Source organism: Brevibacillus choshinensis, assembly GCF_001420695.1.
GTDB classification, from domain to species: Bacteria; Bacillota; Bacilli; order Brevibacillales; family Brevibacillaceae; genus Brevibacillus; species Brevibacillus choshinensis.
This window is the reverse complement of record NZ_LJJB01000007.1, coordinates 1,448,184-1,505,854: the sequence shown is the minus strand read 5'-3', so window position 1 is coordinate 1,505,854 and position 57,671 is coordinate 1,448,184. Positions and strand designations below refer to the sequence as shown.

The 57,671-nt window shown below is 47.6% G+C and carries 47 protein-coding genes and 1 pseudogene (1 of these 48 only partly in view); 7 read left to right on the top strand and 41 right to left on the bottom strand.

Annotated features, from left to right (window positions below; translation table 11 throughout):
* The 10 genes from accC to AN963_RS07185 form a co-directional block, all read right to left on the bottom strand.
* Positions 1–1,278: the 5' portion of an acetyl-CoA carboxylase biotin carboxylase subunit gene (gene accC, locus AN963_RS07230; protein ID WP_055743830.1), read on the bottom strand. 69 nt of this gene lie to the left of the window's left edge; only the first 1,278 of its 1,347 coding nucleotides appear in the window; the start codon lies at positions 1,276–1,278; its stop codon lies off the left edge, out of view.
* Positions 1,279–1,291: 13 nt separating this feature from the next.
* Complete coding sequence (locus AN963_RS07225; RefSeq protein ID WP_055743829.1) at positions 1,292–1,744, bottom strand: acetyl-CoA carboxylase biotin carboxyl carrier protein; 453 nt, start codon at positions 1,742–1,744, stop codon at positions 1,292–1,294.
* Positions 1,745–1,759: 15 nt separating this feature from the next.
* Positions 1,760–3,301: an acyl-CoA carboxylase subunit beta gene (locus tag AN963_RS07220; protein ID WP_201783743.1), complete on the bottom strand. Its 1,542-nt coding sequence runs from the start codon at positions 3,299–3,301 to the stop codon at positions 1,760–1,762.
* A 34-nt stretch (positions 3,302–3,335) separates the two neighbouring features.
* Positions 3,336–4,379, bottom strand: coding sequence for a methylmalonyl Co-A mutase-associated GTPase MeaB (gene meaB, locus AN963_RS07215; protein WP_055743827.1), 1,044 nt, complete (start codon positions 4,377–4,379; stop codon positions 3,336–3,338).
* On the bottom strand, positions 4,376–6,550 hold the full coding sequence (gene scpA / locus AN963_RS07210; RefSeq protein ID WP_055743826.1) for a methylmalonyl-CoA mutase: 2,175 nt from the start codon (positions 6,548–6,550) through the stop codon (positions 4,376–4,378). Before scpA ends, meaB begins: the two co-directional genes overlap by 4 nt.
* Complete coding sequence (locus AN963_RS07205; RefSeq protein WP_055743825.1) at positions 6,547–8,670, bottom strand: methylmalonyl-CoA mutase family protein; 2,124 nt, start codon at positions 8,668–8,670, stop codon at positions 6,547–6,549. The genes scpA and AN963_RS07205 overlap by 4 nt, the downstream gene beginning before the upstream one ends.
* Before the next feature lie 38 nt (positions 8,671–8,708).
* Positions 8,709–9,230 carry an acetyl-CoA carboxylase biotin carboxyl carrier protein gene (gene accB, locus AN963_RS07200; protein ID WP_055743824.1) on the bottom strand — a complete coding sequence of 174 codons (522 nt, stop codon included), beginning with the start codon at positions 9,228–9,230 and terminating at the stop codon, positions 8,709–8,711.
* 274 nt (positions 9,231–9,504) lie between these two features.
* Positions 9,505–10,152 carry a TetR/AcrR family transcriptional regulator gene (locus AN963_RS07195; protein ID WP_055743823.1) on the bottom strand — a complete coding sequence of 216 codons (648 nt, stop codon included), beginning with the start codon at positions 10,150–10,152 and terminating at the stop codon, positions 9,505–9,507.
* 85 nt (positions 10,153–10,237) lie between these two features.
* The gene (locus AN963_RS07190; RefSeq protein ID WP_055743822.1) at positions 10,238–10,522 is read right to left on the bottom strand and encodes a DUF2277 domain-containing protein; all 285 of its coding nucleotides are present in this window, start codon (positions 10,520–10,522) and stop codon (positions 10,238–10,240) included.
* A gap of 70 nt (positions 10,523–10,592) precedes the next feature.
* Entirely contained in the window at positions 10,593–11,057 is a 465-nt protein-coding gene (locus tag AN963_RS07185; protein ID WP_055743821.1) for an SgcJ/EcaC family oxidoreductase, read from the bottom strand.
* A 204-nt stretch (positions 11,058–11,261) separates the two neighbouring features.
* Between AN963_RS07185 and AN963_RS07180 the strand changes: the two genes are divergently transcribed.
* Positions 11,262–12,830, top strand: a complete 1,569-nt coding sequence (locus tag AN963_RS07180) for an FMN-binding glutamate synthase family protein (protein ID WP_055743820.1) — start codon at positions 11,262–11,264, stop codon at positions 12,828–12,830.
* A gap of 22 nt (positions 12,831–12,852) precedes the next feature.
* Here AN963_RS07180 and AN963_RS07175 read toward each other — a convergent pair whose 3' ends face one another.
* The 3 genes from AN963_RS07175 to AN963_RS07165 form a co-directional block, all read right to left on the bottom strand.
* A complete protein-coding gene (locus AN963_RS07175) occupies positions 12,853–14,013 on the bottom strand; it encodes an MFS transporter (RefSeq protein WP_055743819.1) in 1,161 nt (386 codons plus the stop codon).
* A gap of 141 nt (positions 14,014–14,154) precedes the next feature.
* Positions 14,155–14,841 (bottom strand): aspartate/glutamate racemase family protein, encoded by a 687-nt coding sequence (locus AN963_RS07170; protein ID WP_055743818.1) that lies wholly within the window; start codon positions 14,839–14,841, stop codon positions 14,155–14,157.
* Positions 14,842–15,921 (bottom strand): isocitrate/isopropylmalate dehydrogenase family protein, encoded by a 1,080-nt coding sequence (locus AN963_RS07165; RefSeq protein ID WP_055743817.1) that lies wholly within the window; start codon positions 15,919–15,921, stop codon positions 14,842–14,844.
* A gap of 253 nt (positions 15,922–16,174) precedes the next feature.
* Between AN963_RS07165 and AN963_RS07160 the strand changes: the two genes are divergently transcribed.
* Positions 16,175–16,795 (top strand): RraA family protein, encoded by a 621-nt coding sequence (locus AN963_RS07160; RefSeq protein ID WP_055743816.1) that lies wholly within the window; start codon positions 16,175–16,177, stop codon positions 16,793–16,795.
* Positions 16,796–16,940: 145 nt separating this feature from the next.
* Entirely contained in the window at positions 16,941–17,255 is a 315-nt protein-coding gene (locus AN963_RS07155; RefSeq protein ID WP_236707885.1) for a hypothetical protein, read from the top strand.
* Positions 17,256–17,358: 103 nt separating this feature from the next.
* Here AN963_RS07155 and AN963_RS07150 read toward each other — a convergent pair whose 3' ends face one another.
* Both AN963_RS07150 and AN963_RS07145 read right to left on the bottom strand, forming a co-directional pair.
* Positions 17,359–18,645 (bottom strand): DHHW family protein, encoded by a 1,287-nt coding sequence (locus AN963_RS07150; protein ID WP_055743815.1) that lies wholly within the window; start codon positions 18,643–18,645, stop codon positions 17,359–17,361.
* Between the two features lie 21 nt (positions 18,646–18,666).
* The gene (locus AN963_RS07145; RefSeq protein WP_055743814.1) at positions 18,667–20,073 is read right to left on the bottom strand and encodes an MBOAT family O-acyltransferase; all 1,407 of its coding nucleotides are present in this window, start codon (positions 20,071–20,073) and stop codon (positions 18,667–18,669) included.
* A 523-nt stretch (positions 20,074–20,596) separates the two neighbouring features.
* Between AN963_RS07145 and AN963_RS32450 the strand changes: the two genes are divergently transcribed.
* A complete protein-coding gene (locus tag AN963_RS32450; protein ID WP_055743813.1) occupies positions 20,597–20,893 on the top strand; it encodes a tyrosine-type recombinase/integrase in 297 nt (98 codons plus the stop codon).
* Between the two features lie 33 nt (positions 20,894–20,926).
* A pseudogene (locus tag AN963_RS32445) lies at positions 20,927–21,193 on the top strand (tyrosine-type recombinase/integrase); the annotation flags it as partial.
* 261 nt (positions 21,194–21,454) lie between these two features.
* Here AN963_RS32445 and AN963_RS07135 read toward each other — a convergent pair.
* The 18 genes from AN963_RS07135 to AN963_RS07050 all read right to left on the bottom strand — a co-directional run bounded on the left by AN963_RS07135 (position 21,455) and on the right by AN963_RS07050 (position 44,394).
* Entirely contained in the window at positions 21,455–22,024 is a 570-nt protein-coding gene (locus AN963_RS07135; protein WP_055743812.1) for an SF0329 family protein, read from the bottom strand.
* Positions 22,025–22,704: 680 nt separating this feature from the next.
* On the bottom strand, positions 22,705–23,262 hold the full coding sequence (locus tag AN963_RS07130) for a DUF2062 domain-containing protein (protein WP_055743811.1): 558 nt from the start codon (positions 23,260–23,262) through the stop codon (positions 22,705–22,707).
* Between the two features lie 971 nt (positions 23,263–24,233).
* Positions 24,234–24,746 (bottom strand): hypothetical protein, encoded by a 513-nt coding sequence (locus tag AN963_RS07125; RefSeq protein WP_055743810.1) that lies wholly within the window; start codon positions 24,744–24,746, stop codon positions 24,234–24,236.
* A 206-nt stretch (positions 24,747–24,952) separates the two neighbouring features.
* Positions 24,953–25,870, bottom strand: a complete 918-nt coding sequence (locus tag AN963_RS07120; RefSeq protein ID WP_055743809.1) for a M15 family metallopeptidase — start codon at positions 25,868–25,870, stop codon at positions 24,953–24,955.
* A gap of 203 nt (positions 25,871–26,073) precedes the next feature.
* On the bottom strand, positions 26,074–27,003 hold the full coding sequence (locus tag AN963_RS07115) for a bile acid:sodium symporter family protein (protein WP_055743808.1): 930 nt from the start codon (positions 27,001–27,003) through the stop codon (positions 26,074–26,076).
* 437 nt (positions 27,004–27,440) lie between these two features.
* Positions 27,441–28,409 (bottom strand): peptide-methionine (S)-S-oxide reductase MsrA, encoded by a 969-nt coding sequence (gene msrA, locus AN963_RS07110; protein ID WP_055743807.1) that lies wholly within the window; start codon positions 28,407–28,409, stop codon positions 27,441–27,443.
* A 175-nt stretch (positions 28,410–28,584) separates the two neighbouring features.
* A complete protein-coding gene (locus AN963_RS07105) occupies positions 28,585–29,802 on the bottom strand; it encodes a M20 metallopeptidase family protein (RefSeq protein WP_055743806.1) in 1,218 nt (405 codons plus the stop codon).
* A 24-nt stretch (positions 29,803–29,826) separates the two neighbouring features.
* Positions 29,827–31,227 (bottom strand): M20/M25/M40 family metallo-hydrolase, encoded by a 1,401-nt coding sequence (locus AN963_RS07100; RefSeq protein ID WP_055743805.1) that lies wholly within the window; start codon positions 31,225–31,227, stop codon positions 29,827–29,829.
* Positions 31,227–32,891 (bottom strand): ABC transporter substrate-binding protein, encoded by a 1,665-nt coding sequence (locus tag AN963_RS07095; protein WP_055743804.1) that lies wholly within the window; start codon positions 32,889–32,891, stop codon positions 31,227–31,229. Before AN963_RS07095 ends, AN963_RS07100 begins: the two co-directional genes overlap by 1 nt.
* Before the next feature lie 38 nt (positions 32,892–32,929).
* On the bottom strand, positions 32,930–33,844 hold the full coding sequence (opp4C, locus tag AN963_RS07090) for an oligopeptide ABC transporter permease (RefSeq protein WP_055743803.1): 915 nt from the start codon (positions 33,842–33,844) through the stop codon (positions 32,930–32,932).
* Between the two features lie 28 nt (positions 33,845–33,872).
* Positions 33,873–34,823, bottom strand: coding sequence for an ABC transporter permease (locus tag AN963_RS07085; protein WP_055743802.1), 951 nt, complete (start codon positions 34,821–34,823; stop codon positions 33,873–33,875).
* A gap of 20 nt (positions 34,824–34,843) precedes the next feature.
* Positions 34,844–35,833 (bottom strand): ABC transporter ATP-binding protein, encoded by a 990-nt coding sequence (locus AN963_RS07080; RefSeq protein ID WP_055743801.1) that lies wholly within the window; start codon positions 35,831–35,833, stop codon positions 34,844–34,846.
* Positions 35,830–36,852 (bottom strand): ABC transporter ATP-binding protein, encoded by a 1,023-nt coding sequence (locus tag AN963_RS07075; protein WP_055743800.1) that lies wholly within the window; start codon positions 36,850–36,852, stop codon positions 35,830–35,832. The genes AN963_RS07080 and AN963_RS07075 overlap by 4 nt, the downstream gene beginning before the upstream one ends.
* A gap of 39 nt (positions 36,853–36,891) precedes the next feature.
* Positions 36,892–38,100, bottom strand: a complete 1,209-nt coding sequence (locus tag AN963_RS07070; protein WP_055743799.1) for a M20 family metallopeptidase — start codon at positions 38,098–38,100, stop codon at positions 36,892–36,894.
* A 357-nt stretch (positions 38,101–38,457) separates the two neighbouring features.
* Positions 38,458–40,479: a S9 family peptidase gene (locus AN963_RS07065; RefSeq protein ID WP_055743798.1), complete on the bottom strand. Its 2,022-nt coding sequence runs from the start codon at positions 40,477–40,479 to the stop codon at positions 38,458–38,460.
* Between the two features lie 6 nt (positions 40,480–40,485).
* Positions 40,486–42,279: a S9 family peptidase gene (locus tag AN963_RS07060; RefSeq protein ID WP_055743797.1), complete on the bottom strand. Its 1,794-nt coding sequence runs from the start codon at positions 42,277–42,279 to the stop codon at positions 40,486–40,488.
* Between the two features lie 167 nt (positions 42,280–42,446).
* Positions 42,447–43,361 (bottom strand): DMT family transporter, encoded by a 915-nt coding sequence (locus AN963_RS07055; protein ID WP_055743796.1) that lies wholly within the window; start codon positions 43,359–43,361, stop codon positions 42,447–42,449.
* Positions 43,362–43,476: 115 nt separating this feature from the next.
* The gene (locus AN963_RS07050) at positions 43,477–44,394 is read right to left on the bottom strand and encodes an LLM class flavin-dependent oxidoreductase (RefSeq protein WP_055744485.1); all 918 of its coding nucleotides are present in this window, start codon (positions 44,392–44,394) and stop codon (positions 43,477–43,479) included.
* A 117-nt stretch (positions 44,395–44,511) separates the two neighbouring features.
* On the opposite strand from AN963_RS07050, the gene AN963_RS07045 reads away from it, so the two are divergent.
* Positions 44,512–45,837 (top strand): MFS transporter, encoded by a 1,326-nt coding sequence (locus tag AN963_RS07045; RefSeq protein WP_055743795.1) that lies wholly within the window; start codon positions 44,512–44,514, stop codon positions 45,835–45,837.
* Between the two features lie 93 nt (positions 45,838–45,930).
* Here the strand turns inward: AN963_RS07045 and AN963_RS07040 are convergent, their stop codons facing one another.
* The 6 genes from AN963_RS07040 to AN963_RS07015 all read right to left on the bottom strand — a co-directional run bounded on the left by AN963_RS07040 (position 45,931) and on the right by AN963_RS07015 (position 54,371).
* Complete coding sequence (locus tag AN963_RS07040; RefSeq protein ID WP_055743794.1) at positions 45,931–47,319, bottom strand: APC family permease; 1,389 nt, start codon at positions 47,317–47,319, stop codon at positions 45,931–45,933.
* 60 nt (positions 47,320–47,379) lie between these two features.
* The gene (locus AN963_RS07035; protein ID WP_055743793.1) at positions 47,380–48,834 is read right to left on the bottom strand and encodes an NAD-dependent succinate-semialdehyde dehydrogenase; all 1,455 of its coding nucleotides are present in this window, start codon (positions 48,832–48,834) and stop codon (positions 47,380–47,382) included.
* Between the two features lie 50 nt (positions 48,835–48,884).
* The gene (locus tag AN963_RS07030; RefSeq protein WP_055743792.1) at positions 48,885–50,243 is read right to left on the bottom strand and encodes a glutamine synthetase family protein; all 1,359 of its coding nucleotides are present in this window, start codon (positions 50,241–50,243) and stop codon (positions 48,885–48,887) included.
* A gap of 35 nt (positions 50,244–50,278) precedes the next feature.
* On the bottom strand, positions 50,279–51,040 hold the full coding sequence (locus tag AN963_RS07025; protein ID WP_055743791.1) for an SDR family NAD(P)-dependent oxidoreductase: 762 nt from the start codon (positions 51,038–51,040) through the stop codon (positions 50,279–50,281).
* The gene (locus tag AN963_RS07020) at positions 51,024–52,130 is read right to left on the bottom strand and encodes a M20 family metallopeptidase (RefSeq protein WP_152985610.1); all 1,107 of its coding nucleotides are present in this window, start codon (positions 52,128–52,130) and stop codon (positions 51,024–51,026) included. Before AN963_RS07020 ends, AN963_RS07025 begins: the two co-directional genes overlap by 17 nt.
* 156 nt (positions 52,131–52,286) lie before the next feature.
* Positions 52,287–54,371 (bottom strand): sigma-54 interaction domain-containing protein, encoded by a 2,085-nt coding sequence (locus tag AN963_RS07015; RefSeq protein ID WP_055743789.1) that lies wholly within the window; start codon positions 54,369–54,371, stop codon positions 52,287–52,289.
* Positions 54,372–54,544: 173 nt separating this feature from the next.
* Between AN963_RS07015 and AN963_RS07010 the strand changes: the two genes are divergently transcribed.
* Positions 54,545–56,284: a methyl-accepting chemotaxis protein gene (locus AN963_RS07010; protein ID WP_055743788.1), complete on the top strand. Its 1,740-nt coding sequence runs from the start codon at positions 54,545–54,547 to the stop codon at positions 56,282–56,284.
* Between the two features lie 141 nt (positions 56,285–56,425).
* Here the strand turns inward: AN963_RS07010 and AN963_RS07005 are convergent, their stop codons facing one another.
* Both AN963_RS07005 and AN963_RS30115 read right to left on the bottom strand, forming a co-directional pair.
* Positions 56,426–57,397 carry a 2-hydroxyacid dehydrogenase gene (locus tag AN963_RS07005; protein ID WP_055743787.1) on the bottom strand — a complete coding sequence of 324 codons (972 nt, stop codon included), beginning with the start codon at positions 57,395–57,397 and terminating at the stop codon, positions 56,426–56,428.
* A gap of 86 nt (positions 57,398–57,483) precedes the next feature.
* A partial coding sequence (locus tag AN963_RS30115; RefSeq protein ID WP_152985644.1) for an IS3 family transposase occupies positions 57,484–57,671 on the bottom strand: 188 nt, incomplete at its 5' end.

Here is a 57,671-nt window from a genome sequence, read left to right as displayed (position 1 = left end):
CAGCAGCTTCTCGTGGAATGGAACTGTTGTGTGCACGCCTTCAATAACAAACTCGTCCAGTGCTCGACGCATGCGTGCGATTGCTTCGCTGCGGTCTGTTCCCCATACGATGAGCTTTGCTACCATCGAATCGTAGAACGGAGAGATTTCATAACCAGGGTAAACGGCACTATCTACTCGCACACCGTATCCACCCGGCGGCAAATAGTTAACGACTTTCCCTGGAGAAGGCATGAAGTTCTTGGAGGGATTCTCTGCATTAATTCTGCATTCGATTGCCCATCCGTTGATTTTCACATCATCCTGGGAAAAAGACAGTGGATTCCCTGCTGCCACTGAAATTTGTTCCTTGATGAGGTCGATGCCGGTGATCATTTCCGTCACGGGATGCTCTACCTGAATACGGGTGTTCATTTCCATGAAATAGAATTGACCGTGCTTATCCAACAAAAATTCCACGGTGCCCGCACCGTGATAGGAGACAGCCTTGGCTGCGGCTACTGCAGCTTGCCCCATTTTCTCGCGAAGCTCGCTATCCAAGGCTGGCGAAGGCGCTTCCTCTACCAGCTTTTGATGGCGTCGCTGTATCGAACAATCCCGCTCACCCAAATAGACAGCATGGCCGTGCTTGTCGCCCATGATCTGGATTTCTACGTGACGCGGTTCCTCTACGTATTTTTCCAAGTACACACCTGCGTTTCCGAATGCAGCTTCTGCTTCTTTCTGAGCTTGCTGGATCGCTTTACTGAGCTCTTGCTCGTCATGGGCGAGGCGCATCCCTCTTCCGCCTCCACCAGCAGTTGCTTTGACGATCACCGGGTATCCGATCTGAGCGGCAACCGCCAAGGCTTCATCAATATCATCGATCAGACCTTCTGTTCCTGGAACCAGTGGCACCTTTGCCATGCTCATGGTTGCCTTCGCCTCAGATTTATCCCCCATTTTCGTAATGGCTGCTGGATCTGGACCGATGAACGTGATCGAGCAATCTTGGCACAGCTGAGCAAACGAAGCATTTTCAGCAAGAAAACCGTATCCAGGATGGATAGCATCCGACTTCGTCAACAATGCAATGCTCATGATGCGCGGCATGTTCAGGTAGCTGTCTTTGGAAGCAGTGGGTCCAATGCAATACGCTTCGTCAGCAAGCTGCACATGCAGGGCTTCTCGATCTGCCTCTGAGTAGACAGCCACTGTAGAAATTCCTAATTCTCGGCAAGCGCGAATGATTCTGACAGCGATCTCTCCACGGTTGGCTACTAAGACTTTCGTAAACATTTGCGGTCTCCTCCTAGCTTTCTTTGACAGCCATCAACGCTTTGCCGTAATCGACGAGCTGACCGTCTGCTGCGAAAATTTCTACGATTTCTCCATTGACAGAAGAGACGATGTCTTGGGAAAGCTGCAAGGCGTCTACGGAGCAACGCCCTACCACGTCACCTGACTGGATCGTTTGACCGACTGTTACAGAAGACGTGAAGATTCCTACCGAACTGGAGGAGATGGTTTGGGTTACTGCTTGAGCTTCCGGAGGAGCTTGGGTCGTCACTTCTGCAGTTACTGCCGCCTCTTGATAGCCAGATTCGACTTCACCCGCCTGAACGGCGGGGATTTCATCGGACACTACGAGAATGGGAGCTGCCTTTTTAATCACGACCGTAGTCTTGCCTTGCTCCCACTCCAGTTCTTCGATGGAAGATTGATTGACCAGTTTGACCAATTCGCGAATATCGTGCAGTTTCATTTCTATCTGTCCCTTCTACAATGGGATATTCCCGTGCTTTTTATAGGGGCGATCTTCCTGTTTATCTCGCAGCATCTCCAACGCTTGCGCGACTTTCATGCGCGTTTCGCGTGGATCGATGACGTCGTCGACCATTCCCAAGCTGGCTGCCACATACGGATTGGCGAACTTCTCGCGGTACTCCGCGATTTTTTCTGCGCGAGTCGCTGCTGGATCTGCACTTTGCTCGATCTCTTTTGCAAAGATGATGTTTGCCGCACCCTCTGGACCCATAACAGCGATTTCTGCATTCGGCCACGCGTACACGACATCCGCGCCTATCGACTTCGAGTTTAGCGCAACATAGGCCCCACCGTATGCCTTGCGTAAAATGACGGTAATTTTCGGCACAGTCGCTTCCGAGTAAGCATAGAGGATTTTAGCACCGTGACGAATGATCCCGCCATGCTCCTGATTAATACCCGGGAAGAATCCCGAGACATCCTCGAAAGTGAGAAGCGGAATGTTGAAGCAATCGCAAAAACGAATGAAGCGAGCCAACTTGTCAGAGGAGTGGATGTCGAGTCCGCCAGCCATGACCTTTGGCTGATTGGCAATGATCCCTACACTGTGACCATCGATTCGCGCCAAGCCGATCACGATATTGCGGGCAAAGTTGGGCTGTACTTCCATAAAGTCCCCGAAGTCCACGATTTGCTCAATGACCTTGCGCACGTCGTACACTTTCGTGCTTTCCGCAGGGACGAGCTCCAGCATGTCTTCCTGCCAGTTCTTCCCTTCCTCCGAATCACGCACTGGAGCCTTGTCTTTGTTGTTTTGCGGCAAGAAGCTCAGCAGTCTCCGTACTTGTTCCAGCACCTCTTGCTCGGACTCAGCGGTAAAGTGAGCGTTTCCGCTAACGGTAGAATGCACCTTGGCTCCGCCGAGATCTTCAGCCGAGATTTTTTCTCCGGTCACTGTCTCGATCACCTTTGGACCTGTGATAAACATTTGGCTCGTCTTTTCCACCATGAACACGAAGTCTGTAATGGCTGGAGAATACACGGCCCCGCCAGCACATGGACCGAGGATGACTGAGATTTGCGGGATAACGCCAGAATAAATGGAGTTACGGTAAAAAATCGTTCCGTAGCCATCTAGTGAGCTGACACCTTCCTGAATGCGAGCACCACCGGAATCGTTCAAGCCGATGAAAGGTGCGCCATTCTTGGCCGCCAAATCCATCACTTTTGCAATTTTCATCGCGTGCATCTCACCGAGTGCCCCACCAAATACCGTGAAATCTTGGGCAAACAGATAGACAGCGCGTCCATTGATTTTCCCGTATCCGGTAACGACTCCCTCGCCTGGCGCTTCCATTTTATCCAGACCAAAATGAGTCGCGCGATGCTCTACGAAAGGATTCAGTTCCATAAAGGTGTCAGGATCAAGCAAGAGCTCGATCCGCTCTCTCGCCGTGAGTTTGCCCCGATTGTGCTGCGCATCGATGCGGGCATCTCCTCCGCCTAATTGAACCTTAAACTTTCGTTCCATCAGCTCGTCAATTTTTTCATGCATATTGCTCATAGTCCGACCTCTCTTTCCATCCCTGTCACTTTCTCGTTTTTTCAAATATCGCCACTAATTGCTGGACCGCGCTCGTCGCAGACAACTGTCCGCTCGCTACGGCCCCTTCGATCTGCGGCAGCATGTGGGCTATTTCCGGATTACTGTAAAAGGTGGATCGCAAATAATCCTGCGTCATACTGTGCATCCAATCCAGCGACTGAGCTTTGCGGCGAGCATCAAAGCCTCCCGTACGGGTCGTCTGTTCGCGAAAATGACCAATGACATCCCAAATGTCTCCGATGCCTTCCCCTGTCAGTGCTGAGCACATGTACGCTTTTGTTTCCCAACCCGTCGTCGCCGGTTGGAGGTAGTGCAAAACCCGATTGTACTCGCCGCGCGCGACGAGTGCCCTGTGCTTGTTCTCTCCGTCTGCTTTGTTGATCAACAGCGCGTCAGCAATCTCGATAACACCCTTTTTGATCCCTTGCAGCTCATCTCCAGCTCCTGTCAGCATGAGTAGCAAAAAGAAATCGACCATGGACCGGACCGTCGTCTCACTTTGCCCTACGCCAACTGTCTCTATTAAAATCACATCGTACCCTGCCGCCTCACAGATTAGCATGGTTTCCCGCGTTTTCCGATTAACTCCGCCCAGCGTTCCACCAGTTGCGGAAGGGCGTATAAAGGCGTTTGGATTGCGTGACAAAAGCTCCATCCGCGTTTTGTCTCCGAGAATACTGCCGCGCGTCACTGTACTGCTCGGATCAACCGCTAGCACAGCCACTCGATGTCCTTTTTCACAAAGCATCGTTCCGAATGCCTCGATGAACGTGCTTTTCCCTGCTCCTGGTACACCCGTGATCCCAATACGAATCGAATTTCCGGTATCAGGCAAAAGCTGCTTGATGACTTCCTGCGCCATATTCATATGGACAGCTGAATTGCTCTCTGCCAGGGTGATGGCTTGCGCGAGGATCGTACGGTTGTTTTCCCGCACGCCCTGCACATATTGCTCAACGGTTAAGCGAGGGAGACGGACTGACGAAGAAAAGTTTAAGGAAGTCCTGTCTTTATTGCCCTCACTCATAGACTCGCAGCCTCCAGCCGACGCACGATTTCTTGCAGTACATTTTGCGCCGCCACTGGAATGACCGTACCCGGACCAAAGATTGCTGCCGCTCCGTTTTCTTTCAAGAACGCGTAGTCTTGGGCAGGAATGACTCCACCGATCACCACAACAATATCTTCTCGGTCTAACTTTTTCAGCTCTGCCACTAGTTGTGGAAGCAATGTTTTATGTCCAGCAGCAAGTGAGCTGAATCCGATGACGTGCACATCGTTCTCGACTGCTTGTTTTGCCGTTTCTTCCGGCGTCTGGAAAAGCGGCCCGATATCGACATCAAAGCCCAAGTCCGCAAAGGCAGTAGCGATGACTTTTGCTCCCCTGTCATGTCCATCCTGACCCATTTTGGCGATCATGATGCGCGGGCGACGACCTTCCCATTGCTCAAACTCGTCAGCCATTTTCCGTACGGCTGCTACTTCATCCGCATCTGCATACTCCGTGCTGTAAACGCCGCTGATCGAGCGAATGACTGCCTTATGTCGGCCAACTACCTTTTCATACGCATCGGAGATTTCCCCTAAGGAAGCGCGTGCTCTTGCCGCTTCGATGGCTAACTCCAACAGGTTGCCTTCTCCAGTTTCGGCACAAGTCGTAATGGCTTGCAGTGCCGCTCTTACTCTCGCCTCATCCCGATTTTCTCGCAGTTCGCGCAAGCGTTTGATTTGTGCTTCGCGTACAACGGTATTATCGACTTCAAGAATCTCCAGTGGATCTTCTTTATCCAGGCGGTACTTGTTCACGCCGATAATCGCCTCTTTACCCGAGTCGATATGTGCCTGACGACGCGCGGCTGCTTCTTCGATTTTCATTTTCGGAAGGCCTGTTTCGATCGCTTTGGCCATACCTCCCAGCGCCTCGACTTCCTCAATATGTGCCCAGGCTTTTTCCACGAGCTGGGCAGTTAAGGACTCTACATAATAAGAGCCTGCCCACGGATCCACGACCTTGCAAATTTCCGTCTCGTCCTGCAGGAACAACTGGGTATTCCGTGCAATACGAGCGGAGAAGTCTGTAGGCAACGCGATCGCTTCATCAAGCGCATTGGTGTGCAAGGATTGCGTATGGCCCAGTGCAGCTGCCATCGCCTCGACGCACGTACGAACTACGTTGTTGAAAGGATCTTGCTCCGTCAAGCTCCAGCCAGATGTCTGGGAGTGCGTGCGCAAGGCCATCGATTTTTCACTTTTCGGGTCAAATTGCTTGATCAGATTTGCCCAGATCAGGCGTGCGGCTCTCATCTTGGCAATCTCCATAAAGTAATTCATGCCAATCGCCCAGAAGAAAGACAATCGCGGAGCGAAAGCGTCGATGTCGATGCCTGCTTTGAGTCCTGTACGAACGTATTCCAATCCATCTGCCAGCGTGTACGCGAGCTCGATATCGGCTGTTGCTCCCGCTTCCTGCATATGGTAACCGGAAATACTGATGCTATTAAATTTCGGCATGTGCTTGGAGGTATAAGCAAAGATATCGGAAATGATCTTCATGGACGCTTCTGGCGGATAAATGTACGTGTTGCGCACCATATATTCTTTTAAAATGTCGTTCTGGATCGTGCCCGTCAGCTGCGCCTGGGAAACACCCTGTTCTTCGGCTGCGACGATGTAAAACGCCATTATCGGCAACACAGCGCCGTTCATCGTCATGGACACCGACATCTGATCGAGAGGAATCCCGTCAAACAATATCTTCATGTCCAAAATCGAGTCTACTGCTACCCCTGCTTTTCCTACGTCTCCAACAACGCGGGGATGATCGGAATCATAGCCGCGGTGAGTAGCGAGGTCAAATGCGATGGAAAGACCTTTTTGACCCGCAGCGAGGTTGCGACGGTAAAATGCGTTGCTCTCTTCGGCAGTAGAAAAGCCTGCGTATTGACGCACCGTCCATGGTTGGGTCACGTACATCGTCGGATACGGTCCACGGAAAAATGGAGGCAATCCTGGCATGTACCCCAGATGCTCCATCCCGTTCAGGTCATCTTTGGTATAGAGCGGCTTTACCGGTATCTGCTCCAACGTTTGCCAGATCAACTCATCCAGTGTTTGCTGATCTTCTGGACGGGACGAGTTCACTGCCAAACTTTTGTTCGCCCGAAATGAAACCTTTGAAAAATCTGGCCTCTTCTTCATGACATCACCCCTATGCGTTCCTGGAGGTCTCGCAGTACTTGATAGCAATTTGAGCGAATATGAATACAGTCATCCAATCCTGCGTTTTTGTAGGCATCGAGTTGCTCTGCTGCGGGAAGTCCTGCTACGAGCACCGTCGTCTCAGGCTTTCCTGCTTTGATCGCTTGAGAAATAGCGGGGACAATCTCCGGATAGCTCTCATCATCCGAACAAATGACCGTGATGGGAGCACCGGAAGCAATAGCAGCCTGCGCCGCATCTTCGGGCGAAGTAAACTGTTGCTGACGCAGAACATCAAAGCCACCAACTGCAAAAAACTCGGAAGTAAAATCTGCCCGCCCTTTGTGCTTCGATACCTGCCCCATATTGGCGAGGAAGACTTTTGGCTTCATACCTGTCTTAGCCTCATACTGCTCTGCCTGCTGGCGCAATGTCTCGAATGCTTCAGCCAACCGATGATGGTGAAGCGGTTTTACTGTGATTGACTTCGTATTCGTTGGGTGCATAGCCTTTGTCAGTTCGCCTAGCGTTGCACCTGCCTGAACCGCTTTGACCGCCTTTTCCAACAGATCTTCCTGATCAAATGAAAGAGTTTCGAGCGCGGATGCTATTGCTGTACGGTCATGCTTCGCAAGATGAGACTGATGTGCTTTCAATCGTTTTGCAGGCTCAATCGCCAGCTTGCTTGGTTGTTCTGGATGCTCCAGTGCATTGGCGTACATGTTGCTACCAACGATTCGTGCTTTACGCAAAGCTGCGTTCTCGGCTTTTTTCCCTGCGATGTCCTCTATCTGTGCCTGTGGATTGCCAGCCTCGAGAGCTTGTAGCATCCCACCCTGTTCCTCTACCTGCAAGAACAGCTCCCATGCCTTCGTAGCGACTTCATCTGTTAACCACTCGACATACCATGAACCACCGGCAGGATCTATTACTTTTGACAGATGGGCTTCCTGCTCCAATATGATTTGCGTATTTCTCGCTATGCGACGGGAGAACTCATTGGCTGGACGGATCGCTTCGTCGTAGGCAGATACATGCAAGCTGTCGACGCCACCCACTACCGCTGAAAACGCTTCCGTAGTTGCCCGCAGCAGGTTCACGTTTGGATCGAGAATCGTTTTGGTCCATGCGGATGTTCGAGCATGAATGGTGATCTTTTGCGCAGCTTCCGATCCACCGTACGAATCGATGATCGATGCCCATAGCATGCGAGCCGCTCTGATTTTGGCGATTTCCATAAAGACGTTTGAGCCTATCGAGAAAGCAAACTGGATTTGCGGCGTGATATCCTCGATGGAAAGCCCTCTCTCCAGCAAGGCTTGCACGTACTCAACACCCGTAGCCAGGACGAATGCCAGCTCCTGTACGGCATTTCCACCTGCATCATGATACGGATGACCTTGCACCAGAATCGTTTTTAACTGAGGGGCATGCTTGCTTGCCCAGCGTGTCGTATGCGCCATGCCGTCAAAAGCAGCTGACATTTCATAGTTCAATGTTCCGTTCGAAATGAAGTTTGCTACAGGGTCCGCTCCTACACAGCCTCGAAGCTTGGTCGTATCCAAACCTTTTTCCTCTAAATGAGCAACGATCAAAGCTAATACGGGCAACCCGAAAGGACCTGCGTGGACGTAGAGTGGCACTTCTTCCAGATTGATATCCGCAAAGGCCGTGTCCAAATCCTCTCGACTAAAAATGGAAAGCCCACCATCACCGACAGATTCCAGCAGAGCTTCCTGTGGATCTTGCCCTGCCATTGAAGCGCGATCCAAAACAATGTTTAACATGGTCTGCCCGCGTTCCAAATCGTGCCGGGCAATTTGATTAAACTCATCAGCGTCGGCTGCCAAGATCTCTTGAGAAACCTCCCAGCCGCGGCTCTGAGTTGATCCTGCTTCGTTTATTCCTCTCAGGAAAGGTGCAGAACCCGGTTCAGCGTGAATGTGCTGGAGTTTTTCGACATCTTCTTTTCGATATATGGGCTGCAGAGTGATTCCCTCGTAGGTCTTGGTCAAGAGTTTGGCGTCAAAAGAAGCCCCTTTGAGTGTCTTCTCAGCCGCTTCCCGCCATTGATCGTACGTCGGGATGGAAAATTCCTTAAACAGTGTATCTTTGTTCACTAATCTTGACCTCCCCGATTGGTGATCAGTTTCACCAGTTATTGTGCTGTCTTGACTAGGAACAGGGGCTGGCCGAGATCAACCAACTGGCCGTTTTCGACCAGGACCTGAACGATTTCCCCGCTTACCTCTGCTTCGATCTCATTAAAGAGCTTCATCGCCTCTACAATACATACGATAGTAGATTTCTCCACTCGGCTACCAACTGATACATAAGGTGCTGCATCGGCTGCTGGTGCCGCATAAAAAGTACCTACCATGGGAGAAGTCACTTTATGCAAGTTTTCCGTATTTTCTGTTGGTTGAGCAGGTGCCTTTGGTGTTTCTACAGAAGTAGGACGAGCGACTTCGACAACCGGTTTTACAGGCGCGACAGGTGTAGGTACGACTGCTTTGACAGGTGCAACCACTACTTTTGCCGTTGGCGTTGTCTGCACCACTGACCCGGTCGTTCTGCGTTTGATGGCCAAACGAGCGTCTTCGTGCTTGACCTCAATGGATTCCACATCCGTTTGCTCTAACAATTTCACTAGCTCTCTCAGTTCATAAATCGTCAGCACAACCATTCCTCCTGTTATCTGAATCTCTGTATGAATACCACCAAACCGACCAGTTGGTTTGGTGAATACAAGCTAGACCGACCAGTTGGTCTTTGGTCCAGTATAACAAGTATCTGAATAATAGTACAGACCAACCAGTTGGTCTGACAGAACTATTTTTAAGCTCGTTACACCTGCCCACATACAACGAGAGGAAGGTTAGCGTGATCCACGCCACGCCCCCGCTGATCAAGACGAGCGAGAGCACAGTCGCATTTCATCCATGTTTGAATAGTTAAAGAGGTTTAAACGGAATTTCCGCGGTATGCAAGAAGAAACGATTAAAATCAGGGTTTTCCATTGCTTCTGATTTTAAGACGGAGTGCAGGACCATGTCTGCATAAATATCTGCGATCTGTTCGATGGAGTATGTACCTGATTTTTGATACCATTTGTAGATCCAGTTGACCATTCCGAAAATAGCCATGGATACGATGGGAACAGGCAATTCAGGGCGAAATTCTCCAGAGTCGATTCCCTCTTGCACAACCGTGAACATCATTTTTTTGTAGCGGTCCCGCTTAATTTCAATATCCTTGAAGTATTCAGGAGCAAGAAACAAGCTTTCCTGATAAAAGATGGTGACCTGTGATCGGTACAGATCGATCATCATGACGAAAGACTTTACGATAGCCTGCAAGCGCTCCGTTGGCGTGCCCCACTGTTCGTACGCTTCCTCCGCTTTCTCTAATACATACGAAATAAACTGATCATGGATGATGTAGAGAAGCTCATCCTTCGATTTGAAGTTGTGATAAAATCCACCCTTGGACGTTCCGCTCTCCTTGACGATTTGGTCAACGGTCACTCGGTGGTAGCCATTTGCTTCGAATAAGCGCATGGATGTTTCAATAATTCGTTCTCTGATTGATTTTTCGCTCATTGTCTTCACCCGTAGTCATTATAGCACAAGATCTGGTATCGTCACGCTTGTTGCAACGCAAGAGGGAAAATGTATGCCCGCACCCTTATTCTGTTTGCCCATTTGTGCCAAATCGTTTTGCATTCCTAGCCTGAGCACGTTCGATCTCCGTCTCACGATTACGTGGTTCTGCATTGGATACCAGCGAATTCAGTAGATTCTTGGCGACTACCGCAACCTCTTGTACAGCTTGGTTAAAAGCTTCCTCATTGGCTTTGGATGGTGTATGAAAGCCCGAAAGCTTTCTCACGAATTGAAGAGATGCGGCATGGATCTCATCCTCTGTAGCGGGTGGGTCAAAGTTGAACAACGTCTTTATGTTTCGACACATGGCTTACTCCTCCTCTATTCCTTAGCGGATCAAGCAGAAACAACTCGTTTTGCTTTTCCATCGGATCGTACTATAGCAAGGCTCTTAGCTCTTCTGTCAATTCGTCGACCAGCTCGGGTCTGCCATGGAACTGTGCCGGTGTCGTTTGAAAAAGAACCACACGCCACTCTCCATCGCACTTTTCAGCAACCACTGTCTGAATGGCATGAAGAGCTGGTTCAATATCGGTTTTCCCTGGCGGTATCATGCCTGCTACCGCTTGCAAAATCGCCGCGTTAGATCCAATAAAACGTACCGAACGGACGATCGTTACATAAGGTGGTGTCGGATGGCTAGCAAAGATCGGCAGAAGATGCGCCTCAATTCCTTCTCGCCCGGCGACCTGACTCCCGTCAAATCCGATCAGAGAGCCATCTGGGGCAAATGGCGCCGCCATGCCTTTCGCGCTCCGTTCATTCCATCCCGTAATGAGCGTGGCATAAAGCGAGCGAACCTCCTTTTCATCTTCTGAAAATACAGCAGCATGTCCAACCATTGGCGTATCCAGGATTCATTCCTCCCTATTAAGCGACCATATCCTCATTATAGCAAAAGGCTTTAGTCTATTTCCCTTGCATATCTCTTTTTGTTCTTGAATAAGTTTTGTCACCAAAGCAACGGAATCACGATTGGTGTTTTGTGGAAAGCTATTCGAGCTTCCTTTTCATTTTGATCAATGCGTGTCAGGAGGGTTAGCCAGATGGTTCAAACAGTCCTGTTGGTCATACTGCTAATTATCGTAGTGTTGCCACCTATTTTCTTCAGCTACATGTATGCCTTATCCAAAAAACCAAAGCACTCCATCATTCGCTCTCATCCGTATCTCGGATGGCTGCGTTACCTTCTAGAAAAACTGGGGCCGGAGTTCCGCCAATACTGGTTTGACAGTGACACCGAAGGAAAACCGTTCTCCCGGGCCGATTTCGTCGGTCTTGTGTATGCAGCGAAATATCGGACGGATCTCATCTCCTTTGGAGGCAGACGCGATTATGAGAAGCCCGGCTTCTACATATCCAATGCCATGTTCCCCAAACTGACTAGTGAGCTAAAGGTAGATAACGAAAAAACGGTGGTCGGAAAGAAATACGTCATTACCGATGAAGGCCTGTTTACGAGAAGGGAAATCTTCATCGAAGAACAAGTGAAGCCATGGCTGCTTCATGATGAGGACGTCATCGTGGTCGGAGAAAACCGTCGGCATCCTTGGCGGATCAAAGGCATGTTCGGAGCTTCAGCCACTTCATTCGGTGCCGTCGGAGAGAATTATATTCAGTCCACAGGAAGCGGCGCCTTCATGGCGGGTGGGTCCTGGATCAATACGGGGGAAGGCGGAGTCGCAGAGGTACACCTGGCGACGGGCGTCGATATCGTCTCGCAGATTGGGCCAGGTATGTTCGGCTTTCGCGATGAGACGGGAAGCTTTTCCATAGAGGAGTATAAGCGAAAAGCAAGTCTCTCCCCTATCAAAGCATTCGAGTTGAAGTTTCACCAAGGGGCAAAAATTCGAGGGGGTCATCTTGAAGGCTCCAAGGTAACAGAAAAAGTCGCAGCCGCTCGCCTCGTTCCTGTAGGAAAAACGGTGAACTCCCCAAACCGTTTTGAGTTTCTAACCAATCCACAGGAAGCACTTCGTTTTATCGGTACCTTGCAGGAAGAAGGCGGCAAGCCCGTTGGTGTAAAAATTGTGGTCGGCGATCCGAAGCGACTCGAGCCGTTTTTTCAGTCGATGCTAGATTTGGATATCTACCCAGACTTCATTACCGTCGACGGTTCTGAGGGTGGTTCTGGTGCAACTTTCAAGGCGATGGCTGACGGTATGGGTCTACCGCTGTTTGCCGCGCTTCTGATCCTAGACGATACGGCAAGAAAATTTGGCGTGCGCGATCGTTTTAAAATTTTCGCTTCCGGTAAACTTATTACGCCTGACAAAGTAGCAATCGCTCTTGCACTGGGAGCAGACTGCGTCAATTCCGCACGAGGCTTCATGATGGCCAATGGCTGTATCATGGCCATGCAGTGCCACACTGGTAAGTGCCCTACTGGTATCACGACTACTGATTCCAAGTATCAAGAAGCACTAGCGCCTGAAGAAAAGCAGTGGCGTGTGATGAACTATATCCTTCAACTGAGGGAAGGCTTGTTTTCATTAGCCGCTGCCTGCGGTATAGATAGTCCCTGCCATTTAAGCCGAGAACATGTCGTGTTTACAAACGAAAGTGGCCAAAGCATTCGAGTCGTCGATTTGTTTCCTTATCCGGAGCCGATGTAATGGCGTTATCAATCGTTGGGGGTCAGTTTCCTATTGAACCTTTTACTTCAGCAGGAAGAGTCTTTTCTTTCGTCAAGAAGGCTCCCCCCAACAAAAACGCTCCGCTAATGTAAAACACGGCTACCAGCCCACCCCAGCTTCCGATGACTCCAAAGAATAATGGCGCAACCAATTGCGAAAGTCGGTTGGATGCCAGCCGCAGACCTAGTACTTCCCCTGTGCGGGTCTTCGGCGAAGCATTGTAGGTAGTCGTCAATGACAAAGGTTGTCCGCACCCCAGTCCCACTCCCATGATGGCACTCAGAATGAGCAACAACACTACGTTACTCACAAAAGGAATCAGCAAGAACGAGATGCCAGCAGTTAGAATGGAGAAGAGAAGGACCTTGTCTCTGCCTGCTACCTCCGCCAGCTTGGCTAAAAACAAACGGACAGGAACCATCGCCAGCCCTTGGATGGCAATGATCCACCCAATACTGGAGTCTGAGATCCCCAGATGGCTGGCGTACAACGGAAAGTAGGCCACATAAATGTCTCGGGAATACAGAACCAATGCGCTGGTGGCCAAAGCCTTACGTAACAACGGAATTTTCAGTAGCGTAAAAGAATTCCCCGCATCCTCAGGAGCCTTTTCCTTCTTTTGTCCGACCATTGCCGGGATCAACAAGGAAAACCCAATCGGAATGACACTGATTGCTTCAGACACCATAAATACAGAAGCATAGGAGACTTGCTCCGCTAAATATCCACCGAGGACAGGCCCGATAAAGCTCGCAAAAGCTACAACCGTACTGAAGACACTGAAGTAATGGTCGCGATTTTCTTTGGTCGCTGCTTTTCCCAATACATTTTGCATGCAGACATTGATGAAAACGTGAGAGACTCCGACGATCGCTTGAGAGACAAAGAGTGACCACAGCGTTGGGAATAAAAAAGGAAGGGTTAAACCGACTGCACAACCGATGTTCGACAGGAAAAGAGGCATCCGATCCCCGAAGCAATCGGCAATTTTACCCGCGTGAATCGCAAACAGCAAAGGAAAAAAGGCAAAGGTCGCTGCGAGAATCCCAATGAGAAACGTGTCTGCCCCCATATCGGCAGCGTATAGCGTCATCATCGGTCTGGTTGCGAAGATCATGATCTGGAAGCCAAAAGTAATGAAGAGCACATTGCGAAGAATCATTCGTGATCACCTAGTTATCTCTCTATTTGTATCTTATTATTCTAGTAAAATTCTGATAGGAACAGAAATTTATCACAATCATTTAAATACCGAATGCTATATATGAACGTTATCCCAATAGTGATGAGACGTCGATACCCATCAGCTTCGCGCAACGCGTTTGCTTTCTAGTAAATGCAAGATCGTACGGATACTAATTTCCGGGCTAGTGAGAACTGGCGTTGACGGCGGTTCCGCTAAACTCAGCAATGCGCGTGCCATCGACATTTGTGCCAACAATATCACTTCGTTGGTGACCGAAAGCTCCCGAATCTTTTGGTGGATTAGCTCGTCATGCTGGGCCCTCTCGCCATTTTGCAGAGCGACAAACGCTTCGGTGATTACCTCCGTCTGAACTTCGACAGTCTTGCCCTGCTCGACAGCGATCTCTTGTAGCTGCTGGGTAGTGATTGGCCCTGCTGTTCCTACCGTCGCGATTACCCCGATACGCTGAGCGGTACTCACCGCGTACTCCAACATACTCGTGTCGGCACTCATTACCGGTGTAGAGAACAGGCTTCTAATTTGAGGCACGTACGGAGAAAACGAAGAGCAAGTTAGTAAAATTCCATCCACTCCACTTTCTTCGGCTCGCGCAATGAGCGCAACGAGTCGTCGAATCATCGCTGTTGTAATGACACCTGTTTCATTTAACTCAAAGATCAATCCTTCGTCCATAAAGTTTAGCAGTATCACGTGTGGTGCTTGAGCCCGAAAAGCGTCATGGATGGGCTGCACTGAATTCATCGTCGCATGAATCAGACCAATGCGGGTAGGAGATGTCGCCATTTATTTCCCTCCTGAAGCGATCCGCTCGATAATCGCCGCTGTGAATTCTGTGGTGGATGCTGTTCCACCCAAATCACGCGTGCAAATCCCTGCTTCCATTGTCTCCATAATCGCCTGTTCCGCAAGGCGTGCGACGCGGTACAAATTCTGATCTTGGTGACGCGCAGAGAGCCAATCGAGGAGCATCACAGTCGAGAGCATTTCCCCTACGGGATTCGCGATGTTTTTCCCAGCGATATCAGGTGCCGAACCATGGGCGGCCTGGGCCATCGCCTGCTGGTCATTCGTATTAATAGATGGCGCCAATCCCAGACTGCCTACCAGTTCACCAGCCAAGTCAGATAAAATATCTCCAAACATATTCGTCGTCACGATCACATCAAATTCTTTCGCTCTTCGCACGAGATGGGCAGCCATTGCATCAATGTGGTAGTCCTCTACTTTTACTTCAGGGTATTGTTTTGCCACCTCACGACAGGTATCGAGAAACAATCCATACCCCAGTCTGATGACATTCGCTTTATGGACAATCGTCACTTTGCGCTTACGTTGCATCGCCATGCGAAACGCAGCATGGGCAATTCTCTCGGAAGCCTTTCGTGTAAAGACTCCATTTACGACCGCGATATCTGGCGTAATCATGTACTCTCCTAGACCTGCATGCATGTTTCGGTCAGGGTAAAACCCCTCTGTATTCTCCCGAAAAATGACCAAGTCCGCTTCCCCTACCACGCTTTTGATTCCAGAGATTGTCTTGCTAGGGCGAATGTTTGCATACAGGTCAAAGTGATGACGCAGCTCTCCACTCGGATTGCGCTTTTCTTTGTGTTCGGGTGGATACGACGAGGAGTCGTGTGGTCCCATGATCCAGCCATGGCACCCTCGCAATGTTTCTTTGGTCAAGTCAGGTATCGGCTCTCCATGCGTCTCGATCCCTTCCCACCCCATAGGCAGTGGTACGAAATCTATCGTCGTTGTACCTGCATATTCGGCTACTGCTGCAATGACCTCTACGCTCGCTTTTACAATCTCCGGGCCGATTCCGTCTCCGTTTAGTACGCCGATTTTATAGGTTGCCATCTCGTCCATCCCTTTCCATGTTTGCAAGTGTTGTTTGGTAAAAATGTACGGTAGTTTGGGAAGGAAATAAAATAGCGGTTTTGAATGAGGGTTGATAACTTTTCGTTATCGTTTGATGGCTGGCTTTATGAATCAGAGGCTATATGCACATTTTGTTATGGCGAACGATTCCTTTTTTGTATTTTTCCAATTTTCCAGCTGGCTGTATACTTGCTCTATCATTGGCTTTTTCCAGACTGAAGGAGGTTCACCCATGTCCACTGTCGTAGAAAAGTTCCAAACCGTTCCCACCACATGCATTTCCGATACGATGCAAGGCCTGAATAACCTCGATCCAGCCATCAAACCACTCAAAGAGGAATATCATATTGCGGGAAGAGCATTCACTGTTAAAATGCCCGTTGGTGACAATCTGTCCGTATTGCAAGCCATTCGGGATGCACAACCAGGCGATATTCTCGTCATCGATGCCAAGGGCGACACCTACCGTGCGATCGCGGGAGATTTTGTTGTGGGCCTCGCGCAAACCATGGGCATCAAAGGCATTGTAGTAGATGGTGTCATTCGTGACATCGTGGGGATCAAGAAGCTGGATTTCCCTGTCTTTTGCAAAGGAACGACGGTCGCTGCGAGTGGCAAGGCTGGCTGGGGAGAAGTAAACGTCCCGATCTCTTGCGGAGGTGTCAGCATTCAACCAGGAGATATCATTGTGGCCGACGCAGATGGTGTGGTTGTTGTGCCGCAGTCGAAGGAAGAGCAGATTTTGGAGCAGGCACTCGACAAGCTGGAAAAGGATCAAGTGCGCGAGTCATCAGTTGCTGGTAATCGTGAGGCGGTTATTCAGTATTTGGATAAGTTTTTGGGGAGGAAATAAGAGGTTGCGAGCGTTTTGTTCGAATGACAAGAAAGAAGCCCGATTCTGCATGAGCAGGATATCGGGCTTTTTCCGCGTAATTGTTTATTGTGGAGACGTAATACGATATCCTATTTTAAAAGCAAAATGGATCGAGGGGAAGGCATTGAAGCGATGGAAATCATTTCGTTTTTGGCTGGTTGTGGTTAGCATGTTGATCTGTGTGAACAACTATGTCGGAAACGACGGCGCTAATATTCTTCTGATCAGTTTGAATCCTTTCTTGAATGCGATCGCTTATCTCGAACCTATTCGTCATTCGATTTTTGATTATGAGAGTGCTAAGTTTGCTATAGATAGTGCTGTGATCAGCGTTCGATTTCCTGCTTATGTCTTGCATGTGGGGTCATTCTTTTTGATTGGAGTCGTAATGGACCAGATGGTTTGGAGATGGAAGTTTCGTCAACGTCTGGATAGGTAAAAAGGTCACTTCTTTTACGTAGGGAAACCATTTTTTCCTTATCTCTTTATCCACGATATTCTGACTCGCATCCGACTGCCAGCTTCCGCCTATAATACCTCCCCTACCTGCCATCACGTTTTTCAAAAACATAATTTTGACTATAAAGGTTATCATCATGCAAAGCGATAATCAGAATGTCATAATGCTCGCTTGATAAAATCTTTTTCAAGCTGAACTCCGAGTAGTAACGATTGTCGTAAACCGTCAGTTTGTTAAAATGTTGCGCGAAAAAAGGTGTGAGCGGATTCATGAATGAATCTTTCAGCAACAGGACATTCAATTGGTTACCTGCATTCTCGTTTTCATACACGATTTTTCGTCTGTCTCCGCCAAAGAGTGTGCCATATGAAACCTGGTTTTGCCCTATTTTGTATCCATAAAAATCGCTATAGTCTCGAACGGTCTGTTTTCCATCTGTATTAATCACTTCAAAATGTGTAAAAGTGAACGGCACGATCGGTTCGTAAATCATTGTTCGATCGGCTTTTTCGGGATCGATGGCAACATTTATTTGCCTGTTATAGCTGCCTTCAAACCTGCCATCCGTTAATTCAGACTCGCGAATCTCACCCAAAGACATGGGCTCTCCTTTGAATTGGGTCGACTTGTTTGAGAGTTGGCGTATCACCTCTTGATAAGCCGTAAACGCGCCTTTGATATTCCAATGATGGTCGGTTTCCAGGTAAAGTTCTTCCAACTGCGCATTCGTAAAGGTATCAAACTTGCTTCTGATATCCACGACGTTTATGTTTTTGTCGAGCTTGGACAAGAAATAGTCTCTCGATTTGGCGTAAGCGTCGGTTTGCAAGTAAGGCGGATACAAATGCATCAGCGATAGCGTCCGCGACGGATTCAAAACGAAAAACGTTTCTGTTTTTTGCTCGTTGGCGAATGCGACCGCTTCGTTTAATTTTGCCGTTGCTGCGTCTATTTCGCTGGTATGCACGACAGTATCTGGAACCGGCAAAATCCATTTGTTGTTGATCAACACCAGATTGGACACGATGCGCGAGTCGTTTACAACCGTTCCGTCTTCGGGTTTGTGCTCGGCTTTATCGTGAAGTAGGTTTTCCAACAGCATCGAGTTAAACAGGCTGGAATTTTGCTGTCTTTGATAGAGGCTCACCATTTCGTTGCGAAACACGATCTGATCGTTGAAATACTGATTCATGTCTTCGTAGAAACGAGATGTCGTCACAGTCTGGACGCTGACATCTGGCAGCTTGCTCATCGACCTGTTCTCGACGGCAGAGACGTCCTTTTCTGGTAAAAGGGCGCTGCCAATGGCAAACACAAAAATAATGGTGAGAAAGGCGACCATATATGCGATGGAAATAGATTTACTCATTTCGGTACTCCTCTTGAAAAGCTAGAATCGAAAATACAAGAAAGGGTTATAGGTAGAATTGATCAGATATAAGATCACTTCCGCAAACAGGAAGCAGTGAATCAGCAAGGCAAAAACGGTTTGCACGTTTGTGATCGGCTTGCTGAATTGCCATTTTTGTAGCTTGGGAAAAATAGGTACGGCAACCATTATGCCTATGGCAAATGGAATCCAATTGATCGATAACAACGCGAGAGCTTGGGAATCGAATATGTCGTTACCACGGGAATGAAACATGGCCAGGATGAAATCTGCTGCATACCCAAAGTTGTCGGCACGGAAGAATACCCATCCGATCATGACAAGCATCAGCACCACAACATGGTTTAGCGGATAAATTCTGGACATGATCTTCTCGAGACCGGCTTTTTCCAGAGCGATCAGGATGCCGTAGTAGATCCCCCAAGCAATAAACGTCCAACTTGCTCCGTGCCAGAATCCTGTCAGCCCCCACACGATCAATAAGTTGCGATACATTTTCCATGGTGCCACTTTGCTTCCGCCGAGCGGGATATATACATAGTCCCTGAACCAACTGCCAAGAGAAATGTGCCAGCGTCTCCAGAACTCGGAAACACTTTTGGAAATATACGGATAGTTAAAATTCTCGGCGAACTCGAAGCCAAACATTTTCCCCAGCCCGATCGCCATATCACTGTAACCCGAAAAATCATAATAGATCTGCAACGTATAAGCGATAATTCCAATCCAGGCGCTTCCGGATGAAAGGTCCATGACAGGCGTGGCGAACACGGTGTCCGCTACGAAGCCAAGGGGATTGGCCAAGAGTACTTTTTTCGACAACCCCAATATAAATCGTTTAATTCCCTCTGCGAATTGTATGGAAGAGAATACACGTTTGCTGAGCTGCTCGGCGACAGAATTGTAGCGAATGATTGGACCTGCTACAAGCTGCGGGAAGAAGGTGATGTAGAGGGACAAATTGAAAAGCTTTCGTTGCGCTCTTTCTGTTTTCCGGTAGACATCGATTAAATAACTAAGTGCATGAAACGTATAAAAAGAAATACCTAGCGGCAGCGGTACATGTGTAACATGAATATTCGTTTGCAGCGCTTGGTTCACAACATCTACAAAGAAGTTCGCATACTTAAAGAAGCCCAGAAGTCCGATATTGACAACGATCGCCAACGATAATATCGTGGTTCTCTTTTTTGTATGATTTTCCGTCTGATCGATCCATATCCCAAACCCGTAGTTCATGATAATGGATATGATCATCAGAACAATGTACCTCGGCTCACCCCAGGCATAGAAAAGGAGACTGAAAATTAATAGAATCGTATTTTTGTATTTGAAAGGAACCGCAAAATAGAGGGTTAGGACAAGCGGCAAAAAGAAAAACAAAAAGCTGACAGAACTGAAGACCAATGCGATTTCCTCCTGATGTTGACAAAATGCACGACTTACATGATAACAGGAATACTCTGTAAAGAAACTAGTATATCATTCATGAGCCTCTTTGCATCCTCTATTATAGTTTGTGAACATTCACCCTATTAGCCATTACTTGATTTTGATGCTATCTTTCAAAAAAAAGAGCCCTTAAAGATTACGTCAAACCTTAGTAGAAAGATACATTTCTACGTGGCTAAAATTAGTATGTATTTATTAATGCAAAATTCGGGCTGATTTCTTGGCATCTGCCTAACTGGCTGGAGGTTTCTGCTTTTTGTTGGATGCTAGACTGTCACGGTTTTGTCTTAGAGCGGGCTTAGCTTTCTTCCTCCTGGCTACTCAGTTGAATTCGCATGCGGTTGGTTCTAGCAATTAGATTCAAGTGCGAAATGTTTTCACGAAATTAAAGGTAAAAAAAGAAGACGAAACGATGGACTCGAAAGCTCAGCGCATCGCTGGAAAAATTCTCATTAAATAAGATGATGAACACAATGAAATGAAGGAGTTTCTGGATTTTATCAATGAAGGATACCTCTCTGTGATAACGGGGAATACACGGAGTATTAACTATCACATAAAAAACCGAGAAAGGGATCGTGCAATCATATCTTTAGCGCTTGCTACAGGATTGCGAACTATGGAACTTGCAAACCTGGAGCTTGATGATCTAAACATGAGAAATGGTGTCATTGACGTATTAGGGAAAGGAAATCAGAAGGATACCCTCCCTTTTGGTCCACTGGCCAAAGAACATTTACAAGCATACCTCGACATACGAACTGATCGATATTAGGTTAATAAGAAAGTAAAATCTCTTTTTGTTTCTGGATCAACTCGCACAGGTAAGGCTGAGGCATTTCGAAAGATCTCCATACAAAAAATGGTTGAAAAATTTGCTATTGCCTTCGGAAAACCCAACCTTACAGTACATAAATTACGACACTCATTCGGAACCCGAGTCCACATTGAAAATGGAGCCGATCCTGTTCTTACACAGAGGGCGATGCGCCATAAAAACATTCAAACCTCAATGATCTATACGCACGTTGATAATGAGAAGTTGAAACATGCGTTCCGTAAAGCTAACGAGTAGTTACTTTTGGCCCCTTCCCTGCTCTGTGGGAAAAGCACAGCACAAAATAATGTGAGGAGTAGATTACATGATATGTAGATATATAATTCCACATGGAATCATGCAGTTATTTATTTACCAGCATACAACAACAGACTCATCTCAATTTACTTTTCTTCCATAATACAACAAACCCAGTACCATCAAGCACTGGATGTCATTTTACAGATACTGTATTCGTTTTGCAGGGCTCTCGATTGGATGTGAATCAGTTATTTGTTTTCATAAGGTACTAAGACGTAGTTCATAAAAATACTGCACAATTGGATGCTTTAACTTCATTTTCTCGGCCATGTTTAAAATTCGCTTTTTTCCAACTCGTCTGTCCACCAAGGCTAGAATATTCAATAATATATCATTGCTCTCCATGCTTTCCTCTATAGAAATGGATAAAAATTTATTAGCTACACCGCTAAAATTTGATTTACTTAATGATACCTGCGCTAACAAAAGCTCCTTTGCATATTCTGATATTCTTCTACTTCTTGCAATTACTTTTAGACGATCCTCCGGAACTATTCCCTTGGTATCTTTTCTGACAGCTTCAATTTCTTCATCGCTGATAGGAATTTGGATATCTGAATCATTCTTAATTTCCAGCTCCGTCTGATACCATTTGATTAAGGTAGATTTATCACTCATATTGAGTACATTCTTTTTATCTACCGCAATATAACAAAGTCCTGCTTTATCTGGCAAATAACGATAGCCGGTTGCACGGTATTCAACCCTTCCATATAACGCAGGACAGAGAAAACTCTCCAGATGTTGCTTCAATTTGCTCCAGGACATTCAATCCTCCTATGTTCTATATTATAAATACCTATTGAGACAGTCATACTATTACCCATAATACAATAACTAACACATAGATCATACTAAATACAAGTAACCTAGCGTTTCTCAATTTTCTTCTGAATAGTTACCAACATCGGAATAACCTTACATCTCATAAGACCTGTCGTGTAATAAAATCTCAACATAAGCAAAACGTCTTTTTATTTATGCCTTTCTCTATCATACATTCGTTTTGACACGCTTTAGCAAGCTTAAAGGGGTCGGGGACATGCCCCTTTTTATTATTCCGCCAATACACCTCCGATTTAAATGTCCTTCTGCACCAACAGTGAACAAACTCTCCACATGCACCGCATGTGGAAACAATCGTAAAAACTTCATATAACTGTTGTTATGCGTAATTTTCCTTGCTTAGAGTTTTATGTTTATTACCTCCAATACGATGGTATTACTTCTTAAAATTGTCTAATCATACTTCTAAATCAGTGCCTATTCTCTAATACGCTATATAAAAAATGAAACCCCAAACGAGTTTGGGGTTTCTATCAAGAAATTTGTGTAATCTAGTAAAACCGCCTCTAGCATCTCGTAGGCCCGGCAGCTTGACTTGGAGCCTCTGTGGGAAGGCTGTTGCGCGTTGCGGTGAATTGGTAACACCACCCTCGCCTTGGCCATCAGCCTAGAGAGTTTTCGAGCCTTGCATTGTTTTTTCGTTGATGTCTTTTAACGAGACGAAGCTCTCTCTGCTTTTCATACAGTTTGTAAATAACAAAATAAGAAACAACACCCAGGCATGCACCAATTATCGACATACCGATTAAAACGTGCAGTCCCCCATAAAGGATATCGGTAAGCACCTGAAAATTCCCAGACAACAGCGCTTTGAACGCATGATGGGGCATTCTTGCTCCCTCGATTTTGACGGGGTAGATGATTCTGCCGAGTCTGTGAGCCACTGGTAAAAGAAGAACAGGTAAAAAAGTTAACTTTCCAATCACATTTCCGATAATGGCAGCCGGAAGCGAGCCACGAAATAATCGAACGATTGGATAAAACAGCAAATAAATCAGGGACGCGGTTGAAATCACAATCATCTCTAATCCAAATCCGATGGCAAATCCTAACGAAACCTTTTTAGCCCCACCGGGAGAACGAAATAATTTGATGAAATTTAGTCGAAAGGCACGAATGACTCTTTGGAAAAAAATGTATTTTTTCGCATTGGTTTTCACACAATCACCTCGCATAAGCAAGCATACTTTCATTATACCTGATTTTTCGTAAAAAAGTTCTAGATGCATAAAGTAACAATAAAAGAACTTTGTTTACAACTCCGCCCAAGACTGTACATGGTAGTGTAATAGTCACTAAGTTGTTCTTCTTGTAGAATCTTTGCCAAGTCTTGGGCTTAAATGGTTCCATTACCTGGAGCAAACCCTGCTCCTTATACGTATCCTTTGAAATAAACCGTGCAAAGAGTAAGAAAACGAAGATAACAAAACAGATTAATCATGGTGATATCTGACCATAATCAACCTGTTAAATGTAACGGTTTAGGGTTTTTTAGGTAATACTTTTCAAGCTTTTTATACGTACAAAGGAATTGAAGAATTTCTTACACTGGTACTATGAGGGTTATACTTAATTGGATTCAGTCGCCTGATTCATTCGGCACTGGGTGGGGGTAAAAGAAAAACCTTGAGGATTGCCGCCCTTTTGAAAACCACTTACAACATTACTTACCCATTTTTCTCTCCATTGCTTGTAAACTAATTCAAATTATTCCTATAAAAACACAATTTTGATTATAGTAAAACTAAGTATTCTAATCTATAAAAATTATGTGATATTTGACATTACATGTAATGATTTGTATTTTCTCGCATCTAGAAGATGATTCTAGGCCTAAATGAACATGAATGATTCACTTAAATTTATGCATAGAAAAAGCCGAATTTCCCCTGCCTTAAGGAGTCTTCCGGCTTCTAATTAATCATCTTACAACCTGGTTTTATTCAGGTCGTTTGTTAGTAATCTGGGAGTATAGCAAACCCGATTTACCAGCTCATCTGGTGCTCTACAGAGCTCCACATATGTACGAATCCAAAACTCCATAGCTGTCTGCTACATCGCTTTGTTTGATTTTTTTGAACCGCTTTCTTTTTTGTTTACATAATAATATTACGATAAACTCTTTTGGGTCTTATTTTCTGGCAGCTCCATCATGCTCCCTCTCTACAGAAGAATCCTTCAATAACAATATGTCCGTGCTACTCGATTCCGAAAAAGTCGCGATAGAAGTAATGATTCGTACATTTGTAATGGTGTGATCAGGGACAGATCGTTCAGCAACAATCGTCTGCTCAATGCTTCTAACCTCTTGTTTAGATGGCGCCTCCAATCCATACCGCTTTGCGATCTCCCTCTCGATCTCAGCAGTCATCCCGTCTTTATAGATCTTCTCTGGCAGCTGTTGATTGAGCTCATATCGCTTGAACAATTCCTCATCGGTCTCTTTGCCCGTTTTTAAGAATTGTTCTGCTCCCCGCTCTACGATAAATTGCTTCACATCCGGGTATTGCTCAAGCTCCTCTACGGCAAAACTTTCTTGCTTGATCACTTGATTGTTTTGGTAGATTAATGGTCCAACTGTCGGCTTATCTGTCAGACTGAACGTAACAACCATGATATGAAACCCAAGCAAACGATTGATCATCGACTTCATACCCTCTTCTTCAGATTTATGGACAAATTTTATAATATAATGATAAGTTTTACAAAATGAGGGAATTTTTTATGTCAGGAGGAGCAGGAATACTGTCATTTGTGATTAGATGAGTAGCACTTCCCTTCCTTTCGAGTCTAAAAAAGACAATCCTCTCCATCGTGTAGATTTCGAGGATTGTCTTTTTGGTCATTCTCTCATTTTTTATCCGACGATACCGCAGCCACCCCGAAGTACTCTTCCAGCGTGAGCTGCTTCTCGCCGATTGCTTGCGCTACTTCATTTCCAACATAGCGTAGGTGCCACGGTTCATACATGTATCCCGTGATATCATCTTTACCTTCTGGGTAGCGGATGATAAAGCCGTATTCTTGCGCGTGCTGGGCGAGCCAAACTGCCTCTTTTGTCCCTGCAAAGCAGCTCGTAGCCGCACATTTCCCATCTGCTCCGGACACGTCGATCGCGAGTCCTGTCTCGTGCTCACTCGTACCGGGCACCGCACTATACGTCCGTGCTTTTTCCAAGCCATCCTTTTGCACGTATCGATTGAACAGCGCTTTTTGGTAGGCATGCGAGCGATACGCAGAAACGCCTGCCAGGGAGACACCGTCTGCTTTTGCTGCCGCGAATAGCCGCTCCAAAGCTTCCGCTGCTTCCTTTCGCATCTGGCGTTTTTCACTTTTCGCTGGCAACAGATACGGCACATTCGGGAATACCAAATCGGTCGGTTGATAATTATCAGGCAGCTGCCGTTGCTTGTTTACGAGTACTGTCATGCTCTGCGGTTCTCCCACAACCTCCAAATCTGGCATTGGCGCAGATTCAGTTGGAGTCTTGGACGGCTTTTGCTCTACGGGTTTTGTCTTGACTGGCGGTTTTTCTTGCTCGGATGGTGCTTTCGGAGGTGTAGTAACGGGTGCCTTACCCTCTGTAGGCTTTGGTGCTGTCTCCGTCGGTTTGTTTGGTTCTGACGGTTGGGCAGGTTCCGTCTTTTCCGTCGGTTCCGGTGTGTCCGACTGATTAGGGGCAGCTGCACTACTGCAACCGGTCAAGAGCAAGATCACGGTAGAAACCAACAGTAATTGATTTTTTCCAGGAATATGTAGACTTCTCATCTTGTCGTTCCTTTCGATCGGGCAAACATGAATCTACCCTCTGCGGATGTTCGTACCTAATCATCTATAGCGTACGTAATCATTATGACATACATCCCTCAGTTTTCGTTACAGGTTTCCTGAGATTTAGGTACAAACAAAAACCCCCGATCCATCAACCTAGCATTGACGGAACGGAGGCTTCCTCCCAGGAGTGGTCCTGATTACTTCTCTTCTTTCTTAGCAAACCATGTGGCCAACACAGATCCGGAAATATTGTGCCATACGCTAAAGATCGCACTCGGTACAGCCGCGAGCGGATTGAAATGGGCAGCTGCCAAGGCTGCGCCCAGTCCAGAGTTTTGCATACCGGTTTCCAAGGTCACCGCTTTTCTCTTGGCCAAATTTAATCCAAACAGCTTGGCAAAGCCATAGCCCAACAAGTATCCCAACAGATTGTGCAGAATTACAACCGCAAAGATGATGAGACCAGTCTCTACAATTTTTCCTTTGTTGATCGCTACAACGATAGCCACGATCAGGACGATGGCGATGGTAGACACGAGCGGCAATGCCTTTGCACTCGCTGCTGCTTGCTTTTGGAACAACGCTTTGACGACAACGCCCAACACGATTGGCACAATCACAACTGTGACGATGTCCATAAACAACGATTGCGTGTTAATATTCATCCATTGACCTGCGAGAAGGGAAATCAGTGCAGGTGTTGCCAGTGGTGCGATCAAGGTAGATACCGCTGCGATCGATACACCCAAGGCGACATCTCCTTTGGACAAGTAAGTCATGACGTTGGATGCAGTACCGCTTGGACAGCAGCCTACCAAAATGACTCCGACTGCGATATCCGGTGGAAGCTGGAGGGTGACCGCCAAGACAAAAGCGAGCGACGGCATGATCAGATAGTGACCAACCACCCCGATAAGCACATCCACGGGACGGCGAAAGACTTCACGAAAATCTTCGGAAGACAGAGTCAGCCCCATTCCAAACATAATCACCCCTAGGAGTAAAGAGATGTACCCTTTTCCACCTACGAACGCTTCAGGCGCAAAGAATCCAAAGATTGCAAACAAGATGACCCAGACCGAAAAAGTGCTACCGACAAATTTACTGATTTTTTCAACTGTATTCATTGCGCTCTCTCCACTCTATCTGTATATCTCTATTGAATTTTTTTCATTATACTGCACTTCATTTTACTATTCTATACAATTGCATAATTCCGTCTATACTTCTTACCTATATAACGATAGGTTTCGTATAAGAACGTGCGTTCAGTCTTCTATGTTCTACGTTCAACCGGGGGAAACCCAGCTCGGCTCCACAGCCACAAAGGTGTATGTACATCGATCGGCTCGAACTCACTCCCCCTCAGTGCAGTTTCCCAAGCTCTGGCGACCGTATTCGGTCTCCTTCTGAACCTTTCAGAGCTTCCGGAGGGCACAATCCCAATTCAGCACTGGCTTTGAAAATGTTCGTATCTGGCGCAATAGTGATCAAGGACAGATATCAGACAGCAAAAAAAAAGACCGCCACACTCCCAAACAGACTGGAGCAGGCGATCGCACGATTACTTCTCAAATAAGCGTTTGTACTCCCCAAAGCCTTCCTCATCCAGCTTGTCTTTTGGAATAAAGCGCAGAGCTGCCGAGTTGATGCAGTAACGGAGACCATTTTCTCCTGGACCGTCCTCAAATACATGGCCGAGATGGGAATCTGCTTCCTTGCTGCGAACCTCGGTACGAATCATATTGTGCGTGAGATCGACATGTTCCGTGACCCTTTCTTCATGAATGGGTTGGGTGAAAGAGGGCCAGCCGCAATTGGAATCAAATTTGTCCAACGAGCTAAAGAGAGGTTCATTTGAGACGATGTCGACGTAAATTCCCTCTTCCTTGTGGTTCCAAAACTCGTTCGTGAATGGGCGCTCTGTCCCGCTATTTTGCGTGACTTCATACTGCATAGGAGTCAGGCGCTGTTTCAACTCTTCTAGTTTATCGCGGTCTCGCCATGCTTCTTTGGTAAATTTCGCACGTCCGGATGCTGATCGGTAGTATTGATAACGCATCGGATTCTTTTTGTAGTAATCCTGATGGTACTCCTCAGCTGGATAAAATGTCTTCGCTGGCAGGATCTCGACTACAATCGGCTTTTGAAAGCGCCCACTCTCATCTAAGCGCTGTTTGGATTCTTGGGCGATACGTTGTTGCTCTTCGTCATGATAAAAAATGACAGGAGCATAGGATTGCCCGCGATCTCCAAATTGACCACCTGCGTCAGTCGGGTCGATTTGTTGCCAAAATAATTGCACCAGCTGTTCGTAAGAGAAGACCGCAGGATCATATGTAATCTGCACGGCCTCGTAGTGTCCAGTCGTATCCGAGCATACTTCCTCGTACGTTGGATTTTCTACGTGTCCGCCTGTATAGCCAGAAACGACTTTGATAATGCCTGGCATTTTATCAAAAGGGCTTACCATGCACCAAAAGCATCCGCCTGCAAAGGTTGCAATCTGATATGCGCTGGTTTCGCTACTCATGTTTCTTCGCCTCCTGTGATTTCCCTTCTTTCTTCCATCACATTGATTGTACCTGTTTTATGAAAAGAAAGTCCACTTTGCAAGTGTGCACCATTCCTGTCTTCGAAAAGCAAAGACCTCGCAATCACGCGAGGCCTTTTCGTACACGATTTGAGGATTTGTATACTATGCTCCCTTACGCCTGTGTGGCTGAAGACTCGAGGGTAACACGGACGTTATCGGTCGCCCCTCTAGCTACTACCGCCGAAAGAAATACTTTACCGATCAAGAGCATCGCTCGCTCATCCGCATCAAACATGGGGTGATGGTGGGGATATTCTGCCCCTATAGCGGGATTGCCTCCTCCGACAAAGAAGAACGTTCCCGGTACCTTATCCAGGTAGTTGGAGAAATCCTCCCCTGCCATACTCGGAGTCAATTGCTTTACATTTTCTTCTCCAACCAGCTGTTGTGCCAGGTGACGAATACTCTTGGTCTGTTCCGGATGATTCCATACGGCATTATACCCTGAACGATAGTGAACCGTGCCGACAGCACCAGCGGCTTCGCATGTCGCCTGCGTGATCTGCCGGACCTGCTGTTCGATAAATTGTCGTACCTCTGGATTGAACATACGAACAGTCCCATTGATACTGCAGGAGTCTGGAATGACGTTGGCTGCAAATCCGCTATGGATGGACCCAACGGATAAAACAGCTGCATCAATCGGATTGACTCGACGACTGACAATTTGCTGCAAGTTCACTACTAGCTGGCAGCCTACCACGAGAGGATCGATCGTCAAATGCGGTTGAGCACCATGTCCGCCTCTTCCCGAAATTTCGATGTCAAACCCATCACCGGATGCCATGGCATACCCATCTGTCACACCAATCGTACCAAATGGCTCGGAGGACCAGACATGAGCGCCATAGATCTCATCCACACCATCTAGGCACCCGTCCTCAATCATGGCTATCGCGCCTCCTGGAGGCTTCTCTTCCGCAAACTGATGGATGAAGACGACGTTACCCGCGATCTCCTCTTTTCGCTCACTCAACACATGAGCGACTCCGAGCAAGGCTGCCGTGTGGATATCATGGCCGCATGCGTGCATGACACCGGAAATCCGTGATTTGTACTCAACTTTTTTCTCATCTTGAATGGGAAGTGCATCGAAGTCTGCACGCAAAGCAATCGTCTTACCTGGCTTTCCGCCACGCAAGAGCCCAACCACACCGCGGCCTCCTACTTCTGTCCGGACTTCCAAGCCAAGTGCTTGCAAATATTGTGCTACCTTCTGCGGCGTCGCCACTTCTTGATAGGAAAGCTCAGGATACATGTGGAGATCACGACGAATTCTCACCAATTCCGGATAGAGCATCTCCAGCTTTGTGAACAAGTCATTCAGCATTCTCCAGTCCCCTTTCATGCACGCTCAAGCTTGCACGCTATTTTCTTCGACAGTTAATGCTGACGCAAATCCTGAAAGCAACAAGACCATATGCGCGATCCCTTGTTCGAAATCTTGCAGACGGATCGACTCATTGGGAGCATGTGCCTTTGAACCCACCCAACCGACTCCAGTACTCACGATTGGCAACTTTAGCGTTTCTCCAAAAGCAAACATAGGACCTGTTCCAGCAGAATTCGGTGCCAACACCGGGCCATCTTCATAAATCGTGCGTGCCGTGTCGAGCACATGCGCAACAAACGGGTGATGATAGTCGGATCGATACGCCTTTTGCCCGTTGATCATGGTGACTTGAATATCTTCGAATCCGTGTTCAAGCAAATGCTGCTGTATGCACGTGAGAATATGCTGCGGATCCTGGCCGGGTACCAATCGGCAATCAACTTTTGCTCTCGCATTTTTGGGAAGGACTGTCTTGGCTCCCTCTCCGGTATAACCGCTCTCCAGCCCACAGATTGTCATGGTTGGATGGAAGACCATCGCCTCACGTGGATCTGTCCCTTTTGCTGCTGTAATCAGCGGACGCTTCAAACCGTATAGTTTGCTCACAGCTTCTTCATCAAAAGGAAGTTCGGACACGACTTGCTTCTCTCCGTCCGTCGGCTCTTCGATACCATCAAAGAATCCTTTGACCAAGATCTCATTTTGCTGGTTTTTCATGGTGGCCAATGCCTGTACCAGACGCCAAGCTGCGTTATCCACATAGGCCCCAACAGAGGAATGCATGTCGATGTCCGCTCCGACGCAAGTCAATTCTAGATACGCCATCCCCTTAATTCCTGCCACCATGCTAATTCTGTCTTCCTCATCTTTTGACCCAAATTCCCAAATGCACGCATCCGCAGCAAACAAGTCTTGGTATTCTTTCAAATAAGGCTCCAGATTTGGGCTTCCGATCTCCTCTTCGCCTTCAATCAGGAATTTGATATTGCATGGCAGCCCACCGAACTCACGCTGTAACAATTGAATAGCAGTGAGTCGGGCGACCAGATCACCTTTGTTATCGGCGACTCCACGTGCGAACAGTTTCCCATCTACAATCACGGGATCAAACGGCTCTGAGTTCCATTCGTTGAACGGCTCAGGCGGTTGCACATCGTAATGGTTGTAGAAAAGCAACGTCTTCGTAGCATCTCCGTCACTCCCCGCCGCAAAAAATGCGTATACGACGGGGTTTCCACCTAAATCATCGAGAACTTTTACTTCGCCACCAGCAGACGTGATCATCTGAGCAACGAAATCAACCGTTTCAGGAATAGCTTTGTGTTGCGCAGATATTGTGGGGAACCTCAAATACTCCTTGAGTGTTTCGATCGCACCTGGCACGCTTTCCTTTACCACGCTTCCCAGCTGTTCTTTTTCCATTATTGAGCGCCTCCCATAGACCATTTTTCAAGGTGATTATGGAATCCAAAAATTTTCGGCTCGCCCGCAGCAACTTGTTTGGAGTATGCGAAGAAGTCACTATCCGAGTACAGAGAAATCACTGGTACATCTTGATTCCAAATTGCTTGCAGCTCGGTGTAAATCTCTTTTCGTTTGTCTGGATTCGGTTCTGCTTTCCCTTTTAGGAGCAGCTCATCCACTTTCGGATTTTTATACTTCATAAAGTTAAAGGATCCAATCGAGCTGTACAGGGAAGAGACTTCCGGATCGAGGGTGAAAGTAAGTCCCATCAACAGCAGCTCGTAATCGCCCGCTTTCGCTTTTTGCATGATGGTTGGGAAGTCATACGTAGATACTTTCACTTTCATACCAATGGCTTTCAGGTTTTGCGTCAAAATATCGGCGGATTGCTCGCGAACTTTATTTCCGAGTGGTACAACAAAGTTCAGCTCACGGTTGAAATCCCAGCCCGCTTCTTGCAGCAATTGCTTCGCTTTCTCTACGTTATAGCTGTATTTCTCCAGATTTTTGTCGAGATAAGGGCTTACTGAAGTGTACGGTCCATCCACGATTTCACCGTATCCACGCAACAGTTTGTCAACAATTTGCTGGCGGTCGAGTGCATACGTGATAGCTTGGCGTACTCGTGGATCCGTAATTTTTTCTGTGTTGAACATCATTGTTTGGAAACCATATTGAGCTTCACTCTTCGTATTCACGTTTTCAAACTTCTTCACTGTCTCATAATCTTGCGGTGGTATTTTTCCAATTCCGTTACCAATGTTCATTTGCAATTCGCCCGTTTGCAATTGCGCTACGAGGTTTGGTGCAGGCATGATTTTGATAAACAGCTTTCCGAGCTGTGGAGTTCCCAGGTAGTAATCCGGGTTCTTTTCGAATTCGACATACTGATCCTTTTTATACTGAACAAACTTGAATGGACCGTTTGTTACAGTAGGCTTTTGCATGAATGGATCTTGCGATAAGGCTGCTGGATCAATTTTCTCAAGCGCGTGCTTCGGCAAGATCATCAGTTTGGTACCCAACTGCTCTTTGATCATATTCGGATCAACAGGAGCTTTGGTTTTGAACTCAAGCGTTTTCTCGTCGATGACTTTGACAGAAGGCAGCTCCGTTTTCCCATCTTCGAGCTTACCCGTGTCTTTTACACCTTCGAACATCGACAGATAGCTACCTACCGAAATCTCCACCTTTGGATTGGCAATCAAATTAAATGTGAAAGCAGCATCCTCAGCTGTTACCGGTTTTCCATCCGACCATTTGGCATCCTTGTTAATTTTGATCGTAAAGGTTTGATTATCTGTAGTCTCGAAGGAATCTGCCAGCTTTGGAACAAACTTTAGCGGCGCTTCCATCTCAAGGAAAGAGTCAAACATGAATTTCTCTACAAACTGGGAGGCTACGTCTGCGCTGTTAATCGGGTTAAAAAGAATAGGCGGATTGACCAAGCCGAGGAACATGGTTTTTCCGGCTGCACTGGTAGATGAGCCACCACTGTTCGTCGTTGCGGTACCGCTGTTGCTACCGGTACCACCCGTCGCTGTGTTGCCGCCCCCGCAACCTGCGAGCAGCAAGAGTGAAGCAACTGCTGCAATACTGATGCTTCGATTGACTCTTTTCATTCATAGACCCCCCTATTTTTTATTACAACCAACCCTTGTTACTTCAAGCTTTTCGGGTCCATCGCATCACGCAAGCCATCTCCCATGAAGTTAATGGAGAGAACAGCCAGCAGGATCATCATGCCCGGTGGAACCCATAGCCAAGGTTGGGATGATAACACAGTTAGCGATTGAGCTTCCGTCAACATGTTGCCCCAGCTTGCTGTCGGCGGCTGAACGCCCATCCCCAAAAAGCTGAGGGACGCTTCCATAATGATCGCCTGTGCAATCCCAAATGTCGCATTGACCAAAATGGGGGCCAAGCAATTTGGCAGAATATGTTGAAAGACGATTTTCGGTGTTGTATAGCCAAGGGCGATACCTGCCTTGACGTAGTCCATCTCTTTGATCGAGAGAACACTCCCCCGAACAATCCGACAAATGGCCGGCCACCCGAGTAACCCTAAAACGATAATGATGTTATAAAGGTCTGGACCCATAATACTTACGAGGACTAGAATAACCATGAGGTACGGGAATGACATAAATACGTCCGTGATACGCATAATCACCATGTCTACCCATCTCCCAAAGTAACCGGCCAACGCTCCCAAAACGGTTCCTATCACCACGTAAATTGCAACGGCACCAACCCCTACAGAAAGCGATACTCGCGATGCATAAATCAGACGGCTCAAGAGGTCCCGCCCTACCTGATCAGTTCCGAGGATATGCTTGCCAGATGGCTCCGCCGCAAATTCGCCTGAGATCTCATAAGGATCACTCGGTGAAATCAACGGTGCGAAAATGGCTGACAGAATAATCAAACTAAAAACAATCAAGCCTAGAACCGCGAGCTTGTGCTTGAGGAAGCGCTTGGTGATCATGCGCATGTAGCTTTCCTCAACACCTAGCTGGGCTTGAACTTTTGACAACAGAATGTCCTTTTCCATGTTTACATTTGCCATCGACATAGATGTCCCCCCTTTCCAACGTTCGTCATCAATCGTACTTAATTCGTGGATCTGCTACCGAGTAGAAGATATCGGCCAACAAGTTGGAAGACAGTACAGCAATTGCTGCCAGGAAGTTGATCGCCATCAGGGTTGGATAATCGCGAGAGCCAATGGATTGAATCGTCAGCTGTCCGAGTCCTGGCCATTGGAAGATCTGTTCCGTTACGACCGCACCGCCAATCAGGACGGATACATCGATACCGATTACCGTAATAATGGGAATCAAGGCATTCCGGAATCCGTGCTTGTTAATGACGAAGAATTCACGCAATCCTTTGGAGCGAGCGGTACGCAAATAATCTTGACCGAGAATATCCAGCATACTCGAGCGAACGTATCTCACCATCCGCCCTGCAATTCCCGCTGCAAGTACCAGGGCTGGCATGATCAGATGTTTGAAAGTATCGCTGAATCCACCATCACTCCCGAGTGTATTCATACCACCCGTTGGCAACGAGTGCATCTGAACCGCGAAGATGTAGATAAATCCGAGTCCCAGGAAAAAGTGGGGAATGGAAATGCCCAGAAAAGAAACCGATGTAGAAAAGTAATCCAGCCAGGAATACTGTTTGGTCGCGCTCAAAACGCCAATCGGAATAGCAATGAGATACGCGACGATCAGAGCCGTTCCCATCAACAGGAGCGTCGGGCCGATCCGGGAAGAAACCATGTTCAGTACGGGTTCGTAGGTCGAAAAGGAATATCCGAAATCTCCTTGGACCAAATTGCCTAGCCAGCGAAAATATTGAACATAGATCGGATCATTCAGTCCCAACGCCTCTTTTTTCAGCTCAATGTCAGCTTGCGTCGTATCCGGGTTCACAAACATTTCTACCGGGTTTCCAGGCGCCAGATTAACGATAATAAAGCTGAACACGGTAACACCAAAGAGGACAGGAATCGCGATCAAAAGTCGTCGAATGATATATTGAAACAAGGTATCCCCTCTCCTTTCTGTCAGCCTAGTGGAAAATGGCAGGCTACGGTATGTTGATCGCCTTGCAAAACGGGAGCCTGCGTACGACAAATATCTTGGGCGAACGGGCAGCGGGCGTGGAAGCTGCAGCCTTTGGGTGGATTTGCCGGACTCGGAACATCTCCCTCCATGACGATCCGTTCTCTGTTCCTCAGATGCGGATTGGGGATGGGATACGCATGAAGCAAGGCCTGCGTGTAGGGATGACGAGGATTTTTGAAAATATCTTCGGTTTTGGCTAGCTCCACGATCTTGCCCAGATACATGACCGCAATGCGATCACTAATATACTTGACGACACCGAGGCCATGAGCGATAAAAAGATAGGTCAATTGAAATTCCTTTTGCAGATCTTTGAGTAGATTTAATACTTGCGCCTGAATGGATACGTCCAGAGCGGATACAGGCTCATCGCACACGATCAGCTTTGGCTGTAGGATCAGCGCTCTCGCGATTCCAATGCGCTGCCTTTGTCCTCCAGAAAATTCGTGCGGATACCGGCTCTTATGGAACTTGGACAATCCGACGATCTCCAAAATGTCGTCTACTTTTTTCGTGACCTCGCTCTTGTCTACTATTTTGTGTGCCAATAGTGGTTCTGCCAGCAAGTCTCCGATTCTCTTTCGCGGATTCAAGGAAGAGTACGGATCCTGGAAAATGATTTGCAGGTCTGTGCGTACTTTCCGCAATTCCATTGGCGACAAAGTTGTCAGTTCTTTCCCCTCAAAAATGACTTTTCCTTCGGTCTGCGGGTCCAGCTGAACAATCGCTCGTCCAGTCGTCGATTTACCACAACCCGATTCACCCACGAGGGAGATCGTTTCTCCTTGATAGATCGTTAGATTAAGACCATCGACGGCTTTCACCTGACCGACTGTACGGGAGATAATTCCTTTTTTGATGGGGAAGTATTTTTTGAGATTTTGAACTTCCAACAAAGGTGTAGGTGTATCTGGCGTTGTCATGCTCATGCAATCACCTCTGTCCTAGATTGGATAGGGGCACGCCCAGAATCATCTTGGTGTAGCCAGCAGCGAACACGGTGTTCGCTATGAGGTTGGATAGGGAGCAATGGAGGTTTTTCGTGAGCGCATTGTTCTGTAGCGTATTGGCAGCGTGTATGAAAACGGCATCCTTGCGGCATTTGGTGAATGGTCGGAACCGTTCCGGGAATCGAGAAGAGCCTCTGATCGTTGTCATGCTCTAGGTGGGGGATGGAATCCATTAATCCTTTGGTGTAGGGGTGCTTTGGGTCATCGAATAACGTGTATACATCAGCTTCTTCTACTACTTGACCGGCGTACATGACTAGGACTTTGTCCGCCATTTCCGCGATCACTCCCAGGTCGTGGGAGATAATCATAATGGCTGTGTTCGACTCTTGACGTAGCTTTTTCATCAGCTCCAGGATTTGTGCCTGGATCGTAACGTCCAGTGCCGTCGTCGGTTCGTCGGCAATCAGCAATTTAGGCTTACAAGACAACGCCATGGCGATCATGACCCGCTGCCTCATTCCCCCTGATAGTTTGTGCGGATACTCATCGATGATCTCAGACGCTCGTGGAATTCCGACCCTCGTCAGCATTTCAACCGCGTATGCCTTGGCTTCTTTTGCTGGTAACTTCAAGTGAAGATTGATCAACTCCAGCATTTGATTGCCGATTGTGAAAACCGGATTCAAGGAAGTCATTGGCTCCTGAAAGATCATGGAGATTTCATTCCCGCGAATTTGTCGCATGTCTGCTTCCGTTATCTTCGTCAAATCCTTGCCATTAAAGGTGATGGAGCCTTTCTTGATAAAACCCGAGCTCCCCAGTAATCGCATCAGGGACAAGGAAGTCACACTCTTGCCGCAGCCCGATTCACCGACGATTCCGATGGTCTCTCCTGGCTTTAGCTGAAAGCTCACTTCCTCTACGGAGATGACCTCGCCTTTGTCCGTTTTAAAAGCAGTCTGGAGCTTATCTACTTCCAGAAAGTTTTTTTCCAAGCCTCACACACCCCCGTCGTTGTCGAATAGAATTGTCCTTTACAGCGCAGCTTCGGGAACTGGCTCTGTCTCTGTTTCCACTGCGTAATGGTAGACGAGGGCAACCAATGCTTTTGCTGCGTGTACCATTGCCTGTTCGTCAAAGTCAAACATCGGGTGGTGATGCGGATAATTGGCTCCGATCTCCTCATTCCGTGCGCCTGTAAAGAAGAACATTCCCGGCTTTTCGCGAAGATAGTAGGCAAAATCCTCGCTTCCCATAATCGGGGGCATTTCGACCATTTGGTTCTCATTTGCAAAACTGTTAACGGTCTCGAGGAAAATATCTGTTTCCTCCGAGTGGTTAAACACTGCTGGATAACCAGCTTCATAGGTCAACTGACAATCGGCATGCAACGCCTGACTGATACCATTTACGATGTTCGTTACTTCTCGCTGCATATGTTCTCTGACATTCTCGTCAAATGAACGTACCGTACCTTTTAGAACCGCTGAATCGGCAATCACGTTTGCTGCATTTCCAGCATGGAACGATCCAACCGATAAGACAGCCGCTTTTTGCGGGTTGATTTGTCTACTGACGATATACTGCAGCTGATTGATAAGCTGTGCTCCAATCGCTACTGCATCTATCGTTTCATGCGGGGATGCACCGTGTCCGCCTTTTCCCTGGACCTTGATCTCAAAAGCGTCTGCCGCTGCCATCGCGTAGCCTTTGGCGTACAGGTAGGTACCCGTTGGCGCTTGGGACGTGAGATGAGTACCAAACACCACATCGACGCCGTCCAGACAACCATCCGCAATCATTTCCAGTGCCCCGCCTGGCGCAAGCTCCTCCGCGTGTTGATGCAGGAGAACGACATTTCCTGAGAGCTTGTCCCGATTTTCACTCAACACTTTTGCCACCGCGAGCAAGGTAGCTGTGTGTCCGTCATGGCCACAAGCATGCATGACGCCTGGAACTTTTGACTTGTAAGGGACATCCTTTTCATCGGGTATAGGGAGAGCGTCAAAGTCTGCCCGCAAGGCAATCGTCTTTCCAGGTTTTGCACCGCGAATGGTACCTACGACGCCTCGGCCACCGACATGCGTTTTCACATCAATGCCGTAGCTTTCCAGAATGCCGGCAATCATCTTGGGTGTCTCCACTTCTTGAAACGAAAGCTCAGGATATTGGTGCATATGTCTTCTCCACTCGACCATTTGCTCGTACATCGCCTCAATCTGCGTAAACCAGTTATTCAGCATTCGGACTCCCCTTTCAGATGTTTGGTCAAAATCCATATTTTGAGTATACGAATATTCAGATATAGATTCAATTAAATTTTTCAGTCTATTCTGAATTAAATATATATTATGAAAACGTTTTCATCGTTGATTTTGCGCGATTTGTAATCGATGTCAGCATATCGGAATACTAGGAATTATTTTTTTATACGTAAAACGAGCCTAGCGCTCCCAGGGGCAAGCGCTAGTACATAAGTTTCTGTAGCAGTGATCACAAAATGAAAAATAACCCGCATGTCAGCTATACAAAACTGGCACGCGGGTCTATGCAATTCTTATCCATTTCCGTTTCTTTCTGAGCTCTCTTAAGAGAACCTGTTACTCCATGACTACTTTTTCCGTCGTGTGCAAATACGCGTCAAACCACTCTGCCGTATATTGCAGACGCAAGACACGTTGCTCTGGGTCGCCGCTGCGTGATAGCTCGTGGCTGGCTCCCGGGAAACGCATAAAGCTGACTGGCGCTTTTCCTTGATGCTGCAAGGCGATATATAGCTGCTCTGCCTGTTCGATTGGGCATCGATGGTCTTGTTCCCCATGCATAATGAGCAATGGTGTCTCGATATTGGCTACATGACGTATGGGTGAATGCTGCCAGAGCTTCTCTGGATTCGTAAATGGATTACCTTGGATTTCTTCTGCGGTGAAGTAGTATCCAATGTCGCTAACTCCGTAAAAACTGAGCCAGTTGCAGATGCTTCGATCAGTCACCGCCGCTTTGAACAAATTCGTCTGGCCAACGATCCAGTTGGTCATGAACCCACCATAACTGCCCCCTGCGACACCCATCCGATTCGTGTCAATGAAGTCGAACTGATCGCATGCATATTTGACTGCGCTCATCAAATCGAGGTAATCATTCCCTCCGTAGTCACCGCAGCACGCCTGCATAAATTTCTCCCCGTAGCCAAAACTGCCGCGCGGGTTTGTATACAGAACGGCGTAGCCTTTCGCTGCTAGCAAGAGAAACTCATGGAAAAACGTATTGCCGTACATGGAATGCGGACCACCGTGAATCTGCAGGACCATCGGGTATTTTTCACCCTCCTGAAACCCGACCGGCTTTAGCAGCCATCCATGCAGCTTCCATCCATCCTGCCCTTCGTATTCCAGTTCAATCGGCTCAGGTAAGTCTAGCTCAGCCAGCAGCTCGTGGTTTACATCCGTCAGGCGTACTTCTTCACCCGTCTCGAGATTCACTTCAATTAAGTCACCTGGAGTAATCGGATCGCTCACAGCTATCACTGCTGTACGGCTCTGCTCATGAAGTGTGAAGCCATAGATATTGCGCTCGCCCCCGATGACTTTGGTAATCGTACCATCGAGTGTCGCATGATATAAGCTGGAGTTTCCACGCTCGCTCGCAATGAAATACATCCCGGATCCGTCTTCTGTCCAGACGCCTCCTGGATTCGGATGACCCGGAGAGCGTACGTCTCCGATTGTAGAATCCCCTACCTGAACGTCCCAGTCAGCGGTGAGGCAAGTCTGAGTGCCCGTTTCCAAATCTGATACCCAGACGTTTTTCTGCGTCGCGATCAGATGTGTAGGAGACTCACTGCCGATATACGCCAGCTTTTTCCCATCTGCTGACCAAGTCGGAAAAAAGAACGTACCCATACTACGGGTCAGCTTTATCCATTCCCCCCCATTTACAGGAACGAGGTACACGTCGACACTGTGTTGAAGGTCAGTATTCTCTACCTGATTGGCTGTAATCGCGAGCCAATGGCCATCAGGCGACCACGTTCCTACCGTGTGATGGTAGTCACTATGTGTGACAGGTGTGATCTCGCCCGTTTCTACGTCTACCACGGCAATTTGTTTGGAGGTGTCGTACACAAAGCCGAGGTCATCCGACTTGTATTTCATACGGTTGACCACGATGGCTTTCTTTGGTGCCTCTTTTTTCTCATCCGTTTCCAGATCCGCAAACGAATCTTCCGGTGTCATCATGGAAGAGAAGGCAATCCGTTTGCCATCAGGCGACCATACCGGGTTTGCAGCGCCTGTTTTGCATCGCGTTACCTGCGTCGGTTCGCCACCTTTGACGTCTATCAGCCAAATCTGTGATTTGCCGGAGCGCTTGGAGATGAAGCAGATTTGCGTGCCATCGGGAGACCAGCGTGGGGAAGAATCACGGACGGCTCCTTCGGTCAAAGCGATGACGCTCTTCTCTGCCAAAGACTGAACAAACAAGTGTGTCCGATAAGCACGATCTACGTCTACCATCGACTGCACATAAGCGACTGCTGTCCCATCTGGAGATAGCTGCGGGTCACTCGCATAACGAATCCGATAAAAATCTTCAGCGGTAATGCCTCGTTTGTTCTGTACCATTTTCCTTCACTCCTCGTCAGATTTGGAATTTGTCAGCTGATGCAGAAAAAACTCCGTGATCTTGTGATTCATCGTGATGTGATTTTCCAGCTTTTCCGTCATATGACCCTCATCCTCAAAAATATGCAGATCAACCTCTTGTCCTCTCGCTTTCATATCGGACACCAGCTGTTCCGCCTCACTAACGGGAACACGGGTATCATTGCGACCATGAAAGACGAGCAGTGGCGCTTTGATCTTATTCGAATGATTCAGAGGGGCGATCTCTTCAAAGAAATCACTGTCTTCCGCAAGTGAGCCGTATTCTGCTTCTCGCAGGCTTCGTCTCCACTCTCCCGTATTTTCCAAGAAAGTCCGGAAGTGAGAGATCCCTACAATATCGACTCCTGCTGCCCATAGGTCCGGAAAATGGGTGAGCGCTGCCAAGACCATAAAGCCTCCATAGCTGCGCCCCATAATGCCAATTGCATTCGGATTTACTTCCTCCTGATCAGACAGTGACTTTGCCAACCAAGCAAGATCTGCAACGGAGTCCATTCGTTTTCGCTTGTCGTCGAGCTGCACATAGGTACGACCGTATCCCATACTGCCTCGGACGTTGGGGGCAACCACGATGAAGCCCTGATTCGCTAAGTATTGAAAGACCGGATGGTACTCAGCCCGAATCTGGCTTTCGGGTCCCCCATGGACATAGACTACAACAGGTCTATTGAGGGCTTGTCCTTTTGCGTAATAAAAATAAGGCACTTCCAAACCATCGAAGGATCGGAAGGATTTTAACTCAGGAGAAATCAGACTGTCTTCGATCGCCTCTGATTTTCCTATGTACGTAATCTGCTCGCATGTCTGAGTCGGTATCGAATACGTCCATATATCTCCGGGCATTGTTGGGCTTTTCAAAGTGAAGGTCAACTTCTCCTCTGAAAGCCAAGCCACGGATTGGATGACCCCAAACGGTACATTCACTGCCTTCACCAATGAATGATCTTCCACGGAAAAGAAAGTTAGTGTAGAAATACCACCCTCGTTAGTTGTGAATGCGATTCGCCGTTCGTCAAGCGAAAGCACCACATCCTCGATATCCCAGCTAGGAACCTGAACCAATCTCTCAAGCTCCGGACTATCAAAGGTAAACCGGCATAGGGACATCGTATCCTCGTCGCGATCTGTAACGAGATAGCCTCCCTTTCCGTCCTTCGTCAATTTCAACGAAAGATACCGAGCATGCCGATTGCAGATCGACAGCCTGCTTGCCGATCTAGTTTTTAGATCTAAAAGATAAAGGGCATTGTCAATGTTGGTTTCTTGCACGCTGAAAATGAGTGCATTTCCATCTGGGAGCCACGCCACGGGAACGCATCGGCCCTCATACTGAAACACTTCCTCGTACTCCCCTGTCTCGACCTGTTGAACAAACAAATCGAAGCAGCGCGGGTGACGTCGGTTACTGGACCAGACAATCTTTTCACCGCATGGAGACCAACCCCCGAGGTAGTGAAAATGCGTGGGAGAATCGGTCAACGTGTTGATGACTTTTCCTTGTTCTGTGAGCAAATAGAGCTGCTGTCGTTCGTCTCCTCGGCAGTCGCTACCGACGACTGTTTTGGTTCCGCAGGGAGAATGGGCGTAGTCTACGATGCGATCGGGCAAAAAGGTGACCTGTTCTGGGCGAGACTGACTTTCATCCCAGCGCCACAACTGAGCATGGCCCGAAATTTTACTGAGAAATGTCCATTCCTTTTGTGTCGGCACCACTTTCATTTGATAGGCAGACTGTACTTGTAAATAGTCTAAAATCATGTATCATCACCCTCTCGTCGTTTGTCCTCCCTTTCAACCAGTTCCACGAAAGAGAGGGTTATCCTTCCCACACGATGCATATTGTCTTTATTTTGCGACAATTCTACATGCACTCACAAAAAAAGCGCAAGCCAGCATTGATCCCTGCCAGCTTACGCTTATAAGGTTTACATGGATTTTGTTCGATCCCCTACCAGCTGTGTTTGCTTTTTCCTCGTCGATTTCTGGGAGCGCACGGTTGCCACGACGACACCCGTCACGATCAATAAAGATCCGCCCACCTGAATAGCTGTCACCTGAGAGCCAAGCAGCAAAAATCCGACCAGCATCGCGACAAACGGCTGCAAATTGAGAAAGATCGCTGCTTTCCCTGTACCCACTACCTTCAGCTGTTGATTCCAAACCAATCCGCAAACGCCCTGCATGAAAATCGCGGTTAAAATGAGCATAGCCCACGCCCACACCTCATGACTGATATGCGAGGCTGGATCGATGGTCAAAAAGGCCGCTGGAGTAAGGAACAACGTACCTACCGTAGTCGAGTACACCGTCGAGATAAACGGATGCATCGTCTCTGTCAGCTTGCGGATGATGATCATCGAAGAGGAGAAAGTGATCATCGCAATTACAATTAGCATGACACCTTTGGAAATTGTTAATCCTGCACCAATCCCGACTACACAAAATGTTCCCAATAGCGCTACTGCGGAACCAATCTTCATGCGCCGTGTAAATTGCTCCTTGAGAAAAAAGGAAGCTAAAATGGCTGTAACGATTGGCGACATGGACAGGATCAGAGAAGCTGTTGTGGCATCCGTGGTGAGCAAGCCGTTGAAATAAGCAGTCTGGTTGGCCAACGTTCCAATGAGACCAAGCAGAATCAGCAAACCCCATTCTCTCGGCTTGATTTTCACAAATTTCTTTGTGATCCACGCGTAACTGAGCAAAAACAGGGAGGTAAACATCAATCGAACATCTGCCAAAAACAAGGGAGGAAATTCTTTAACCAGCATGCTTCCGAATACAAAATTACTTCCCCACAGTGTGACACAAAAAAGCAACAGCAAGTATGATCGAATCATGGTCTAGCCTTCTTTCGCCCGTTACATTCAATTCATCGCTACGCTATCGTACACGAGAGTTCCGTAAAAGTCCATGAGATATTCAACCATATTTTTTGGGGAAAGATGTTCTATTTTACATAGATGCTTCCAGTGAAAATACAGCCTTCGCTAACCGTATATAGGAATCCAGACGCTTTTGGTAATCGGGTATGTCAGTTATGATCATGAGTTCATCCGCATGAAATTTTGTGACGAGCTCTTGTAGTACTGGCGTTAATTGTTCAGGAGTGCCGATCATCATTTTCCTGGAACGACTCCCTGCTTCTCTTTCGCTTATCAGCTTGGAAGCCTCTTCCCGCGATGCAGCGCAATACACGCTCACAGCTATGATGACTTGCGGCTTCTCGTGATGTCGTGAAGCACGAAACTGTTCCCGATAATACAATATAGCTTCATCACCGGGCTGATCACTCATAAAATGCCCAAACACATAGCCTGTCCCATTTTGAGCAGCAAGCTCGGCACTTTTCCGGTTGGTGCCGAGCATCCATAATTGCGCTGGAACAGGTGGGATTGGACGTGCGATCACCTGCTGTCCTTCCACTGTATACTCATTCCATAAAATAGCGGACAAGTCCCCTACTAATTCCCTCATCATCCCTACTTGCGCAAGAAAATTGCCGCTAATGGCAAGTGAAGCATGAGCGGATCCACCCGGTGCTCGTCCAATCCCCAGATCTATCCTTCCCGGGTACAACGTGGCGAGCAGGGCAAAGGCTTCCCCCACCTTATACGGACGGTAATTTGGCAGCAACACCGCTCCAGAGCCGATCCGAATATGACTTGTCTTTGCACCAATGTGCGCCAGAAGCACTTCGGGAGTTGACGAGGCAAATTGTGGCATGTCATGATGCTCAGAGACCCAGTAGCGTGTGTAACCGAGTGATTCAGCAGTTTGTGCGAGTAGTACGGATTGTTGCAAGGCCGCATGGGGATCGACATCCTGATAGATGGGAGAGAGATCAAGTACGCTGGCCCTAATTCCATTCATCACGACAGCAACACTCCTTTCCAATCCATGTTAGGTCCCATTCTATTAGATGATAGTAAAATATATAGTTTTTCCGTCCAAGGTTCAAGGTTAGAATGCGGGAGAAGGAGGGGTTATATGAACGATAGAATCACCATCCCCATCTGGGCCATCGGATCTTTCCTCGTTCTGATGAATACGACGATGTTCAACGTTTCCTTGCCCAGTATCATTACGACTTTGCAAATCGATGCGGGGCTCGGATCCTGGATCGTTTCCGGCTACTCCATCGTATTTGCTCTTTCTACGATTATATTCAGCCGGCTTTCTGACAGTCTCCCGATACGAAATCTGCTTACGATCGGACTTAGCATACTTGGCGTTTCCTCTATTATCGGGTATATGGCTGACAGCTTTTCCCTCATTTTGCTAGCACGCCTTCTACAAGCATGTGGTGCTGGGGCTGTTCCCGGACTTGGGATGATCCTCGCCAGCCGTTATATACCCGTGGAGCGACGAGGTAGAGCGATCACCGTACTGGCTTCCGGTAGTATATTGGCATTCGGACTTGGCCCTGTCATCGGAGGAGCTCTCACACAAGTGATGGGTTTCCATGGACTGTTTTTAATTATTTGCTTGGTCTTCGTGCTGATTCCTGTTTTGTGGCGGCTATTGCCCAGGGAGACTTCTCAAAAGCTGCAATTTGATTTCGTCGGAGCCATTTTGACCGTCATCGCAACTGCGAGCCTGTTGCTTGCCCTGACTCAGCTATCTTTCCTCTATCTTCTGATCGGGATCGCAGCCATCGTCGCGAATGTCCGTCATCTGCGTCATAAAGAAAAGCCCTTTATTTACCCTGCTCTACTCTCCCATGCCGGCTATCGAAAGCTTGTGATGATCGGCTTTTGTGCCTTTATCTTGAATATGTCCAATCTGTTTCTCATGCCACTGGTGCTCTCAGAGGTTTTCCATCAAAGTGCTGCTACCATCGGATTGACGATTTTTCCTGGAGCGATATTGTCCAGTCTCGTCATCCCGTTTATTGGACGGCTGATTGACAAGCACGGAAATTTTCGATTTTTGCTGGGCGCACATTTCGTCTTGATCATTTCCATTCTGATAACAGCAGTTTTTCTGCCACACTCGCCACTGGTTATCCTCTTTTCATACGTGTTGTTTGCGCCTTCTCTCTCCACAGTGACCTCGACCCTCTCCAACGAGGTTTCGCAAATCCTGCCAAAGGAAATGGTTGGGGCTGGAATGGGACTCTTGCAGCTGTCTCAATTTTTAGGAGGCTCCTTTTCAGTGGCTTTATGCGGATTACTGTTAAGCTGGGAAAAGGGACTTCCGGTGCAAGCGGCATTCCAAAACGTTTTCTTTTTACTATTTCTGGTACTGCTCGGTGCGATCGTCATGGTTATTCGCTACCGAAGTACACGACAAGTACAGTCATTTGAAGCCTAGGCGAAAAAAGACAACGGCATGCAAGGCATGGAACACGCGCCTCGCAGTCGTTGTCTTTTTTTATTCGTTCTGTGCTGTCACCAAGTTTCGTACTTACAAATCTCTCATCGTTGGCGGCAGTTCTTTGAATCCTTTTGTTTTAAATGCGAGCAGAATCACACCAACGACCATCCAGCTTGTCCCAACCGCAAACGTTTTCCAGTCAAAGCCCCACCAAACGAATCCGATGACGAGGAAGCCGAGCCATGGGAGCAGGCAATAGTTGAAGAAGCCTTTCATATCTCTTTTCCGCTTTTTCACAAAGAAGTACGCAAAAACGGAAAGATTCAGCACCATGAAGGATGTCAATGCACCGAAGTTGACCAGTTGAATGATCGTTTCGATCGGCATAAACATGGCAATGAAGAAGGAAGCCGTCCCGACGAAAATGGTCGCATTAAATGGTGTTTTATATTTCGGGTGAATTTTGCCCAAAAATCCCGACATGGGCAGCAGCTTGTCGCGGCTCATCGAGTAAATAATACGCGAAATGGCGGATTGAATGGCCAAAGCGTTCGCAATCCCCACTGCTGCGACGGCAATCAAGATCAGCGCGTAGTACAGAAACTCTCCACCGACCTCTCGCGCGATGTCAAAGTAAGCCATATCCGGGTCAAGGTTGGAGTAATCCGGGTGAGCTAGTGCTGCTAGATAGGTTTGCACCATAAAAATCAAACCGATCAGTACCAAAGTTGACACGGTAGCACGCCCAACAGTTCTGCCAGGATTTTCCACTTCTTCTGACAGCGTTGAAATGACGTCGAATCCTAGGAAACCTAGAACCGCGATAGAAGCTGCACTCGCGATAAAGCCAAGGTCAATCTTGTCGGCTTGGAACAACGGTGCCAAGGAGAAACCTCCTGCCCCATGCCCGTCAATAAACACAAATTTGAAAGCAAATCCCATAAATACGAGAAGGATGGCAATCTCCAAAAACAGAAAGATCTTGTTCGTCGTTGCTGTCAGCGTAATTCCTCGAGCAGTAACAAACGTATTAATTGCAAGAAACACCAAGACAATGACAGGACTAGGTATTGCAGGAATAATGCTGTTCAACCACATCGCCGAAAATGCCGTCAGCAATGCTGGGGCCATCAAATAATCAACTGCGATCAACCATCCGGTTACAAACCCGATATGAGGGTTCAAACCACGTTGTACATACGAGTAAACAGAACCTGCAATGGGAAACTCATTACTCATTTTGCTATAGCTGAGAGCGGTAAAGACCATAGCGATGACCCCGACCAAATAAACGATCGGAACCATCCCTGATGTTTCATGTGCAATCATCCCATACACCTGAATGGGTGCGATCGGAAGCATCGTGATCAGACCGTAGATGACAAGATCCTTGAACGTAAGGGCTCGTTTCAGCTCCTGTTTGTAGCCAAGGTTCGTGCCACCCTCGGGTGTTTGCACTTCTGCAGTGGCATTTGACATATGCAACACCTCTTTTTGTTTAAAATAGTCTAAGCCTGATACCACCGAAGCGGTGTAGCGTTACTCGATGGTTAACGCCACATATTTCAGTTCCATGTATTCCTCAAGCCCTTGGTGACCGCCGACTCTGCCGATCCCACTTTCCTTTACGCCACCGAATGGCGACTGAGGATTGGCAAGAGAGGTCCCGTTGATCGCCAGATTTCCTACCTCGAGTCCATCAATCATGCGGAACATCCGCGCAGCATCTTTGGTGAACACATAGGCAGCCAATCCATAAGGTGTATTGTTGCAACGCGCCAGGACTTCAGCTTCATCAGTAAAAGTAAGTACGGGTGCGACCGGACCAAAGATTTCACGCTTTGTCAATTCCATGTCCGCGGTCACATCATCGAGAAGGGTGGGGGCATAAAAATACCCGTCCTGCAGCCCCTCATCCGTCACGCGTTTGCCACCGACAACGAGCTTCGCTCCTTTTTCCACTGCATCGCGCACCAGTGTTTCGACTTTATCCAGGTAGCTTGGGTCAATCATCGGGCCAATCTGTGTGCCTTCCTCCGTGCCGATTCCTACTTTGAGGTTGCGAATCTTTTCTGCGAGCTTTTCAACGAGCTGCAGACGAATCGATTCGTGGGCGTAGATCAAGTTGATCCCGTTGCAAACTTGTCCGCAATTCTCAAATTTGTTACCCATAATGGCATCGACAGCCTTTTCCAGATTGGCATCAGGAAAGACGACGACAGGCGCATTTCCGCCCAGCTCTAGCGTTAGACGCTTTACATTGTCAGCCGCTTGGCGCATCAAGATTTTGCCTACCTCCGTCGAACCGGTGAACCCTATTTTGCGTACGCGCGGATCGGCTGACAAGGTAGTACCTATTTCCTCCGCTACGCCAGTCACAACATTGGCTACACCTGCTGGAATACCGGTTGCCATCAGGTGATCGAGCAAAGCGATGGCAATAAGCGGTGTCTGTTCGGCCGGCTTCAGAACAAAGGTGCAGCCTGCTGCAAGTGCAGGTGCTACTTTGTTCGCTACAATAGCGCCTGGGAAGTTCGCGGGAGGAATTAATCCAACTACACCGATTGCTTCTTTAAACACCATCAGGCGTTGGCCTTGACGAGAAGCTGGAATAATCTCACCATACGCACGCTTACCCTCTTCTGCATACCAGCGAATGTAGACCGTCGTCCCAAAAATTTCGCCTCTTGCTTCCTCAAGCGGCTTCCCTTGTTCCGTAGACAACAGCCATGCTAGCCGTTCCCTGTCTGCCAGAATGCGTTCCGCCCACTCTAGAAGGTATGATGAACGCTGATCAGCTGGTAGCTTTGACCAAGCCGGGAATGCTTTTGCTGCTGCATCAATCGCCTGCTGGGTTAATTCCTTGCCACCACGGGGAACGCGTCCCATCGGCTTTCCGTTCGCTGGATTGATGACATCCATCGATTCTTTCAGAAATACTTTTTCCCCATTGATCCAGGCATAGTTCCAGTCGTCATGTTGAATCGGGTTCATCGTCTGTTGCCCCTCCTTCTCATTGCGTACAAAAAAACGATTCGGCTGTGTTAAATAAACTCAAAATATTTTTTCCGTTCCCAATCTGTTACCTCAAGGAAATAATCGTTCAATTCATTATTGGCAGCTGTCAGGTAATGCTCGACCACATCATCCCCAAAAAGCTCGCGAGCGATTTTACTTTGCGAAAGCTTTTGGATCGCTTCTGCCAAATTGGAAGGCAAGCGCTTGACGCCAGGAGCACTGGAAGCATCTCCTTTCGTCGGTGCTTCAATGTCAATTTTGTGTTCGATGCCATACAGTCCAGAAGCCAAGCAAGCTGCCAGTACGAGATAATGATTGGCATCTGAGCCAGGAACCCGGTTTTCGATGCGGCATGATTTGCCATGTCCATCTACGCGGAAAGCCGTCGTGCGATTATCTTCGCCCCATGTCTGCGTATTCGGCGCCCCTCCCGTATTTGCTAGACGCTTGTACGAATTGATGAATGGCGCATAAAATAGCATGAACTCAGGAGCAAGGGCCATCATGCCACCGAGGAAGTAGCGCCCAGTGTCAGACAATTTATACGGATGGTTGGCATCATAAAACATGTTGTTTCCTTCCAGATCCCACAAGCTAATGTGCGTGTGTCCGCTGCTGCCAGAAGCATCCGTATCATGTTTCGCCATGAACGTCACCATGAGGTTGTTCAGGGCCGCGATCTCTTTAATGCCATTTTTGTAAATGGCTGTCCGGTCGGCCATTTCCAATGCTTCCGCGTATTGCACATTCAACTCAACCTGGCCGTTACCCCATTCTCCTTTTAGTGCTTCCACAGGGATTCCCGCCTCTTCCAGATATCGAGCAAGCTGGCCGAGGAACCAATCATCCACGTTGAGACGATAGATCGAATAGTCTACCGGATAGGAAAAGAGCGGCTGCAAATTCGAAAAGTTCTTTTCGCGAGCAGAATCAATCGTTTCTTTGAAAATATGAAACTCGATTTCTGATGCGGCATAGGAGCGATAGCCCAACGCTTCTGCCTTTGCTAATTGCTTTTTCAAGATATTCCGAGGGGCAATCGTTACTTCCGATCCGTCCTTGTTGTAAATATCGCCAAGCACAACCGCATTTTTCGGAATCCAGGGGTAGGTGCGCAATGTCGATAGGTCCGGAACGACTTTGATATCATGAAGCCCTGTATCAAAGTTGCAGAACTTATAGTTCTCCGCATATTTCAGGCTGACATCCCAGATAAAATTGATTGCACATGTATGAATTCCGCTGATGGCATCATCTAGGAAGTAGCGTACCGGCACTTTTTTTCCGAACAGCTTTCCTTGCATATCTACACCGGCAACCGTAATCATGTCGATTGTTCCATTCTGGTATTGATCCTTTAATGCTGCGAGATCAAGCTTACCCAAGGTGCTCACTCCTTTTCGTGTATAATCGACAGTGTTTAGTGAATCGTCCAGCCGCCATCTACGACAAGCGTGCTGCCCGTTACGTAAGAGGCTTCATCCTGTGCAAGAAACAGAACAGCATTCGCAACATCCTGAGGTTGTCCGATACGTCCTACTGGCAGACGCTCCAAGACCCACTCTTTCACTTCTGGAATTTCCAAACCTTTTTCCGTGAACGGGGTTTGAACGACACCTGGAGCGACCGCATTGCACGTAATGCCATGAGAGGAAAGCTCCAGCGCAATCGCTTTCGTCAGCATATGCAAACCGCCTTTTGACGAGTTGTAATGAGGTTGGCAGTGTCCGCTGCTGGAAACGACGCGGTGTGCTTCTACAGAAGTAATATTGATGATACGTCCACCATTGCCTGCCTTGATCATTTCTTTTGCTACCGCTTGCGAGCAAAAGAACGGCGCTTTCAGATTCACATCATGCACTTTGTCCCATTCTTTCTCATCCAGCTCAAGAAACGGCGTAAATGCAACAATTCCCGCATTGTTCACGAGGATGTCCACTTTACCGAACTCTTGAATGGTTTGTGCGACCATGCTGTCTACCTGATCCTTTTGGGTCACATCCACTTTTACGACCATGGCTTTGCTGCCTTCTGGAGCTTGGGAAATCGTCTCGTTTGCTCCTGCTTCATTCATATCGGCGACAACCACGATGGCCCCTTCTTCAAAAAGTCGAAGTGCGATTGCGCGCCCATTCCCCGAACCTGCTCCCGTTACGATGGCTACTTTATTTTTTAATTTCATGTCTGTTCACCTTTCCTTCCAACTGATTAATGAAATGTTTCAAAATTTTTTGATAGATGACAAGTGACTCGATCTCTACATATTCGTCGGGACCGTGATGATTGGCACCAATCGGACCAAACTCGACGGCAGGAATGCCATACTGAGCAAAAAAACGGGTATCTGCCGAGCCATCCTGACCAAACAATACGCTTTCTTTGCCAAAGATGTGTGCGGTTGATTGATGGAGCGACTGCACAAAAGGATCGAATTCATCAGTAGTGACAGGTGAACCGTGTCGAAGCATTTCTACCTGTGCTTCTGGAACGGCAAGACGAATGGAATCAAGAATATCAGCGGGATTCTGCGTGGGCAGATAGCGAATATCCAAGTAGAGAGCACAGCGATCCGGTACCTGATTCAATGCAACACCGCCTTCAATCTTTGCCAGATTAAAAGAGGGTACCGGGAAAAACCGACTACTTTCTTGCATGAAATCAAGAGTCGCTAACTGATTGTACTTTTGCATCGCAGCTACAATCGCATTCTTACCAAGCCAGGGACGGCTTCCATGTGCGGCAACGCCTGAAAACTCGACTTTGACCTGCAGGACACCTTTTGCCTGGACAGCAATATCCAGATTGGTCGGCTCACCACAAATGACAAAATCGCCTATGCTCCCCTGCTCGACCAGATAAGCACTCCCCAATTCCCCGCCTTTTTCCTCGTCCGGAACAAGTTGCAGAATTATTCGACATTTTGGCGGTTGCTGAACAAGATCTGCTGTGAGAGCCATCATTGCCGCTACCGCACCGAGCATGTCATAGCTGCCTCTGCCGTGCAATCTGCCTGCTTCCACTCGGGGGATAAAATTCTCGGGATGACCTGGTACAACATCGAGATGACCATTCAAGACGAGTGTGCTGCCGGTGTTAGTAGGACCGATCGTTGCTGTGAGCATTTTGAGTCCTTGATTCTCCCACAGGCGGATCGGAACTCCATGGCGCTGTAACCAATCCGCACAGAATTCAACAGAGTAGTTGATTCGCTCAGGAGTCGTGCTTTCCATTTGGATCAGGCTGCTAGTCAATCGAACAAGCGTTTCTTTCATGATGATCACACCCTTCTTCCATCCATACCTTTTGACCTAATCCCTTATACCTATTCGATGTAAGCCGCCACCCTCTAACTTAGCAAGTCCCGTGCCAACTTGTTTTGGCATAATTTCAATTATTCCAAATGCGCAGAAAACGGGAGGAATGGGTGATTATCCTCCCATTCCTCCCGTTTCTCCCAATTCCCCCATTTCAGTATTACCGCAGCAAAGGTGATATCCACTCTCCGTCAATGTAATGCCTCCACGCCCCGTACTCACTTCGATCCACCCCTCCGTACGCAGTTTTTCGACGATTTTTCTTACTTCCGTTTCATGAATAACTATGCCGTTCTGACGTGCCTGCTCAACGAGGGATCGTCTGCCGGCATTCTTTCCACTTGTCTTGGCTAAATAGATCAAGTTCAGTAAGAATCGCTCGTTATTGGGGGCTGCCCGATACAATTGAGGGGGTATTTCATTTGATTGGACAACCACCTTCTCCACTCCAGGTCCCACTTCTAAACCAGGAATATCTTTCGCGGACAGGTTGTGATCATTCATAAAGGCAACATATTCCATGGCATTTTCCAGTTCACGCACATTACCATGCCAATCATGTTTGACCAATGAAGCGAGCAACGTCTCTAAAAGCTTTTCGTCCGCCCCTCGTTTTCGCAAAAAATGAGCAGAAAGCAGCGGAATATCCTCTTTTCGCTCTCGAAGTGGCGGAATCAGTAATTGCAGCACTTTTAACCGATAATACAAATCGGCTCGAAAAGCTCCTTCATTGACCATCCGCGTCAAATCACGGTTGGTTGCCGCAATCACCCGAACATCAACGGGAAGCAAGCGGGTACCTCCCACTTTTAAAACTTCCTTCTGCTGCAGCACACGCAGTAATCGACTTTGCAGATTCGGTGAAATGTCACCAATTTCATCCAAAAAGATCGTCCCTTTGTGAGCCTGCTCGAACAGTCCGGGCTTGCCCCCTTTTCGCGCACCTGTAAAAGCTCCCTCTTCATAGCCAAACAACTCACTCTCAAGCAAATTATCCGGCAATGAGCTACAGTTGACCGCAACGAACGGAAAAGAGGAACGAGTAGAAGCCTGGTGAATCGCATGAGCAAACAATTCCTTGCCAGTTCCGCTCTCCCCTAGTATGAGCACCGCTAGATCACTACTGGCCATTTTCTCTGCTTGCTCCACTACTCTCTTCATTCGGATCGAGGTCGTAACAAGATCGGCAAAAGAGAATTTGGCTTGATATCCTTTTGAATGTAACCGCAGCTTTAGCTCCTGCTCTTCTACGTGACGAGCTGCTTTTAACGTAAGGACTCCACCTGTAATATGGCCATTTTCCTCGATCACCTGCCTGCTCACGAGTACTTTATGCTTTTTGATTTGAAAGAGAGAATCATTGAACTCCTCCGTCATGACACCCAAATCGATTCGGACCCGTTCAAACAAGCTCCTCACCGACAGTTGGTTTGCCTCCTGAACCGTACATTCAAATAAGGCTTGGGCAGCTGTGTTAAAGAACGTAATCTTCCCATTCAGATCATAGGCAATGACGCCATCCTGCACCATGTCTAATGTTTGCTGCAGCAGCAGCTTCGCATGAATCAAACCTTGCATCGTAATCTGAATACCTTGGCTCCGGGTAATGATGGATTCTGAATAAACAGATAAAATATCTCTAGCGTCACTATGTAAGAGATTAAATTGTGTCAAGATGTCGACGAGTGTGCTGACGTCGATCACACGTTCTCCGATATCAAACACGCGGTTGACAATGTCTGGCACGAGCTGCCCTTCCCCTGGTGTTATTGCAGATGTATACGGTGGACAATTTTGTATTTTGGGGTAATACGGAACTAGCTCAATATGCCCCGCGCCCAGCTCCCGCAACAGTGCTATGGTTTCTTCGGCCGAATCTTTCTCATCGTTGACCATGAGAAGCTTCGTTCCTACAGGAATCGACATCACTTTTTCCCAGCTGGTTCGGAGCAATGTTCGACGAATAATCAGAATAACCGTGCCAGGTTTAATTTTTGGTGCGAGTTCGCGTGTAAAGATCGTTTGTGTACTGATGAGAACCATATCGTAATTACTATCATTGTTCCAAGATTTCTGCGAAAAACCATAAAATTCTATAAATGCGCCAAACAGTACGACCAATTGGTTTGTAATCGCCGCAGCAGTTTTGCTGGATCCTGCAATAATGGCTACCTTTTTCTTCCCTTTGATTGGAAACACTCCTTCTTACTGTACTTGATGCAAGAAAATTTGGTGCTCTCTACTATTATCGTTCATTATTTGACAAATATTAACGTATATCGACAAAAAAACCCCAGAAAGAATGGCACAATTCTTGCAATTTAATAAATGGAGCATTTTTCCCACCATAATTTATCAAGGAGTTGAAAAAAATGCCACGCCAGAAGATGCAGGTCTCATTTTTCGGTAAGAATTTGGTGCTCTCCTGCTTGACCATTCTCTTGATGGGCTTGATGTTGGGGGTCGCCAGCTTCGTTGTTCAGGATACAATCCTCCAGCAAAATCTGGATGAACAAGCACGGGGGTTTGCCACTTACGCAAAAGGAGAAATCGACATTGCAGACATCAAGAGCGCAATTACACATCATGATCCAAAAGACCCAGTCCAAGTCAGACTAACTGCCCAGCTTGACCGAATGTCCAAGGAGAATCCAAACATCGCCCAAGCGTACGTGTTTGGAGCAGAAATGAAAAACGGCAATAGCAACCTTACCATCGCTTTGCCAACCCATGTGTACGAAGCCGGCTTTAAGGCAGGCGACTATTTTGAGCAAGCGCCACAATGGGTTGTTGCTTTCGAGAAGTTGATGCAGAGCAAAGAGGCGGTTAATACGGGGATCTACACCGACGTGTATGGTACGTGGGTCACCATCTTGCAGCCGTTGATCGATGAAAGTGGAAATGTCATCGGTATTTTTGGTGTTGATACGAATGCAAGTATCGTGGATCGAGGCAAGGAAGAACTATTTCAATGGTTGGGAATCGGCTTCCTTGCATCATTTTTGATCGTATTTATCGTACAATACGGCTTCCTGCGTAAATTCTTGTCACCGCTCAAAGATCTGGTTCACGTGATTGGAAAAATGAATGAGGGACACCTGGACGTCTCGATTCAAGTGAAGCAGAAAGATGAACTCGGTCAACTCGCAGATAAAGTGAATGGCTTGATTGCACACTGGCGCACCATTATCGAGAATGTCCAAAAGCACGCCGAGCACGCTGCGACCTCTGCACATGAGTTAGCAGAAGGTGCAGCTCAGAACACGGTTACCTTACAGCAGGTGACGGAAACGATCCAGGATTTAAAGGCAGGTACAGATGCTACCTCCCTCTCTGCAAGTGAGAATGCCCGTGCAATGACAGAAATGGCCACCGGGATTCAGCGTATTGCCGAATCTACTTCTTCTGTCGCTGAATCTTCTCTCGATATGTCGAAGGAAGCAGAGAAAGGAACAGACTCGGTGCAAATGGTCATTGACCAAATGGATTCAATCAGCCGCTCCGTTCAAGTATCTGCATCAGCCCTTCGATCACTCGAGGATCGATCAAAAGAGATCGGTAATATCGTCGATGTAATCACTGAAATTGCTTCCCAAACGAATCTGTTAGCATTGAATGCGGCAATCGAAGCGGCACGCGCAGGCGAGCACGGAAAAGGGTTCGCTGTTGTAGCCGACGAAGTTCGCAAGCTTGCTGAACAGTCATCCAAATCGACAGCCCAAATCACCCTGCTGATCGAGAACATTCAACAGGAAATGGGAAAAGCCGTCCAAAACATGAGGCAAGGCACGAAGGAAGTGGAAACAGGTATCCAAGTAGCGAAAAATGCAGGAAATGCATTCCAGCATATCCTAAACTCGACGCAGCAAGTTGCCGAACAGGTCGAAGATGTTTCCGCTGTTTCTGAGCAAATGTCAGCCAGTTCCCAACAAGTTTCCGCAACGGTGACACAATTGGCTTCGATCTCCCAAACGTCTGCTGACCAAATTACCGAAGTCGCTGCCGCATCGGAAGAGCAATTCTCCTCCTTGCAATCGATCTCTGAATCCGCCCAGCGCTTGAATCAGATGGCGCAGGAGCTTCGCAACACCATTCATGTCTTTAAAGTGTAATGGATAAGGGCTTTTTTCGAGCCACTCTTCATTGCTACTGAAAAACATTTAAATCATAGGAATAACAAAAAGACAGCGGCACGAAAGGTATTTACTCCCTCTCGAAGCCGTTGTCTTTTTTACCGGTTCTCTTCTGTTACCTTAAATCACTTCCGGATTCACCAGCGCAGGAGGACGATTGCCCTGGATTCCTGTTACAAAATTCTCTGCGGCAAATCGAGCCATCGCCTGTCTTGTCTCCAATGTGGCTGATCCGATATGGGGCAAGGTAACCACATTCGGCATGGACAAGAGTGGATGTTGCGGGTCTACCGGTTCTTGAACAAAGACATCGAGCCCCGCTGCTAATATCTCACCTTCTTGCAAGGCCAAAACCAGCGCTTCTTCATCTACCGTTGTGCCGCGAGATCCATTCACAAAAATAGCCGTCTTTTTCATCAAACGGAATTCTCGTTCTCCGATCAGCTTGGTCGTCTGTGGACTTAACGGAACCATCAGGCAAATGAAGTCCGCCTCCTGACAAAGCTCATCCAAGCTGCAATACGTGGCATGATAGGTGTTCTCTACCTCTACATTGCGGGATCGATTGTGGTACAGGATGTTCATACCAAACCCAAAATGAGCTCGCTTTGCGATGGCAGCACCAATCCGCCCCATTCCAATGATCCCTAGCGTCTTGTGATGCACATCTACTCCGAATTGCGCAGGGGTCATGTGTGCAGTCCATTTCCCCGCCTTTACCATGTGATCCAGCTCCGGAATCCGGCGCGCCGTTGCAAGCATGAGCCCAATCATTGTATCTGCGACAGTCTCATTGAGCACATCTGGCGTATTCGTTGCCATCACTCCTCTATGGGTTAGTGCTGGAACATCCAGATTATCGTAACCAACCGAGACATTGCTCACAATTTTCAGGTTCGGGGCTTTTTCGAGCAAGGCTGCATCGACTTTTAAGCCCGTACCAAACAGTCCTTTTGCGTCTTTCAATGCTTCGTAGAAGGATGCCATATTATCTGCGTCGAGATGTTCAAAATAAAAGACGTCACAAGCTTCTTTCACATACTCAAGTATGGTTGACTCCACTTTCTTGTAAATGATCACTTTTGGTTTCATAGTGATGCCCTCACTTTCGGGTAAGAATAAAAAAAGCCAACGAACCGCCTGGTCAAGACCCCATTTAGTGGACACTAAAAAAAGAGCTAAGCAGCAAGCTGGCGCCGGTACTCAATCGGCGTCAGCTTGTTTAATTTTCTTTGTGGCCTCGTAGAGTTGTAAAAATGGATATATTCCTCAATTCTCCTTTGTGCCTCGTCTACTGTTCGGATATCATAAGGGTAGAGCGCTTCCGTTTTGAGATGCGAGGACCAATGAAGCGAGCAACGTCTCT

Bases quoted from the DNA above. Each gene is read 5' to 3' on its own strand.
- AN963_RS07070 (WP_055743799.1), bottom strand. From the start codon at position 38,100: ATGCTGAATAACTGGTTTACGCAGATTGAGGCGATGTACGAGCAAATG.
- AN963_RS07185 (WP_055743821.1), bottom strand. From the start codon at position 11,057: ATGGTTGGACATGCTGCTGTATTTTCAGAAGATGAAAAGGAGGTTCGC.
- AN963_RS07040 (WP_055743794.1), bottom strand. From the start codon at position 47,319: ATGTCAAATGCCACTGCAGAAGTGCAAACACCCGAGGGTGGCACGAAC.
- AN963_RS07105 (WP_055743806.1), bottom strand. From the start codon at position 29,802: ATGCTGAATGACTTGTTCACAAAGCTGGAGATGCTCTATCCGGAATTG.
- AN963_RS07025 (WP_055743791.1), bottom strand. From the start codon at position 51,040: ATGAAATTAAAAAATAAAGTAGCCATCGTAACGGGAGCAGGTTCGGGG.
- AN963_RS07055 (WP_055743796.1), bottom strand. From the start codon at position 43,361: ATGATTCGATCATACTTGCTGTTGCTTTTTTGTGTCACACTGTGGGGA.
- scpA (WP_055743826.1), bottom strand. From the start codon at position 6,550: ATGAAGAAGAGGCCAGATTTTTCAAAGGTTTCATTTCGGGCGAACAAA.
- AN963_RS07100 (WP_055743805.1), bottom strand. From the start codon at position 31,227: ATGGAAAAAGAACAGCTGGGAAGCGTGGTAAAGGAAAGCGTGCCAGGT.
- AN963_RS07180 (WP_055743820.1), top strand. From the start codon at position 11,262: ATGGTTCAAACAGTCCTGTTGGTCATACTGCTAATTATCGTAGTGTTG.
- meaB (WP_055743827.1), bottom strand. From the start codon at position 4,379: ATGAGTGAGGGCAATAAAGACAGGACTTCCTTAAACTTTTCTTCGTCA.
- AN963_RS07225 (WP_055743829.1), bottom strand. From the start codon at position 1,744: ATGAAACTGCACGATATTCGCGAATTGGTCAAACTGGTCAATCAATCT.
- AN963_RS07220 (WP_201783743.1), bottom strand. From the start codon at position 3,301: ATGCATGAAAAAATTGACGAGCTGATGGAACGAAAGTTTAAGGTTCAA.
- AN963_RS07115 (WP_055743808.1), bottom strand. From the start codon at position 27,003: ATGAATACAGTTGAAAAAATCAGTAAATTTGTCGGTAGCACTTTTTCG.
- AN963_RS07175 (WP_055743819.1), bottom strand. From the start codon at position 14,013: ATGATTCTTCGCAATGTGCTCTTCATTACTTTTGGCTTCCAGATCATG.
- AN963_RS07045 (WP_055743795.1), top strand. From the start codon at position 44,512: ATGAACGATAGAATCACCATCCCCATCTGGGCCATCGGATCTTTCCTC.
- opp4C (WP_055743803.1), bottom strand. From the start codon at position 33,844: ATGTCGATGGCAAATGTAAACATGGAAAAGGACATTCTGTTGTCAAAA.
- msrA (WP_055743807.1), bottom strand. From the start codon at position 28,409: ATGAGTAGCGAAACCAGCGCATATCAGATTGCAACCTTTGCAGGCGGA.
- AN963_RS07135 (WP_055743812.1), bottom strand. From the start codon at position 22,024: ATGTCCTGGAGCAAATTGAAGCAACATCTGGAGAGTTTTCTCTGTCCT.
- AN963_RS07050 (WP_055744485.1), bottom strand. From the start codon at position 44,394: ATGAATGGAATTAGGGCCAGCGTACTTGATCTCTCTCCCATCTATCAG.
- AN963_RS07010 (WP_055743788.1), top strand. From the start codon at position 54,545: ATGCCACGCCAGAAGATGCAGGTCTCATTTTTCGGTAAGAATTTGGTG.
- AN963_RS07065 (WP_055743798.1), bottom strand. From the start codon at position 40,479: ATGGTACAGAACAAACGAGGCATTACCGCTGAAGATTTTTATCGGATT.
- AN963_RS07150 (WP_055743815.1), bottom strand. From the start codon at position 18,645: ATGAGTAAATCTATTTCCATCGCATATATGGTCGCCTTTCTCACCATT.
- AN963_RS07160 (WP_055743816.1), top strand. From the start codon at position 16,175: ATGTCCACTGTCGTAGAAAAGTTCCAAACCGTTCCCACCACATGCATT.
- AN963_RS07005 (WP_055743787.1), bottom strand. From the start codon at position 57,397: ATGAAACCAAAAGTGATCATTTACAAGAAAGTGGAGTCAACCATACTT.
- AN963_RS07120 (WP_055743809.1), bottom strand. From the start codon at position 25,870: ATGAGAAGTCTACATATTCCTGGAAAAAATCAATTACTGTTGGTTTCT.
- AN963_RS07095 (WP_055743804.1), bottom strand. From the start codon at position 32,891: ATGAAAAGAGTCAATCGAAGCATCAGTATTGCAGCAGTTGCTTCACTC.
- AN963_RS07165 (WP_055743817.1), bottom strand. From the start codon at position 15,921: ATGGCAACCTATAAAATCGGCGTACTAAACGGAGACGGAATCGGCCCG.
- AN963_RS07060 (WP_055743797.1), bottom strand. From the start codon at position 42,279: ATGATTTTAGACTATTTACAAGTACAGTCTGCCTATCAAATGAAAGTG.
- AN963_RS07170 (WP_055743818.1), bottom strand. From the start codon at position 14,841: ATGGCGACATCTCCTACCCGCATTGGTCTGATTCATGCGACGATGAAT.
- AN963_RS07195 (WP_055743823.1), bottom strand. From the start codon at position 10,152: ATGAGCGAAAAATCAATCAGAGAACGAATTATTGAAACATCCATGCGC.
- AN963_RS32450 (WP_055743813.1), top strand. From the start codon at position 20,597: ATGAAGGAGTTTCTGGATTTTATCAATGAAGGATACCTCTCTGTGATA.
- AN963_RS07125 (WP_055743810.1), bottom strand. From the start codon at position 24,746: ATGATCAATCGTTTGCTTGGGTTTCATATCATGGTTGTTACGTTCAGT.
- AN963_RS07190 (WP_055743822.1), bottom strand. From the start codon at position 10,522: ATGTGTCGAAACATAAAGACGTTGTTCAACTTTGACCCACCCGCTACA.
- AN963_RS07035 (WP_055743793.1), bottom strand. From the start codon at position 48,834: ATGAACCCGATTCAACATGACGACTGGAACTATGCCTGGATCAATGGG.
- AN963_RS07020 (WP_152985610.1), bottom strand. From the start codon at position 52,130: ATGAAAGAAACGCTTGTTCGATTGACTAGCAGCCTGATCCAAATGGAA.
- AN963_RS07080 (WP_055743801.1), bottom strand. From the start codon at position 35,833: ATGAGCATGACAACGCCAGATACACCTACACCTTTGTTGGAAGTTCAA.